General features: G+C 74.0%; 50 protein-coding genes, 3 pseudogenes and 1 riboswitch (2 of these 54 running past the window's edge). Of the genes and pseudogenes, 38 read left to right on the plus strand and 15 right to left on the minus strand.

The genetic code is table 11. The annotated features are described in order from the left end of the window. The 3 genes in view from ACFZCF_RS20980 to ACFZCF_RS20990 are tightly spaced (each overlapping or abutting the next) and all read left to right on the plus strand, a layout consistent with a single transcriptional unit that may run on beyond the window. Positions 1–1,198: the 3' portion of an ABC-F family ATP-binding cassette domain-containing protein gene (locus ACFZCF_RS20980; protein WP_388445674.1), read on the plus strand. 440 nt of this gene lie to the left of the window's left edge; only the last 1,198 of its 1,638 coding nucleotides appear in the window; the start codon falls outside the window, past its left edge; its stop codon occupies positions 1,196–1,198. Next, complete coding sequence (locus ACFZCF_RS20985; RefSeq protein WP_391287911.1) at positions 1,198–1,488, plus strand: hypothetical protein; 291 nt, start codon at positions 1,198–1,200, stop codon at positions 1,486–1,488. The genes ACFZCF_RS20980 and ACFZCF_RS20985 overlap by 1 nt, the downstream gene beginning before the upstream one ends. Further along, the gene (locus tag ACFZCF_RS20990; RefSeq protein WP_391287913.1) at positions 1,485–1,889 is read left to right on the plus strand and encodes a hypothetical protein; all 405 of its coding nucleotides are present in this window, start codon (positions 1,485–1,487) and stop codon (positions 1,887–1,889) included. Before ACFZCF_RS20985 ends, ACFZCF_RS20990 begins: the two co-directional genes overlap by 4 nt. 304 nt (positions 1,890–2,193) lie before the next feature. On the opposite strand, the gene ACFZCF_RS20995 is transcribed toward ACFZCF_RS20990, so the two are convergent. Beyond that, positions 2,194–4,596, minus strand: a complete 2,403-nt coding sequence (locus ACFZCF_RS20995) for a helix-hairpin-helix domain-containing protein (RefSeq protein ID WP_391287915.1) — start codon at positions 4,594–4,596, stop codon at positions 2,194–2,196. Positions 4,597–4,708: 112 nt separating this feature from the next. Beyond that, positions 4,709–5,575, minus strand: coding sequence for a hypothetical protein (locus tag ACFZCF_RS21000; protein ID WP_388445683.1), 867 nt, complete (start codon positions 5,573–5,575; stop codon positions 4,709–4,711). Positions 5,576–5,702: 127 nt separating this feature from the next. Here ACFZCF_RS21000 and ACFZCF_RS21005 point away from each other — a divergent pair. Then, positions 5,703–6,674: pseudogene (locus ACFZCF_RS21005) on the plus strand (GlxA family transcriptional regulator); the annotation flags it as partial. Positions 6,675–6,908: 234 nt separating this feature from the next. After that, positions 6,909–7,535 (plus strand): annotated as a pseudogene (locus tag ACFZCF_RS21010) (DJ-1/PfpI family protein); the annotation flags it as partial. A 3-nt stretch (positions 7,536–7,538) separates the two neighbouring features. Here ACFZCF_RS21010 and ACFZCF_RS21015 read toward each other — a convergent pair. Next, entirely contained in the window at positions 7,539–8,291 is a 753-nt protein-coding gene (locus tag ACFZCF_RS21015) for an enoyl-CoA hydratase/isomerase family protein (RefSeq protein ID WP_388445689.1), read from the minus strand. A 71-nt stretch (positions 8,292–8,362) separates the two neighbouring features. On the opposite strand from ACFZCF_RS21015, the gene ACFZCF_RS21020 reads away from it, so the two are divergent. Both ACFZCF_RS21020 and ACFZCF_RS21025 read left to right on the plus strand, forming a co-directional pair. Continuing rightward, positions 8,363–9,028 carry an HdeD family acid-resistance protein gene (locus ACFZCF_RS21020; RefSeq protein ID WP_388445692.1) on the plus strand — a complete coding sequence of 222 codons (666 nt, stop codon included), beginning with the start codon at positions 8,363–8,365 and terminating at the stop codon, positions 9,026–9,028. 130 nt (positions 9,029–9,158) lie between these two features. Beyond that, entirely contained in the window at positions 9,159–9,674 is a 516-nt protein-coding gene (locus tag ACFZCF_RS21025; RefSeq protein ID WP_388445695.1) for an ATP-binding protein, read from the plus strand. Here ACFZCF_RS21025 and idi read toward each other — a convergent pair. The 3 genes from idi to ACFZCF_RS21040 form a co-directional block, all read right to left on the minus strand. Continuing rightward, on the minus strand, positions 9,640–10,272 hold the full coding sequence (gene idi / locus ACFZCF_RS21030; RefSeq protein ID WP_388445698.1) for an isopentenyl-diphosphate Delta-isomerase: 633 nt from the start codon (positions 10,270–10,272) through the stop codon (positions 9,640–9,642). The genes ACFZCF_RS21025 and idi overlap by 35 nt on opposite strands. 163 nt (positions 10,273–10,435) lie before the next feature. After that, positions 10,436–11,701: a GNAT family N-acetyltransferase gene (locus ACFZCF_RS21035; RefSeq protein ID WP_391287919.1), complete on the minus strand. Its 1,266-nt coding sequence runs from the start codon at positions 11,699–11,701 to the stop codon at positions 10,436–10,438. Positions 11,702–11,907: 206 nt separating this feature from the next. Next, on the minus strand, positions 11,908–12,849 hold the full coding sequence (locus ACFZCF_RS21040; RefSeq protein WP_388445704.1) for a cation diffusion facilitator family transporter: 942 nt from the start codon (positions 12,847–12,849) through the stop codon (positions 11,908–11,910). Between the two features lie 409 nt (positions 12,850–13,258). Here ACFZCF_RS21040 and ACFZCF_RS21045 point away from each other — a divergent pair, with 409 nt between their 5' ends. The 17 genes from ACFZCF_RS21045 (at position 13,259) to ACFZCF_RS21125 (ending at position 30,994) form a co-directional block, all read left to right on the plus strand. After that, complete coding sequence (locus ACFZCF_RS21045) at positions 13,259–15,073, plus strand: DUF5941 domain-containing protein (protein WP_391288245.1); 1,815 nt, start codon at positions 13,259–13,261, stop codon at positions 15,071–15,073. Next, entirely contained in the window at positions 15,070–15,807 is a 738-nt protein-coding gene (locus ACFZCF_RS21050) for a sugar phosphate nucleotidyltransferase (protein ID WP_388445707.1), read from the plus strand. Before ACFZCF_RS21045 ends, ACFZCF_RS21050 begins: the two co-directional genes overlap by 4 nt. Beyond that, positions 15,795–16,856, plus strand: coding sequence for an iron-containing alcohol dehydrogenase (locus ACFZCF_RS21055; RefSeq protein ID WP_391287921.1), 1,062 nt, complete (start codon positions 15,795–15,797; stop codon positions 16,854–16,856). The genes ACFZCF_RS21050 and ACFZCF_RS21055 overlap by 13 nt, the downstream gene beginning before the upstream one ends. Beyond that, positions 16,834–17,613 (plus strand): CDP-alcohol phosphatidyltransferase family protein, encoded by a 780-nt coding sequence (locus ACFZCF_RS21060; protein WP_388445713.1) that lies wholly within the window; start codon positions 16,834–16,836, stop codon positions 17,611–17,613. Before ACFZCF_RS21055 ends, ACFZCF_RS21060 begins: the two co-directional genes overlap by 23 nt. Positions 17,614–17,764: 151 nt before the next feature. Next, positions 17,765–18,697 (plus strand): ABC transporter permease, encoded by a 933-nt coding sequence (locus tag ACFZCF_RS21065; RefSeq protein WP_391287923.1) that lies wholly within the window; start codon positions 17,765–17,767, stop codon positions 18,695–18,697. Next, positions 18,690–19,478, plus strand: coding sequence for an ABC transporter ATP-binding protein (locus ACFZCF_RS21070; RefSeq protein ID WP_388445719.1), 789 nt, complete (start codon positions 18,690–18,692; stop codon positions 19,476–19,478). The genes ACFZCF_RS21065 and ACFZCF_RS21070 overlap by 8 nt, the downstream gene beginning before the upstream one ends. Before the next feature lie 118 nt (positions 19,479–19,596). Further along, entirely contained in the window at positions 19,597–20,232 is a 636-nt protein-coding gene (locus ACFZCF_RS21075; protein ID WP_388445722.1) for a TetR/AcrR family transcriptional regulator, read from the plus strand. A 288-nt stretch (positions 20,233–20,520) separates the two neighbouring features. Further along, on the plus strand, positions 20,521–21,426 hold the full coding sequence (gene hpnC / locus ACFZCF_RS21080) for a squalene synthase HpnC (protein ID WP_388445725.1): 906 nt from the start codon (positions 20,521–20,523) through the stop codon (positions 21,424–21,426). Then, positions 21,423–22,370, plus strand: coding sequence for a presqualene diphosphate synthase HpnD (hpnD, locus tag ACFZCF_RS21085; RefSeq protein WP_391287926.1), 948 nt, complete (start codon positions 21,423–21,425; stop codon positions 22,368–22,370). Before hpnC ends, hpnD begins: the two co-directional genes overlap by 4 nt. Further along, complete coding sequence (hpnE, locus tag ACFZCF_RS21090; protein ID WP_391287929.1) at positions 22,370–23,797, plus strand: hydroxysqualene dehydroxylase HpnE; 1,428 nt, start codon at positions 22,370–22,372, stop codon at positions 23,795–23,797. The genes hpnD and hpnE overlap by 1 nt, the downstream gene beginning before the upstream one ends. Then, the gene (locus tag ACFZCF_RS21095) at positions 23,794–24,894 is read left to right on the plus strand and encodes a polyprenyl synthetase family protein (RefSeq protein WP_388445735.1); all 1,101 of its coding nucleotides are present in this window, start codon (positions 23,794–23,796) and stop codon (positions 24,892–24,894) included. The genes hpnE and ACFZCF_RS21095 overlap by 4 nt, the downstream gene beginning before the upstream one ends. A gap of 107 nt (positions 24,895–25,001) precedes the next feature. Further along, positions 25,002–27,005, plus strand: a complete 2,004-nt coding sequence (gene shc, locus ACFZCF_RS21100) for a squalene--hopene cyclase (RefSeq protein WP_391287931.1) — start codon at positions 25,002–25,004, stop codon at positions 27,003–27,005. After that, positions 27,002–27,667, plus strand: coding sequence for a 1-hydroxy-2-methyl-2-butenyl 4-diphosphate reductase (locus ACFZCF_RS21105; protein WP_391287933.1), 666 nt, complete (start codon positions 27,002–27,004; stop codon positions 27,665–27,667). The genes shc and ACFZCF_RS21105 overlap by 4 nt, the downstream gene beginning before the upstream one ends. 7 nt (positions 27,668–27,674) lie before the next feature. After that, positions 27,675–28,691, plus strand: coding sequence for an adenosyl-hopene transferase HpnH (gene hpnH / locus ACFZCF_RS21110; RefSeq protein WP_388445744.1), 1,017 nt, complete (start codon positions 27,675–27,677; stop codon positions 28,689–28,691). Between the two features lie 10 nt (positions 28,692–28,701). Then, complete coding sequence (locus ACFZCF_RS21115) at positions 28,702–30,087, plus strand: aminotransferase class III-fold pyridoxal phosphate-dependent enzyme (RefSeq protein ID WP_391287935.1); 1,386 nt, start codon at positions 28,702–28,704, stop codon at positions 30,085–30,087. A gap of 74 nt (positions 30,088–30,161) precedes the next feature. Next, positions 30,162–30,791, plus strand: a complete 630-nt coding sequence (locus ACFZCF_RS21120) for a helix-turn-helix domain-containing protein (protein WP_391287937.1) — start codon at positions 30,162–30,164, stop codon at positions 30,789–30,791. 20 nt (positions 30,792–30,811) lie between these two features. Next, positions 30,812–30,994, plus strand: coding sequence for a DUF6126 family protein (locus tag ACFZCF_RS21125; RefSeq protein WP_388445753.1), 183 nt, complete (start codon positions 30,812–30,814; stop codon positions 30,992–30,994). Positions 30,995–31,013: 19 nt separating this feature from the next. Here ACFZCF_RS21125 and ACFZCF_RS21130 read toward each other — a convergent pair whose 3' ends face one another. Beyond that, complete coding sequence (locus ACFZCF_RS21130) at positions 31,014–31,835, minus strand: tyrosine-protein phosphatase (RefSeq protein ID WP_391287939.1); 822 nt, start codon at positions 31,833–31,835, stop codon at positions 31,014–31,016. 393 nt (positions 31,836–32,228) lie between these two features. Then, positions 32,229–32,385, plus strand: a riboswitch (cyclic di-AMP (ydaO/yuaA leader). A gap of 4 nt (positions 32,386–32,389) precedes the next feature. Between ACFZCF_RS21130 and ACFZCF_RS21135 the strand changes: the two genes are divergently transcribed. Next, positions 32,390–33,349 (plus strand): peptidoglycan DD-metalloendopeptidase family protein, encoded by a 960-nt coding sequence (locus ACFZCF_RS21135; protein ID WP_391287941.1) that lies wholly within the window; start codon positions 32,390–32,392, stop codon positions 33,347–33,349. Positions 33,350–33,508: 159 nt separating this feature from the next. Then, positions 33,509–34,321 carry an SGNH/GDSL hydrolase family protein gene (locus ACFZCF_RS21140; protein WP_388445762.1) on the plus strand — a complete coding sequence of 271 codons (813 nt, stop codon included), beginning with the start codon at positions 33,509–33,511 and terminating at the stop codon, positions 34,319–34,321. Position 34,322: 1 nt separating this feature from the next. Here ACFZCF_RS21140 and ACFZCF_RS21145 read toward each other — a convergent pair whose 3' ends face one another. The 5 genes from ACFZCF_RS21145 to ACFZCF_RS21165 are packed head-to-tail and all read right to left on the minus strand — an operon-like array spanning position 34,323 to position 39,586. Next, complete coding sequence (locus ACFZCF_RS21145) at positions 34,323–35,171, minus strand: STM4011 family radical SAM protein (RefSeq protein WP_388445765.1); 849 nt, start codon at positions 35,169–35,171, stop codon at positions 34,323–34,325. 8 nt (positions 35,172–35,179) lie between these two features. Beyond that, entirely contained in the window at positions 35,180–36,517 is a 1,338-nt protein-coding gene (locus ACFZCF_RS21150) for an STM4012 family radical SAM protein (protein WP_391287943.1), read from the minus strand. Beyond that, positions 36,514–37,335 carry an STM4013/SEN3800 family hydrolase gene (locus ACFZCF_RS21155; RefSeq protein ID WP_391288247.1) on the minus strand — a complete coding sequence of 274 codons (822 nt, stop codon included), beginning with the start codon at positions 37,333–37,335 and terminating at the stop codon, positions 36,514–36,516. Before ACFZCF_RS21155 ends, ACFZCF_RS21150 begins: the two co-directional genes overlap by 4 nt. An 11-nt stretch (positions 37,336–37,346) precedes the next feature. Then, positions 37,347–38,630 (minus strand): STM4014 family protein, encoded by a 1,284-nt coding sequence (locus ACFZCF_RS21160; protein WP_391287945.1) that lies wholly within the window; start codon positions 38,628–38,630, stop codon positions 37,347–37,349. Next, entirely contained in the window at positions 38,627–39,586 is a 960-nt protein-coding gene (locus tag ACFZCF_RS21165) for an STM4015 family protein (RefSeq protein WP_388445774.1), read from the minus strand. The genes ACFZCF_RS21160 and ACFZCF_RS21165 overlap by 4 nt, the downstream gene beginning before the upstream one ends. A 188-nt stretch (positions 39,587–39,774) precedes the next feature. Between ACFZCF_RS21165 and ACFZCF_RS21170 the strand changes: the two genes are divergently transcribed. The 3 genes from ACFZCF_RS21170 to ACFZCF_RS21180 all read left to right on the plus strand — a co-directional run bounded on the left by ACFZCF_RS21170 (position 39,775) and on the right by ACFZCF_RS21180 (position 42,248). Then, positions 39,775–40,101, plus strand: a complete 327-nt coding sequence (locus ACFZCF_RS21170; protein ID WP_391287947.1) for a hypothetical protein — start codon at positions 39,775–39,777, stop codon at positions 40,099–40,101. 35 nt (positions 40,102–40,136) lie between these two features. Then, the gene (locus tag ACFZCF_RS21175; protein WP_391287949.1) at positions 40,137–41,174 is read left to right on the plus strand and encodes a DUF6745 domain-containing protein; all 1,038 of its coding nucleotides are present in this window, start codon (positions 40,137–40,139) and stop codon (positions 41,172–41,174) included. 156 nt (positions 41,175–41,330) lie between these two features. Continuing rightward, on the plus strand, positions 41,331–42,248 hold the full coding sequence (locus ACFZCF_RS21180) for an SIMPL domain-containing protein (RefSeq protein WP_391287950.1): 918 nt from the start codon (positions 41,331–41,333) through the stop codon (positions 42,246–42,248). Positions 42,249–42,375: 127 nt separating this feature from the next. Here ACFZCF_RS21180 and ACFZCF_RS21185 read toward each other — a convergent pair whose 3' ends face one another. Continuing rightward, on the minus strand, positions 42,376–42,981 hold the full coding sequence (locus ACFZCF_RS21185; RefSeq protein ID WP_388445786.1) for a TetR/AcrR family transcriptional regulator: 606 nt from the start codon (positions 42,979–42,981) through the stop codon (positions 42,376–42,378). Positions 42,982–43,114: 133 nt separating this feature from the next. On the opposite strand from ACFZCF_RS21185, the gene ACFZCF_RS21190 reads away from it, so the two are divergent. Further along, a complete protein-coding gene (locus tag ACFZCF_RS21190) occupies positions 43,115–44,356 on the plus strand; it encodes an MBL fold metallo-hydrolase (protein ID WP_391287953.1) in 1,242 nt (413 codons plus the stop codon). A gap of 296 nt (positions 44,357–44,652) precedes the next feature. Beyond that, a complete protein-coding gene (locus ACFZCF_RS21195) occupies positions 44,653–45,720 on the plus strand; it encodes a hypothetical protein (protein WP_391287955.1) in 1,068 nt (355 codons plus the stop codon). 44 nt (positions 45,721–45,764) lie between these two features. Here the strand turns inward: ACFZCF_RS21195 and ACFZCF_RS21200 are convergent, their stop codons facing one another. Next, entirely contained in the window at positions 45,765–46,490 is a 726-nt protein-coding gene (locus ACFZCF_RS21200; RefSeq protein ID WP_388445796.1) for a FadR/GntR family transcriptional regulator, read from the minus strand. Between the two features lie 328 nt (positions 46,491–46,818). Between ACFZCF_RS21200 and leuA the strand changes: the two genes are divergently transcribed. The 4 genes and pseudogenes from leuA (at position 46,819) to ACFZCF_RS21220 (ending at position 51,595) form a co-directional block, all read left to right on the plus strand. Then, positions 46,819–48,540, plus strand: coding sequence for a 2-isopropylmalate synthase (gene leuA, locus ACFZCF_RS21205; RefSeq protein ID WP_391288249.1), 1,722 nt, complete (start codon positions 46,819–46,821; stop codon positions 48,538–48,540). Then, positions 48,537–49,361 carry an ATP-binding cassette domain-containing protein gene (locus ACFZCF_RS21210; RefSeq protein ID WP_391287957.1) on the plus strand — a complete coding sequence of 275 codons (825 nt, stop codon included), beginning with the start codon at positions 48,537–48,539 and terminating at the stop codon, positions 49,359–49,361. Before leuA ends, ACFZCF_RS21210 begins: the two co-directional genes overlap by 4 nt. Before the next feature lie 78 nt (positions 49,362–49,439). Beyond that, positions 49,440–49,787, plus strand: a pseudogene (locus tag ACFZCF_RS21215) (MBL fold metallo-hydrolase); the annotation flags it as partial. Between the two features lie 497 nt (positions 49,788–50,284). Next, entirely contained in the window at positions 50,285–51,595 is a 1,311-nt protein-coding gene (locus ACFZCF_RS21220) for a phytase (RefSeq protein WP_388445802.1), read from the plus strand. Positions 51,596–51,958: 363 nt separating this feature from the next. On the opposite strand, the gene ACFZCF_RS21225 is transcribed toward ACFZCF_RS21220, so the two are convergent. Next, entirely contained in the window at positions 51,959–52,939 is a 981-nt protein-coding gene (locus tag ACFZCF_RS21225) for an acetylxylan esterase (protein ID WP_391287959.1), read from the minus strand. A gap of 313 nt (positions 52,940–53,252) precedes the next feature. Here ACFZCF_RS21225 and ACFZCF_RS21230 point away from each other — a divergent pair, with 313 nt between their 5' ends. The 3 genes from ACFZCF_RS21230 to manA all read left to right on the plus strand — a co-directional run. Next, positions 53,253–54,650: a GH1 family beta-glucosidase gene (locus ACFZCF_RS21230; RefSeq protein ID WP_391287961.1), complete on the plus strand. Its 1,398-nt coding sequence runs from the start codon at positions 53,253–53,255 to the stop codon at positions 54,648–54,650. A 141-nt stretch (positions 54,651–54,791) separates the two neighbouring features. Then, on the plus strand, positions 54,792–55,766 hold the full coding sequence (locus tag ACFZCF_RS21235; protein WP_388445811.1) for an ROK family protein: 975 nt from the start codon (positions 54,792–54,794) through the stop codon (positions 55,764–55,766). Positions 55,767–55,916: 150 nt separating this feature from the next. After that, positions 55,917–56,812: the 5' portion of a mannose-6-phosphate isomerase, class I gene (gene manA / locus ACFZCF_RS21240; RefSeq protein ID WP_391287963.1), read on the plus strand. The gene runs 295 nt beyond the window's last position; the window shows 896 of its 1,191 coding nt (coding positions 1–896); it begins with the start codon at positions 55,917–55,919; the stop codon falls past the right edge of the window.

The raw sequence follows: 56,812 nt of genomic DNA on the forward strand, positions 1-56,812 counted from the left end.
CCTCACCGTCGACCTCGACCAGCCGATGACCGGCCTCTCCGGCGGCCAGGCCGCCCGCGCCGGCCTCGCCTCCCTCCTCCTCTCCCGCTACGACGTCTTCCTCCTCGACGAGCCCACCAACGACCTCGACCTCGACGGCCTGGAGCGCCTGGAGGCCTTCGTCAAGGGCCTGCGGGCCGGCACCGTCGTCGTCAGCCACGACCGCGAGTTCCTCACCCGCACCGTCACCAAGGTCCTCGAACTCGACCTCGCCCAGCAGCAGATCACCCTCTACGGCGGCGGCTACGACGCCTACCTGGAGGAGCGGGCCACCGCCCGCCGGCACGCCCGCGAGGAGTACGAGGAGTACGCCGACAAGAAGACCGCGCTGGAGAGCCGGGCGCTCATGCAGCGCAACTGGATGGACAAGGGCGTCCGCAACGCCCGCCGCAAGGCCACCGACAACGACAAGATCGGCCGCAAGCTCCGCGGCGAGGCCAGCGAGAAGCAGGCCGCGAAGGCCCGCCAGACCCAGCGGATGATCGAACGCCTGGACGTCGTCGAGGAACCCCGCAAGGAGTGGGAGCTGCGGATGGAGATCGCCGCCGCTCCCCGCTCCGGCTCCGTCGTCGCCACCCTCCGTGACGGCGAGGTCCGCCGCGGCGACTTCGCCTTCGGCCCCGTCACCCTCCAGATCGACTGGGCCGACCGGGTCGCCGTCACCGGCGCCAACGGCGCCGGCAAGTCCACCCTCCTCGCCGCCCTCCTCGGCCGCCTCCCGCTCGACTCCGGGCACGCCGCCCTCGGCTCCGGCGTCGTCGTCGGCGAGGTCGACCAGGCCCGCAAGCTGTTCCACGGCACCGAGTCGCTCCTCGACGCCTTCTGCGCCGCCGTCCCCGACACCGAGCCCGCCGACGTCCGCACCCTGCTCGCCAAGTTCGGCCTCAAGGCCGACCACGTGCTGCGCCCCGCCACCACCCTCTCCCCGGGCGAACGGACCCGCGCCGCCCTCGCCCTCCTCCAGGGCAGGGGCGTCAACCTCCTCGTCCTCGACGAGCCGACCAACCACCTCGACCTGCCCGCCATCGAACAGCTGGAGTCCGCCCTCGACGCCTACGAGGGCACGCTGCTCCTGGTGACCCACGACCGCCGCATGCTCGACGCGATCCGCGTCGACCGGCGCCTCCAGGTCGCCGACGGCAAGGTCACCGAACTCTGATGGGCACCGCCCTCGGCCGGGGGCCCGCCGCTGCGCGGACCCCCGTCCCCGGCGCGGTCCCCGACGCCCCGCGCGCCCTCGCGCCGGGCCCCACCCCGACCCCGGAGGCGACCGCGGCGGCCACGCCGCGGTCGGCGACGGACGACCCGGCCGCGGCCTCGCACGGCCGCGCCCCGGGCCGCGAACCGAACGAGTACGGCCTTCCGCGGGACGTGGAGGCGGCCGTCGAACCCGACACGTCGCCGACCGTCCCCGTCCTCGCGGGCGGCGCATCTACGGAGGCACCATGACCGACGACAGCGTGACCCGGCTCCTCGCGATGCTGGACGACCTCGACGCGGACGTCGACGCCACGATCGACCTCGCCGACGAGATCGCGGCGAGCGGCGACCGCACCCTGCTGCCGCGCCTGGAGTCCGCACTGGACCGGGCCGTCGCCGAGCGCAACGGCTACGCACGCGAACTCCTCGGCGGCGTCCTCGCCGCCCTCGGCGGCCCCGACACCCTCCCGGTCCTCGTCCGCGCCTCGGCGGTCGACCTGGGCGACGACCAGGACGGCCTGGCGGCGGAGATCGTCGACCTGGTCCAGGCCGACCCGATGAAGGCCGAGACCGTCCTGCGCCCGCTGACCGACGACGACGACCTCACCGTCGCCCACCGCGCCGACTGGGCCCTCCGCTTCCTGCCGTAGCCCGAGCCGGGCCCGCTCCGACGGCCCGGCCCCGGACGCACGGCGCCTTCGGGCCTGCGGGGTCCGCCTTTCGGACGCGGTGGCCCCGGGCCGCCGCGAGGTCAGCCCTCCCGCCCGCGGGGCCTGCCTCCGGGCCCGCCACGAAGACGGTCCCGCCATGAAGGCGGTCCCGCCATGAAGGCGGTCCCGCCATGAAGGCCGTCCCGGGACGTACGCCGCCCTCCCCCGGACACACGGCCCGCCCCCGGACGCCCGGCGCCCCCGGGCCCCGCCCTCGCGGCGGGGCCCGGGGGCGCCGACGCGTTCAGCGGCGCTTGCCGCCGCCCTCGCCCAGGAGGCCCGCCTTGCGGAGGGCGTCCGCCATGGCGCTGTTCGAGGGCGCGGCGGCCTGGCCGCGGGACTGGCCCTGGCCCTGCCCCTGTCCCGGTCCCTGGCCCCGCGACTGGCCGCGGCTCTGGCCCTGCCGCTGCTGGGGCGGGCGGCCGCCGCGGTCACGCCGCTGGCCGGACGGGGCGCCGGGAGCCGCGTCGGAGGCCGCCGCCTCGTCGTCGAGCCGCAGCGTCAGCGAGATCCGCTTGCGCGGGATGTCGACGTCGAGGACCTTCACCTTCACCACGTCGCCCGGCTTGACCACGTCCCGCGGATCCTTGACGAAGGTCTTCGACATGGCCGAGACGTGCACCAGGCCGTCCTGGTGCACACCGACGTCCACGAACGCCCCGAACGCGGCCACGTTCGTGACCACGCCCTCCAGGACCATCCCCGCCACCAGGTCGCCGATCTTCTCGACGCCCTCCTTGAAGGTGGCCGTCTTGAACGCCGGGCGCGGGTCGCGGCCCGGCTTCTCCAGCTCGCGCAGGATGTCGGTGACCGTCGGCAGACCGAAGGAGTCGTCGACGAAGTCGGCCGGCCGCAGCGACCGCAGCGTCGCCGTGTCGCCGATCAGCGCCGCGACCTCGCCGCCGGTGGTCTTCGCCATCCGCCGCACCACCGGGTACGCCTCCGGGTGCACCGCCGAGGCGTCCAGCGGGTCGTCGCCGCCCCGGATGCGCAGGAAGCCCGCGCACTGCTCGTACGCCTTCGGGCCGAGCCTGGCCACGTCCTTCAGCGCCTTGCGGGAGCGGAAGGGGCCGTGTGCGTCGCGGTGCGCCACGATGTTCTCGGCGAGGCCCGAGCTGATCCCGGAGACCCGCGAAAGCAGCGGCGCCGAGGCGGTGTTGACGTCGACGCCGACACCGTTCACACAGTCCTCGACGACCGCGTCGAGCGAGCGGGAGAGCTTCGTCTCGGCGAGGTCGTGCTGGTACTGGCCGACGCCGATCGACTTCGGGTCGATCTTCACCAGCTCGGCGAGCGGGTCCTGGAGCCGCCGGGCGATGGACACCGCGCCGCGCAACGACACGTCCAGGTCCGGGAGTTCCTGCGATGCGAACGCGGAGGCCGAGTAGACGGACGCGCCGGCCTCCGAGACCATCACCTTCGTCAGGTTCAACTCCGGGTGCTTGGCGAGGAGTTCGGCGGCCAGCTTGTCGGTCTCCCGGGAGGCCGTGCCGTTGCCGATGGCGATCAGCTCGACCGCGTGCTCCTTCGCGAGCCGCGCCAGCTTCGCCAGCGACTCGTCCCACCTGTTGGCCGGGACGTGCGGGTGGACGGTGTCCGTGGCGACGACCTTGCCGGTCGCGTCGACCACCGCCACCTTCACCCCGGTGCGGAAACCGGGGTCGAGGCCCAGCGTCGCCCGGGTGCCGGCCGGGGCGGCGAGCAGCAGGTCCCGCAGGTTCGCGGCGAAGACCCGCACCGCCTCGTCCTCGGCGGCCGTCCGCAGCCGCACCCGCAGGTCGATCCCGAGGTGCGTCAGGATCCGGGTGCGCCAGGCCCAACGGACCGTGTCCTGGAGCCACTTGTCACCGGGGCGCCCCCGGTCGGCGATGCCGAAGCGGCTCGCGACGATCGGCTCGTACGACGACGGCCCGTCGGTGGCCTCCTCCGGTTCCAGCTCCAGGGCGAGGACGTCCTCCTTCTCGCCGCGCAGCAGGGCGAGGATCCGGTGCGAGGGGAGCGCGGTGAACGGCTCGGCGAAGTCGAAGTAGTCGGAGAACTTCGCCCCCTCCTGCTCCTTGCCCTCCCGGACCCTCGCGACCAGCCGGCCCCGGCTCCACATCCGCTCCCGCAGCTCGCCGATGAGGTCGGCGTCCTCGGAGAACCTCTCGGTGAGGATCGCCCGCGCCCCCTCCAGGGCCGCGGCGGCGTCCGCCACGCCCTTGTCCGCGTCGACGAAGGCCGCCGCCGCGGCGGCCGGTTCCACCGACGGATCGGCCAGCAGCCCCTCGGCCAGCGGCGCGAGCCCGGCCTCGCGGGCGATCTGCGCCTTGGTGCGCCGCTTCGGCTTGAACGGCAGGTAGATGTCCTCCAGGCGCGCCTTGGTGTCGGCGGCGAGGATCCGGGCCTCCAGCTCCTCCGTGAGCCTGCCCTGCTCCCGCACCGAGTCGAGGACGGCGGACCGCCGGTCCTCCAGCTCCCGCAGGTAGCGCAGCCGCTCCTCCAGGGTGCGCAGCTGCGCGTCGTCGAGCATCTCGGTCGCTTCCTTGCGGTAGCGCGCGATGAACGGCACGGTGGAGCCGCCGTCGAGGAGCTCGACCGCCGCCCTGACCTGTCGCTCGCGTACGCCGAGCTCCTCGGCGATCCTTGCTTCGATGGACGTCGTCACCGTGTCCCGACCCGTCTGCTCGTACCACTGGCTTGCCCGTGCATTCTGCCGCGTCCGTCACCCGGACGCGGCAACCGGCCCGGATCCGCGCGTGCCGCGCGGCCTCCCCGGCTCAGCTCTTGCCGACGAGATCGGCGGGGAAGGCGCCCGCGGCCCCGGCGGCGGCCAGGAAACCGCGGCCCAGCTCGGTGAGGCGCTCCACGCCGGCCGCGCCCAGGTGCTCGTACGGGGCGGCGTCCAGGCGGTCGGTGGCCTCCTCCAGTTCCTCGCGCAGCCGGGCGCCGGCCTCCGTCAGTTCGCCGTCCGCGTCGAGGTACCCGCGCTCGCGCAGCCGTTCCCGTGCGGCCTCCCAGTCGGCCTGGCTCCAGCCCCGGGTGCGGAGGACCCAGCCCGGTGCCATGCCCTTGCCGGTGGCGGTGTGGGAGGCCAGCGCCTCGACCGGGTCGAGGCCCGCGCCGAGCAGGGCCGTCAGGTGCCCGTCGCCGCGGTGCTCGCGCAGCAGGGTCGCGGCGTGCCAGTAGGCGAGGTGCGGCTCCTCGGGGACCGGCAGGTCGGCGTTGGCGGAGTACAGCGGCCTGGCGTGCCGCGCGCAGGCCTCGGCGGCCCGCAGGGCGAGCCCGGCGGCCTCCGCCATCTCCGGGGAGGCGAGGGCCTCCTCGCCGAGCAGCCGGCGCAGGGTGGCGTCGACGGCCCGCAGCCGGGCGTCGAGGACGGCGGCGGGGGCGGCGGTCTCCCAGACCGCGGGCAGGTGCTGGGCGAGGTGCTCCCAGCGGTAGTTGTAGAAGGTCGCGGCGACCGTCCCTGCGCCGACGGCGCCGAGCGGGGCGCTGCGGGCGGCGAGCCGCATGGCGGAGCGGTCGGTGAGGCCGAGGATCCCGAACTCCCGGTCCAGGTCGGGGGAGAAGTACAGCGTCGAGTGGAGCGGGTTGAGGGCGTTGTGGCAGCGGCGCCCGGCCCGGGGCGGCAGAGAGGTCGTCATGGACCAGAACCTAACCGACTGCTCGGTACGGAGGGAACGGCCCATGGTGACCGACCCGCCCGCATGGCAGGAGAGGTGGGGTGGCCGTCCTTGCGGCCGTCCCGGCCGGGCCCGAAGGATGGGGGGCATGATCCAGCGTCCCGTCCTCGTCGTGCTCTTCGACGGCGTGCAGAGCCTCGACGTCACCGGGCCCGTCGAGGTGTTCCACGGCGCCCGGTGGGCCGCGGGCGCCGCGCGGGACCCGTACCCGATCCGTACCGCCTCCCCGGGCGGCGGAGCGGTCCGCACCTCCAGCGGGATGCGGATCCTGCCGGACACCTCCCTGGAGGAGGCCGTCGCCGACGGTCCGCCGCACACGCTCCTCGTCCCCGGCGGCGAGGGCACCCGGGGCGCCGACCCGGACCTCGTCGACTGGCTGCGCGTGCACGGGCCGCGCGCCGAGCGGCTGGTCTCGGTCTGCACGGGGGCGCTGCGGCTGGCCGAGGCGGGGCTCCTCGACGGGCACCGGGCCACCACCCACTGGATGGCCTGCGAGCACCTCGCCCGCCGCCATCCGGCGGTCGAGGTGGACCCCGACCCGATCTTCGTCAGGGACGGCCGGATCGCCACCTCCGCCGGGGTCACCACCGGCATCGACCTGGCCCTCGCGCTGGTGGAGGAGGACCTGGGCCGGGAGGCCGCCCTCGCCCTGGCGCGGATGCTGGTCGTGTTCCTCCGCCGCCCGGGCAACCAGGCGCAGTTCAGCGCCCAGCTCGCCGCCCAGACCGCGCGCCGCGAACCGCTGCGCGACGTCCAGGCGTGGATCGCCGAGCACCCGGACGAGGACCTGTCGGTGGAGCGGCTCGCCGCCCGCGCCCGGCTCTCGCCCCGCCACTTCGCCCGCGCCTTCCGCGCCGAGACCGGTGTCACCCCGGGGCGGTACGTCGACCGGATCCGCCTCGAACACGCCCGCAGGCTCCTGGAGGAGACCACCGGCGGCGTCGAGGAGGTCTCCCGCGCCGCCGGCTACGGCACCCCCGAGGCGATGCGCCGCGCCTTCGTGAAGACCCTCGACACCACCCCCGCCGACTACCGCCGCCGCTTCCACACCCCGACGACGGCCCACGCCCGCCCCGTCGCCCACGCCCGCCCCGGCGACCGGCCGCGCCCCCGCCCCGTTGCCCACGCCCGCCCCGGCGCCCGTCCCGGCGACCGGCCGCGCCCCCGCCCCGTCGCCCACGCCCGCCCCGTCGCTCACGCCCGTCCCGGCGACGGGCCGCACCTCCGCCCCGGCGCCCGCCCCCACCCCCGCACCCGTCACCTGAGAGGGATCACACCCATGCAGATCGCCGTCCTGCTCTACGAGGGCTTCACCACGCTCGACGCCGTCGGCCCGTACGAGATCCTCGCCCGGACGCCCGGGGCGGAGACCGTCTTCGTCGCCAAGGAGCCCGGCCCGGTCCGCAACGACCAGGGCAGCCTCGCGCTCGTCGCCGACAAGGCGCTCGCCGACGTGCCGCACCCGGACGTCGTCCTGGTCCCCGGCGGCCCGGAGACCCGCCGGGCCATGCACGACCCGGAGATCCGGGAGTGGCTGCGCGTCGCCGACTCCACCAGCACCTGGACCACCTCGGTCTGCACCGGCGCGCTGCTCCTCGGTGCCGCGGGGCTGCTCGACGGCCGTCGCGCGACCACCCACTGGCTGGCCTACGAGGAGCTGCGCGCGCTGGGCGCGGAGCCCACCGGCGAGCGGGTCGTCTTCGACGGCAAGTACGTGACGGCCGCCGGAGTCTCCTCCGGCATCGACATGGGCCTGCACCTGCTCGGCCGGATCGCCGGCGACGACGCCGCGATGACCGTCCAGCTGCTCACGGAGTACGACCCCCAGCCGCCGTACGACGCGGGCTCCCCGCTGAAGGCCCCCGCCCACCTGGTGGAGCGGTGGCGCGGCACCCGGGCCGAGGACCTGCCGCAGGGCTGAGCCTCAGAGGCCGTAGGTGAAGCGGGGCGCGCGGCGCTCCAGGAAGGCGGCGACCCCCTCGGCGGTGTCGCCGCTGCCGTGCGCCTGCGCCGCCCAGTGGGCGTCCCGGTCGAGCCGTCCGTCGGCGAACTCCTTGGCCGCGGCCTGGGTGAGCAGCGACCGGGAGGCGAGGATCCGGCAGAACTCCTCGACCCGCTTCGCCAGCTCGCCGGCCGGGTGCACCTCGTCCACGAAGCCGGTCCGCAGCGCCCGCTCGCTGTCGATGAGTTCGCCGGAGAAGAGGAGGTACTTGGCGGTGGCGGGACCCACCAGGGCGGCGAGCCGGCGGGTGGAGGACGAGGGGTAGACGATGCCGAGCTTCGCCGGGGTGATCCCGAAGCGGCTGCCCTCGGCGGCGAAGCGCAGGTCGCAGGCGCCCGCGAGCTGGCTGCCGCCGCCGACGCAGTAGCCGCGGACGGCGGCGAGGGTCGGCTTGGGGAAGGCGGCGAGCGCCTCCTCGGCGCGGACCGCCAGCGTCTGCTGCTCGTCCCCGGGCTCCCGCAGCGTCGAGATGTCGGCGCCGGCGCAGAAGGTGTCGCCGGCGCCGGTCAGCACCAGGACCCGGACCGCCGGGTCGGCGGCGAGCCGGTCGAGGACGGCGGGCAGCGACCGCCACATGCCCGCCGTCATGGCGTTCCGCTTGGCGGGGTTGCTGATGACGAGGGTCGCGACGCCGTCGGTGACGGTGTCGACGAGCTGCGGCTCCGGGGTCTCCATGGCCGGATGCTATCCACCGGTGTCGACCGTACGATCGGGAAGGGGTCGTCAGGCAGCCGCGAGGAGGCACGATGGCCAGGAAGAACCGGGACGAGGGCCTGGATCCCGTGCGGGAGAGGGCCCGTGAGGGGAAGAGACTCGGGCGGAGCTTCGGCTGGCTGGCCGCGCTCGGCGTGATCCTCGTGATCTGCGGGGTGGTCGGCCTGGTCTACACCGGGCTGGCGACGCTGACGTCCATGTGGCTCTTCGGCTGGCTGCTGCTCGTGGGCGGCCTGGTGGGCCTCGTGCAGGCGTACGCGTCCCGGGGCACCGGCGCCTTCTGGCTGGCGGCGGTGGTCGCGGCGGTGAACCTGGCGGCCGGCTGCGTGGTGCTCCGTCACCCGGAGGGAACCGCCGAGGCGCTGACGATGTTCGCGGCCCTGCTCTTCCTCACCGGCGGGGTCTTCCGGCTGGTCGGCAGCGTGGTGACGCGCGGCCCGCAGTTCGGCTGGACGCTGCTCCAGGGCGCCTTCGGGGTGCTCCTGGGGGTCCTGGTGCTCTTCGACTGGCCGGACAGCAGCCGGTACGTCATCGGCTGTTTCTTCTCGCTGGCGCTGCTCTTCGACGGCCTGGGGCTCGTCGCGATCGGGATCGGCGGCCGGAGGATCCTCGACATGGTCACCCCGGCGCCGCAACCGGCGGGGGAGGGGCCTCCGAGGATCCCCCCGGAAAACGCGCAGGATCAGTCGCACAACTGACGTCGACGTACGTCATCGATCAGAAGGTGGCCGATAGGTGTCGACTTCTGGTCAGTAGGTCGGGATGCCCCTCCGGATTGCCAAGACTCCCGGTGTGGCGAGAATCGAGCACGAGGGTGGGAACCGGACCATGGATGCCCGCGGAGGCGTCCCCGCCCGGCCACCGTCCTACGAAGGAGTCTGGCGCTTCACCGCTCCCGCGGTCGACGTCTCCGTCCCCCAGGCCCGGCACGCGGTACGCGACCTGCTGGCCCGCCAGGGAGTTCCGGTCCACGAGGACATCCGGCACGGGCTGCTGCTGATCGTCTCCGAGCTGGTCACCAACGCCGTGCGGCACGCGGCGCTGCTCTCCCCGGAGATAGCGGTCGAGGTGGCCATCGGGCCGGAGTGGGTCCGGGTGTCCGTCGAGGACAACCACCCCTACCGGCCCAAGGCACTGGAGGCCGACTACGGCCAGACCGGCGGCCGGGGCCTGCTCCTGGTGAAGGAGATCGCCCTGGAGGCGGGCGGCGCCTGCGACGTCGAGCACACCGCGGGCGGCGGGAAGATCATCTGGGCGGCGCTGCCCCTGGCCCCGATGGCACCGGGGCCGGGGACGACGGAGGGGCGGGTCACCAGCCCCCGGCAGGACCCGTCAGCTCCCTGATCGCCGGGCGCGCCGCGTCGAGCACCGTCATGAACCAGGCGGAGAACGGCGCGGCCGCGTGCCGCTCGGCCAGCTCGGCCGGGGTCACGAAGGCGTACTCCCCGATCTCCTCCGGGTCCGGCCGGGGGGTCGCCTGCACCAGGCCGACGAAGAGGTGGTTGAACTCCTGCTCCACCAGGCCCGAGGCCGGGTCCGGGTGGTTGTAGCGGACGGTGCCGGCCTCGCCCATCAGGGTGGGGGAGACGCCCAGCTCCTCGAAGGTGCGCCGGGCGGCCGCCGCGAAGGGCGCCTCGCCCGGGTAGGGGTGCCCGCAGCAGGTGTTGGACCAGACGCCGGGGGAGTGGTACTTGCCCAGCGCGCGGCGCTGGATCAGCAGCCGGCCCTCCTCGTCGAAGAGGAAGACCGAGAAGGCGCGGTGCAGCTGCCCGGGGGCCTGGTGGGCGGCGAGCTTCTCCGCCGTACCGACGGTGTTCCCGGCCTCGTCGACCAGTTCCAGCATGATCGGCTCCGGGGTGGCGGACGGCTCCGTGCCGTCCGACGCGAGCTGAGACGCAAGCCCCGGCGCGATCTCGGCCGTGGTGCCCTGTGTGGTCGGCATACCCATCCTTCGCTTCGGTCCTCGGCCCCTGGGGGCGCACCCAGTCTGCCGTACAAAAGCGGCTTGTCCGCACTTCGGCGGCCGGAGCCCGCCGCTCCCACCGCACCGGAGTACACCGGCGCGGGGGAGCGGCGGGCGCGACGGGACGACCGTCACGGGCAGGTCAGACGCCGAAAGCCGCCGGATAGGCGATCGTGCCCGACGGCACCGGCCCCGAACCGTCCAGGACCAGCGCCATCATCGCGTCGTCCGGAACGGCGAAACCTGGCCGGATTCCATACTCGGACGCCCGTGCGAAGCCGAACCGGGGGTAGTACTCCGGATGGCCCAGCACCAGCACGAGCCGTTCGCCCGCGAGCCGTGCCGCGTCGAGCGCCGCCCGGACGACGGCCTGCCCGGCACCGGTTCGCTGGTGCGCCGGCGCCACCGAGACCGGGGCGAGCGCCGCGGCCGGCGCCCCGTCCACCCGGCAGCGGGTGACCAGCGCGTGCGCGGCGACCGAACCGTCCGGCGCCTCGGCCACCACCGAGAGCCCCGGCAGCCAGGCGTCCGGGTCGGCGCGCAGGGCGCCGACGAGCTCGGCCTCGGCCGGCGACCCGAAGGCCGCCGCGGTCAGCTCCCGGACGGCCGCGTGGTCGCCCTCCCGCTCGGGGCGGGTGGGCCACCGGGGGTCGGCCGGGCGGAGCACAAGGCCCGCGTAGCCGTAGTCGCCGCCGTGGTCGCGGCGCAGCGCGATCTCCGCCCGGGCGGCCGCCACGGCCCCGGCCATGCCCGGCACCGAGGTGTCGGCGGCGTCGGCGTGGGCGGCCAGCGGGACGTAGTACTCGTCCCAGTCGCCGTCGGGCTGGAGGAAGGTGCCGAGCACGTGGTACCCGGCCCCGACCGCGACGGCGGCGAGCTCGGCGACCGTACGGAGCGGATAGTGCTCGTCCCAGAAGGCGCGGGCCTGCGGGGCGGGCGCGGTGGTGGTCCACACGCACTCGGTGAGGACCAGCGTCCCGCCCGGCGCGAGCAGCCGGCGCCACTCGGCGAGCGCCCGGTCGAAGCCGAGCACGAAGACCGAGCTCTCGGCCCAGACGAGGTCGAAGGAGCCGTCCGGGAAGGGCGGCGCGCCCATGTCGCCGCGGACCGCGTGGACCGAGCCGGCGAGGCCGCGGGCGGCGGCGGCCGCCCGCAGCTCGTCGAGGAACGGCTCGTGGGTGTCGACGGCGGTCACCTCGGCGCCCGCCTCGGCGGCCAGGAGCAGCGCGGAGCGGCCCGGGCCGCAGCCCAGGTCGAGCACGCGCGGACGCTCGGGGAGCGGACCCGCGAGCGCCAGGAGACGGCGGGTGGTGGCGTCGGAGCCGGGACCCTGCCGCGGAAGGCCGTGGTGCAGGGCGAAGAAGGCGTCGTGGGACGCGGAAGCGTTCTGGATGTCGTTGTCGGACAACGTGGAAACCCTCGGGTGAAAGGGTCCCGGCCGACGACGTGACGGACCGGTGGAAGAACCGGGATCAGGTCAGCCGGAGACCCGGGAGCTGAAGCTGGACCGGGTGCGGCCGCGGAAGGCGGCCCCCATCGCGACGGTCATCAACCTCAGCTCCTCTCACGCGCGCGTTCGTACGGCGAGCATCTCACAGCCGGGCCCCGCGGCGGTCACAGGCAGAGCTTCGCCTCGTGCTCGGCGTGCCCGGCCGGCTCCAGCTGGAAGGTGCAGTGCTCCACGTCGAAGTGGTCGCCGAGGCAGCCCTGGAGGTCGTGCAGCATCTTCTCGTGGCCGACCGAGTCCAGCGCCCCCGCGTCCACCACCACGTGGGCGGAGAGGACCGGCATCCCGGAGGTGATCGTCCACGCGTGCAGGTCGTGCACGTCCTCGACGCCCGGCAGCGCCAGCAGGTGCGCCCGCACCTCCGCCATGTCCACGCCCTTGGGGGCCGCCTCCAGGAGCACGTCCAGGGTCTCGCGCAGCAGCTTCACCGTGCGCGGCACGATCATCAGGCCGATGACCAGGGAGGCGATCGGGTCGGCGTACTGCCAGCCGGTCGCCAGGATGATCGCGGCCGAGACGATGACGGTCACCGATCCGAGCGCGTCGGCGAGGACCTCCAGATAGGCGCCCCGGACGTTGAGGCTCTCCTTCTGTCCTCGCATGAGCAGCGACAGCGAGACGACGTTGGCCACCAGGCCCACCGCGGCGAAGGCGATGGCGAGCCCGCCCTTGGTCCCGGCCGGCTCCATGAACCGCTGGACCGCCTCGTACAGCACGTACCCGCCGACGCCGAGCAGCAGCAGGCAGTTGGCGAGCGCGGCCAGGATCTCCGCCCGGGCGAAGCCGAAGGTGCGGTTCCCGGACGGCGGCCGGTTGGCGAAGTGGATCGCGAGGAGCGCCATCGCGAGCCCGATCGCGTCCGTCGCCATGTGCGCCGCGTCGGCGATCAGCGCGAGCGAGTCGGCGACCACACCGCCGACGATCTCGACCACCATCACGGAGAGCGTGATCCCGAGCGCGATCCGCAACCGGCTGCGGTAGGCGGCGCCCGCCGTCCCCGTCGGCGGCGCGCCCCCGTGGCTGTGCCCGTGGTCGTGTCCAGCCCCCATGACATGGCCTCCCAAGTCCTGATCCGTCGGTGCCCGGATTCGCCAGTGAACTACGGGTGGGGGGTATGCGCAACACGGTACTGAACACCGTTGTCATTGCTCTGACCTGCGAAGATGCCCAACGGGCCGGGATTCGTACGATCACCTGCCGGAATGCCGTCCGGGTGGCCCCCGGCACGGGTTTGGAGGGCGGGCCGCCGATCACCGATGATGATCGCGCGGAGCGCGGCGCACCCCGGCGGCGGAGGGCGGACCGGGGAGCGTCCGGCGTGCGAAGCCTCGGTGAACTCACGCTCCGTCGATCCGATAGCCTCAGCCGACGTGCCGCCGCCCGGTGCCGGGGCGCACCGTCACGCCCGGAGCCGACAGGCCCCGCCGGCCCTCTGCCCGTTCCAAGGAGTGAGTTCGTCTGTCGACCGCCATCCTCACCGGCCCGCCGGCACCCGGATCCTCGCTCGACGGTGATCTGCGGTCGCTCGGCTTCCACGTCCGATGGGCCACCGGCGCCGAGGAGGCCCGTACCCTCCTGGCCGCCGTCCCCGCGGGCGAGCGCGTCGCCCTCGTCGACTCCCGCTTCGTCGGGCACCGCCACGCCCTGCGGCTCGCGCTGACCGACCCCCGCTTCCCGGCCGCCGCCGTGCCCGGGGCGCTCTCCGCGCAGCCCGAGGCCCGTCCGGCCCTGGTCCGCGCGCTGACCGCCGTCCCCGCGCCCACCGCCCCGACCGCCCCCGACCCGGACGGCGACCTCACCGGGGCCCTCGCCGACGCCCTCGACGCCGGCGGCGTCGCCGTGCACCGGCCCGCGCTCGGCACCCTCGTCGCCGCCGTCCCCACCGACGCCACGGCCCGCCACGAGGCGCGCGCCGCCGTCGCCGCCGTCGACGACGAGGCCGTCCGGCTCCGCTCCGCCGTGAAGGCCCACGACGGCTTCTTCACCACCTTCTTCATCAGCCCCTACTCGCGGTACATCGCCCGCTGGTGCGCCCGCCGGGGCCTCACCCCCAACCAGGTCACCACCGCCTCGCTGCTCACCGCGCTGATCGCGGCCGGCTGCGCGGCCACCGGGGAGCGCGGCGGCTACATCGCCGCCGGCGTGCTCCTGCTCGTCTCCTTCGTCCTGGACTGCACCGACGGGCAGCTCGCCCGGTACGCGCTCAAGTACTCGACGATGGGCGCCTGGCTCGACGCGACCTTCGACCGGGCCAAGGAGTACGCCTTCTACGCCGGTCTCGCCCTCGGCGCCGCCCGCGAGGGCGACGACGTGTGGACGCTGGCGCTCGCCGCCATGGTCCTCATGACCTGCCGGCACGTCGTCGACTTCTCGTTCAACGAGTCGAACGTCGCCGACACGGCCGCCGCGGGCTCCACCGCCAGGACCAGCCTGGCCCTGTCCAGCAAGCTCGACGGCGTCGGCTGGACCGTCTGGGCCCGCCGCATGATCATCCTGCCGATCGGCGAGCGCTGGGCGATGATCGCCGTCCTCACCGCCGCCACCAGCCCCCGGATCGTCTTCTGGGCGCTGATCGCCGGCTGCGCCTTCGCCGCCTGCTACACCACGGCCGGCCGGCTGCTGCGCTCGGTCAAGCGGCGCGGGCCGCGCACCGACCGCGCCGCCCGGGCCCTCGCCGACCTCGCCGACTCCGGCCCCCTCGCGCTCCTCGTCGCCCGGACCGCCCGCCGCCTGCCGGTGCCGGCCCCGGTCGCCGCGCTCCTCGGTGCCGTCCTGATGATCTCCGTCGCGGCCACCGCCCCGGTCGGGAGCTGGGCCGCCGTCGGCGCCGCCGGCGGCTACGCGGTCCTCGCGGGGCTCGCCGTCGCCCGCCCCCTCAAGGGTGCCCTCGACTGGTTCGTCCCGCCGTTCTTCCGCGCCGCCGAGTACACCACCGTGCTGCTGCTCGCCGCCCGCTCGGACGTCCCGCAGGCCGTCCCCGCCGCCTTCGGCCTGGTCGCGGCGGTCGCCTACCATCACTACGACACGGTGTACCGCATCCGCGGCGGCACCGGCGCGCCGCCCGCCTGGCTGGTGCGCGTCACCGGCGGACACGAGGGGCGCACGCTCCTGGTGACCGTCCTCGCCGCCCTCCTGGTGGGCCGCGGCGACGACTTCACCCTGGCGCTGACCGCACTCGCGGGCGCGCTCGCCCTCGTGGTGCTCGTGGAGTCCATCCGCTTCTGGGTCTCCTCCGGAGCGCCCGCTGTTCATGACGAAGGAGAAACAGCATGATCGGCCTCGTTCTGGCAGCCGGTGCCGGACGGCGACTGCGCCCCTACACCGACACCCTCCCGAAGGCCCTCGTGCCCGTCGACGGCGAGACCACCGTCCTCGACCTCACGCTGCGGAACTTCGCCGAGGTCGGCCTCACCGAGGCCGCGATCGTCGTCGGCTACCGCAAGGAGGCCGTCTACGCCCGCAAGGCCGAGCTGGAGGCCACGTACGGCCTCGCCCTCACCCTGATCGACAACGACAAGGCCGAGGAGTGGAACAACGCCTACTCCCTCTGGTGCGCCCGTGAGGTCCTGAAGCGCGGAGTGATCCTCGCCAACGGCGACACCGTCCACCCGGTCTCCGTCGAGAAGACGCTGCTCGCCGCCCGCGGCGAGGGCCGGAGGATCATCCTCGCCCTCGACACGGTGAAGTCGCTCGCCGACGAGGAGATGAAGGTCGTCGCCGCCGAGGGCGCCGGCGTCCGGAAGATCACCAAGCTGATGGACCCGGCGGACGCGACCGGCGAGTACATCGGCGTCACCCTCATCGAGCCCGAGGCCGCCGAAGAGCTCGCCGACGCGCTGAAGGCCACCTTCGAGCGCGACCCCGACCTCTACTACGAGGACGGCTACCAGGAGCTCGTCGACCGCGGCTTCACCGTCGACGTCGAGCCCATCGGCGAGGTCTCCTGGGTCGAGATCGACAACCACGACGATCTCGCCAAGGGCCGGGAGATCGCGTGCCGGTACTGACCCGACTGATCCCGTCGCCGGTCGTCGTCGACATCCGCCGGGGCGCCCTGGAGGGACTCTCCGCGCTCATGGCGGACGAGAGGATCTCCAGCAACGGCAAGATCGCCGTGGCGATCAGCGGCGGGTCCGGGATCGCCCTGCGCGAGCGCTTCTGCGCCGAGCTGCCGGGCGCCGACTGGTACACCGTGGCCGGCGGCACCATCGACGCGGCCGTGAAGCTGGCCGACGCCATGCGCGGCAAGCGGTACGACGCCGTGGTCGCGCTCGGCGGCGGCAAGATCATCGACGTGACGAAGTACGCGGCGGCCCGGGTCGGGCTGCCACTGGTCGCCATCGCCACCAACCTCTCGCACGACGGCCTGTGCTCGCCGGTGTCCACCCTGGACAACGACAACGGCCGCGGCTCCTACGGGGTGCCCACCCCCATCGCGCTCGTCATCGACCTCGACGTGATCAGGGACGCCCCCGTCCGCTTCGTCCGCTCCGGCATCGGCGACGCGGTCTCCAACCTCTCCGCCCTCGCGGACTGGGAGCTCTCCCACCGCGAGACCGGCGAGAAGATCGACGGCCTGGCCGCCGCCATGGCCCGCAGCGCGGGCGAGGCGGTGCTCCGGCACCCCGGCGGGGTCGGCGACGACGACTTCCTCGTCACCCTCTCCGAGGGCCTGGTGATGTCCGGCATCGCCATGTCCATCAGCGGCGACACCCGGCCCTCCTCGGGCGCCTGCCACGAGATCAGCCACGCCTTCGACCTGCTGTACCCGGCCCGCGCGGCCAGCCACGGCGAGCAGTGCGGCCTCGGCGCGGCCTTCGCGATGCACCTGCGCGGGGCCCGCGACGACTCCCTCGCCATCGTGGAGACCCTCCGCCGGCACGGCCTTCCGGTACGGCCGGAGGAGATGGGCTTCACGGTCGACGAGTTCGTGCGGGCGGTCGACTTCGCCCCGCAGACCCGGCCGGGCCGCTTCACCATCCTGGAACACCTCGACCTCTCCACCGACCAGATCAGGGACGCGTACGCCGACTATGCCCAAGCCATCGGTAGCTGAACTCCGCCCCGTCGTCCACCCGCCGGGCGTCAAGGACCGGCGGAGCGGCGAGCACTGGGGTGGCCGCCTCTACATGCGGGAGATCTCCCTCCGGATCACCCGCCGGCTGGCGGACACCAAGGTCACGCCCAACCAGCTGACCTATCTGATGACGCTCTTCGGCGTGCTCGCCGCCCCGGCGCTGCTGCTGCCCGGGATCTGGGGCGCCGTCCTCGGGGTCGTCGCCGTGCAGATGTACCTGCTGCTCGACTGCGTCGACGGCGAGCTGGCCCGCTGGAAGAAGCAGTACTCGCTGGCCGGCGTCTACCTGGACCGGGTCGGCGCCTACCTGTGCGACGCCGCCGTCCTCGTCGGCTTCGGGCTGCGCGCCGCCGACCTGTGGGGCGAGGGCCGGATCGACTGGCTGTGGGCCTTCCTCGGCACCCTGGCCGCGCTCGGCGCCATCCTGATCAAGGCCGAGACCGACCTGGTGGGCGTCGCCCGCCACCAGAACGGCCTGCCCCCGGTCAAGGAGGCCGCGTCGGAGCCCCGCTCCTCCGGCATGGCGCTGGCCCGCCGGGCCGCGGGCGCGCTCAAGTTCCACCGGCTGATCCTCGGCATCGAGGCCTCGCTGCTCATCCTGGTCCTCGCCATCGCCGACCAGGCCCGCGGCGACCTGTTCTTCTCCCGGCTCGGCGTGGCGGTCCTCGCGGGCATCGCCCTGCTGCAGACCGTGCTGCACCTCGTCTCGATCATGGCGTCGAGCCGACTGAAGTGAGCGGGCGCCGGCCGGGACTCCCGCGTCACCGGCCGGCCACCGCAATGGCGTACGGTGTGGCGACCCCGATGACTCGCCGAGTCGTCACACCGGCCGTCCGACATCGTGGTGATCCGACGTGCCGCACATCTTGAACACGAAAGTTTCGACTGTGAGTGACATTCACCAGGGCGGGGCGGTCGCGACGAACGCGCCCCCGTCCTCCGTCGACGAGGGCCTGGCCCCGGGCGACCTCGCCGCCAAGTACGGCCTGTCGGTCAGCGGCGCCCGACCCGGACTGTTCGAGTACATCCGCGAGCTGTGGAGCCGTCGCCACTTCATCCTGGCGTTCTCCTCGGCGAAGCTGACCGCCCAGTACAGCCAGGCCAAGCTCGGCCAGGTCTGGCAGGTGGCCACGCCGCTGCTCAACGCCCTCGTGTACTACCTGATCTTCGGGTTGATCCTGAAGGCGGGCAGGGGCATGAGCACGGAGGTCTACATCCCCTTCCTCGTGACCGGCATCTTCGTGTTCACCTTCACGCAGAACTCGGTCATGGCGGGCGTCCGCGCGATCTCGGGCAACCTCGGCCTCGTCCGGGCCCTGCACTTCCCGCGCGCCACCCTCCCGATCAGCTTCTCGCTCCAGCAGCTCCAGCAGCTCCTCTTCTCGATGGTCGTGCTCGCCGCCGTCGCGATCGCCTTCGGAAGCTACCCCTCGCTCAGCTGGCTGCTGCTGGTCCCGGCGCTCCTGCTCCAGTTCGTGTTCAACACCGGCCTGGCGATGATCATGGCCAGGATGGGCGCCAAGACCCCCGACCTCGCCCAGCTCATGCCGTTCGTCATGCGGACCTGGCTGTACGCCTCGGGCGTCATGTTCTCGATCCCCGTGATGCTCGCGGACAAGCCGGCCTGGATCGCGGACATCCTCATGTACAACCCGGCGGCGGTCTACATGGACCTGGTCCGCTTCGCGCTCATCGACGACTACGCGGCCTCGAACCTGCCCGCCCACGTCTGGGCCACCGCCCTCGGCTGGGCGCTGCTCTTCGGCATCGGCGGCTTCGTCTACTTCTGGAAGGCTGAGGAGAGGTACGGCCGTGGCTGACACCCCCCAGAACCCCCTGGCGCCCACCGTCATCTGCGAGGACGTCCACATCGTCTACCGCGTCAACACCGGGGGCGGCGGCAAGGGCAGCGCCACCGCGGCGCTCAGCCGGATCGTCGGCAAGGGCAAGGCCGAGATCAGCCGCGGGGTCCGCAAGGTGCACGCCGTCCGCGGCGTCACCTTCACCGCCTACCGGGGCGAGGCCATCGGCCTCATCGGCACCAACGGCTCCGGCAAGTCCACGCTGCTGCGCGCCATCGCCGGTCTGCTCCCCACCGAGAGCGGCAAGGTCTACACCGACGGCCAGCCCTCCCTCCTCGGCGTCAACGCGGCCCTGATGAACGATCTCACCGGCGAACGCAACGTCATCCTCGGCGGCCTCGCCATGGGCATGAGCCGCGAGGAGGTCCACGCGCGGTATCAGGACATCGTCGACTTCTCCGGGATCAACGAGAAGGGCGACTTCATCAGCCTGCCGATGCGCACCTACTCCTCCGGCATGGGCGCCCGGCTCCGCTTCGCCATCGCGGCCGCCAAGAACCACGACGTGCTCCTCATCGACGAGGCGCTCGCCACCGGTGACCGCAAGTTCCAGATCCGGTCCGAGGCGCGCATCCGCGAGCTGCGCAAGGAGGCCGGCACGGTCTTCCTGGTCAGCCACAGCAACAAGTCCATCCGGGACACCTGCGACCGGGTGCTCTGGCTGGAGAAGGGCCAGCTCCTGATGGACGGCCCGACCGACGAGGTGCTCAAGGCGTACGAGCGCGAGACCGCCCGCTGAGTTCCCCGCCGCACCCGTGCGCCGCGCCCCCGCCCCACCGGCGGGGGCGCTTCCGGTTTTCGCCCGTCGCGCCGCCGCCTGGAATGTTCATGCGGTCAACATCGGGCAGGATGAGCCCATGCCAGGGATCTCGGGCGGAAAGAACTACCACCACGGCGACCTGCGCAACGCCCTGATCGGCGCGGCCGTCGACCTCGCCAGCGAGGGCGGCCCCGAGAGGGTCGTGCTGCGCGAGGCGGCCCGCCGGGTCGGCGTCTCGCCGACCGCCGCCTACCGGCACTTCGACGGACGCGGCGAGCTGCTCCGCACCGTCCGCGGCCACGCCAGGGCCCGGCTCGCCGAGGCCATGGAGCGGGCCGCCGCCCGCGAGCCCGGCGCCGACGACCCGGCGCTCGCCGCCGAGCGCCGGCTCGCCGCCCTCTGCCGCGGCTACGTCGGTTTCGCCGTCGACCACCCCGGCCTCTACCGCGCCGCCTTCGGCACCGTCCGCCCCGCCGCCGGGGAACCGCCGGCCGGCGCTCCCGCACCCCCGGAGCCCGAGATCAGGGCCTTCACCCTCCTCCGGGAGACCCTGGAGGCGCTCGACCGCAGTGGCGGGCGCCGCTCCGCCTCCGGCGCCGCCGCCTGGTCGGCCGTGCACGGCCTCTCGCTGCTCCTCCTCGAAGGTCCGCTCCGCCGGCTCCCCGCCCGCCGCCGCGACGATGTCGTCGACGCCACCCTCGCCATGGTCGTCTCCGGAGCCCGCGCCCGCTGACCCCGGCAGGGCCCGTGCCATCGCCACAGGTCAGCCCGGTCCGCCCGGTCGGCGTGGCGGCAGACCCCCCGAATGGCGACATCCCTCGTACAACGTAAGCTGTACCGGTCCGATCCCCACCGCCCGCGGCGCCCCCGGGAGCGCCCGGCGGGCGCGCGCTCCGTGCGCGGCGGCGTGTCCGAAATAGGATGGATTGGATCGGCAGTGTAGAACGGGAGATATGACGGCCATGACGCAGAATCTCCAGCTTCACGTGGGTGTCGCCGTCCCCGCGCCGGGCGCCGCCCGGTGACGACTCCCCGGCACGTGCGCGCCGACGACCCCTCGCGCACCACACTCGGCAAGGCCGCGGACGAGAACTTCCCCGTGGCCCCCTTCTTCCTGCCCCGCGACTGGCGCGACGACCTCATGGCCGTCTACGGCTACGCCCGCCTCGTCGACGACATCGGCGACGGCGACCTCGCCCCCGGTGCCGCCGCCCCCTTCGGCCTCGGCCCCGACGCCGGCCCGCTCCCCCTCCTCGACGCCCTGGAGGAGGACCTGGACCGGGTCTTCGACGGGACGCCCCGCCACCCCCTGCTGCGCGCCCTCCAGCCCACCGTGCGGCGCCGCGGCCTCACCCCCGGCCCGTTCCTCGGCCTGCTCCAGGCCAACCGCCAGGACCAGCTGGTCAGCCGGTACGAGACGTACGACGACCTCCTCGCGTACTGCGAGCTCTCCGCCAACCCCGTCGGCCGGCTCGTCCTCGGCATCACCGGCACCGCGACCCCCGAGCGGATCCGCCGCTCCGACGAGATCTGCACCGCCCTCCAGATCGTGGAGCACCTCCAGGACGTCGCCGAGGACCTCGGCCGCGACCGGATCTACCTCCCCGCCGAGGACCTGAAGCGGTTCCACGTCACGGAGGAGGAGCTCGCCCGGCCGTCCGCCGGATCCGCCGTGCGCTCCCTCGTCGCCTTCCAGGCCGAACGCGCCCGCGCCCTGCTGCACGCGGGCGCCCCACTCGTCGGCAGCGTCCACGGCCGGCTGAGGCTGCTGCTCGCCGGCTTCACCGCCGGCGGACTCGCCGCGCTCGACGCCATCGCCGCCGCCGGCTTCGACGTCCTCGCCGGACCGCCGAAGCCCACCAAGCCGAGCCTGGCGCGCCAGGTGGGAGCGGTCCTGCTCCGGGCCCGCGCCGAGGGGGGAACATGACCGTCGAGGACACCACGACCCGGCCGTCCGCGCCGGTGCAGGCCGCGTACAGCTACTGCGAGGCCGTCACCGGACAGCAGGCCCGCAACTTCGCCTACGGGATCCGGCTCCTGCCCGCCGACCGGCGGCACGCCATGTCCGCCCTGTACGCCTTCTCCCGGCGGGTCGACGACATCGGCGACGGCACGCTCGCCCCCGAGGAGAAGCACGAGCGGCTGGAGACCACCCGGGCGCTGCTCGACCGGATCCGCAAGGGCGACGTCGCCGAGGACGACACCGACCCCGTCGCGGTCGCCCTCGCCGACGCCGCCCGCCGCTTCCCGATCCCCCTCGAAGGGCTCGACGAGCTGATCGACGGCGTCCTCATGGACGTCCGCGGCGCCACCTACCGCACCTGGGACGAGCTCAAGGTCTACTGCCGGTGCGTCGCCGGTGCCATCGGCCGGCTCTCCCTGGGCGTCTTCGGCACCCAGCCCGGTGCCGCCGAGTCCGAGCGGGCCGCCGAGTACGCCGACACCCTCGGCCTCGCGCTCCAGCTCACCAACATCCTCCGGGACGTCCGCGAGGACGCCGGGAACGGCCGCACCTACCTGCCCGCCGAGGACCTCGCCCGCTTCGGCTGCGAGGACGGATTCGGCTCCAGGATCCTGCCGGCCGGCGCCGACTTCGCCGGACTCGTCCACTTCGAGGTCCGCCGCGCCCGCGCCCTCTTCACCGAGGGCTACCGGCTGCTGCCCCTGCTCGACCGGCGCAGCGGCGCCTGCGTCGCCGCCATGGCCGGCATCTACCGCCGCCTCCTCGACCGCATCGAGCGCGACCCCGAGGCCGTGCTCCGCGGCCGCGTCTCGCTGCCCGGCCCCGAGAAGGCGTACGTCGCCGTCCGCGGCCTCTCCGGCCTCGACGCCCGCCACATCGCCCGCCGCACCGCGAGGAGGCCCGCCTGATGGCCCCCACCGGCACACCCGGGTCCGACCGCCCGGGCGCCGCGAAGGACACCCCCGAGACCCCCACCGCCGTCGTCGTCGGCGGGGGACTCGCCGGGATCACCGCGGCGATCCGGCTCGCCGAGGCCGGAGTCGCGGTCACCCTGCTCGAAGGGCGGCCCCGCCTCGGTGGCCTCGCCTTCTCCTTCCGGCGCGGCGAGCTGACCGTCGACAACGGCCAGCACGTGTACCTGCGCTGCTGCACCGCCTACCGCTGGTTCCTCGACCGCGTCGACGGCGCCCGGCTCGCCCCCCTCCAGGACCGGCTCGACGTGCCCGTCCTCGACGTCGCCCACCCCCGCGGCCCCCGGCTCGGAAGGATCCGGCGCGACCCGCTGCCGGTCCCCTTCCACCTGGTCCGCAGCCTCGCCACGTACCCCCACCTCTCGCTCGCCGAGCGGGCCTCCGTCGGCCGCGCCGCGCTCGCCCTCAAGAAGCTCGACCCCGCCGACCCGGCCCTCGACGGCATCGACTTCGCCACCTGGCTCGGCCGGCACGGCCAGTCGCCCCGGGCCATCGAGGCCCTCTGGGACCTCGTCGGCATCCCCACCCTCAACGCCCCCGCCCCGGACGCCTCCATGGGGCTCGCCGCCATGGTCTTCAAGACCGGGCTGCTCACCGACCCCGGCGCCGCCGACATCGGCTGGGCCCACGTGCCGCTCGGCCACCTCCACGACACCCTCGCCGGCAAGGCCCTCGACGGGCTCGGCGTCCGCACCCTGCTGCGCACCAAGGCCGAGCGGATCGCCCGCGCCGACGACGGCCGCTGGACCGTCGACGTGCCCGGCGAGCGCCTCGACGCCGACGCCGTCGTCCTCGCCGTGCCCCAGACCGAGACCCACGGCCTGCTCCCCGAGGGCGCCCTCGACGACGCCGACCGGCTCCTCGACATCGGCACCGCCCCCATCCTCGACCTGCACGTCGTCTACGACCGCAAGGTCCTGAAGCGGCCCTTCTTCACGGCCCTCGGCTCCCCGGTCCAGTGGGTCTTCGACCGCACCGAGGCGTCCGGACTCACCGGACCCGGCCAGTACCTGGCCGTCTCGCAGTCCGCCGCCCAGGACGAGATCGACACCCCCGTCGCCGCGCTCCGCGAGCGCTACCTCCCGGAGCTGGAGCGGCTGCTGCCGGCCGCCCGGGGCGCCGGGGTCCGCGACTTCTTCGTCACCCGCGAGCGGACCGCCACCTTCGCCCCCACACCCGGCGTCGGGCGCCTCCGCCCCGCCGCCCGCACCCGTGCGCCCGGCCTCTACCTGGCCGGCGCCTGGACCGCCACCGGCTGGCCCGCGACCATGGAGGGTGCCGTCCGAAGCGGCTTCAGCGCCGCCGGCGCCGCGCTCTCCGCCTTCGGCCGCCGCCACGACCATCCGCTGCAGGAGGCGGCATGAGTGTGATCACAGGAACCAGAGGAGAGACCGTGCCGACCGTGCCCCCGGGGACCCCGGCCGTCGACACCGCGGACGTCAGCGCCCTGCTGGAGAGGGGACGGACCCTGTCCACCCCCGTCATGCGGGCGGCCGTCGGCCGTCTCGCACCGCCCATGGACACCGTCGCCGCCTACCACTTCGGCTGGATCGACGCCGAGGGCAACGCCACCGACGCCGACAGCGGCAAGGCCGTGCGCCCCGCGCTCGCCCTGCTGTCCGCCGAGGTCGCGGGCGCGGCGCCCGAGGTCGGCGTCCCCGGCGCCGTCGCCGTCGAGCTCGTGCACAACTTCTCGCTGCTGCACGACGACCTGATGGACGGCGACGAGCAGCGCCGCCACCGCGACACCGTGTGGAAGGTGTTCGGCCCCGCCCAGGCGATCCTGGTCGGCGACGCGCTCTCCGCCCTCGCCAACGAGGTCCTCCTGGAGCTCGGCACCGTCGAGGCCGGCCGCGCCACCCGCCGGCTGACCACCGCCAACCGCAAGCTCATCGACGGCCAGGCGCAGGACATCTCCTACGAGCACCGCGAGCGGGTCACCGTCGAGGAGTGCCTGGAGATGGAGGGCAACAAGACCGGCGCCCTCCTCGCCTGCGCCGTCTCCATCGGTGCGGTCCTCGGCGGCGCCGACGACCGCACCGCCGACAAGCTGGAGGAGTACGGCTACCACCTCGGCCTCGCCTTCCAGGCCGTCGACGACCTCCTCGGCATCTGGGGCGACCCGGACGCCACCGGCAAGCAGACCTGGAGCGACCTGCGGCAGCGGAAGAAGTCGCTGCCCGTCGTCGCCGCCCTCGCCGCCGGGGGAGAGGCCTCCGAGCGGCTCGGCCGGCTCCTGGCCGAGGACGCCAAGACCCCCGACTTCGCCTCCTTCACCGAGGCGGACTTCGCCTACCGCGCCGCCCTCATCGAGGAGGCCGGCGGCCGCGAGTGGACCGCCGAGGAAGCCCGCCGCCAGCACACGATCGCGCTCCGCGCCCTCGACGAGGTGGACATGCCCGCCCGGGTGCGCGACCAGCTGATCGCCCTCGCCGACTTCGTCGTCGTACGGAAGAAATGATCACCCACAGCCAGATATGAGTGCGCAGTCGCCGGCCGGTGCCACCCGCACCGGCCGACGGCAGACCCGCAGGAGCAGAAGCAACCGACTGCCACGAAGGGGAAGCCATGACAGCGACGACCGACGGAAGCGCCGGGGCTCTCGGCCCCCTCGCGCCCGCGGCCAGCACCACTCCACCGCACACCACCACCACGACCACGGCCGCACGCCTCGACGAGTCCGCCGCCCGCGCCGTCCGCGCCGCCACCGACCACCTCCTCGCCCGCCAGGCCCCCGAGGGCTGGTGGAAGGGCGACCTGGAGACCAACGTCACCATGGACGCCGAGGACCTCCTGCTCCGCCGCTTCCTCGGCATCTCCGACCCGGACACCACCGCGGCCGCCGCCCGGCACATCCGCAGCCGGCAGTACGAGGACGGCACCTGGCCCACCTTCCACGGCGGGCCCGGCGACCTCTCCGCGACCGTCGAGGCGTACGTCGCCCTGCGGCTCGCCGGGGACCGGCCCGAGGCCCCGCACATGGCCCGCGCCGCCGCCTGGATCAGGGCCGGGGGCGGGATCGCCGCCGCCCGCGTCTTCACCCGCATCTGGCTCGCGCTCTTCGGCTGGTGGCGCTGGGAGGACCTGCCCGAGCTGCCGCCCGAGCTGATGTTCCTGCCCCCGTGGTTCCCGCTGAACATCTACGACTTCGGCTGCTGGGCCCGCCAGACCATCGTGCCGCTCACCGTCGTCTCGGCGAAGCGTCCGGTCCGCCCGGCGCCCTTCCCCCTCGACGAGCTGCACACCGACCCCGAGCACCCGGCGCCGAAGCGTCCGCTCGCCCCGCTCACCGGCTGGGACGGCCTCTTCCAGCGCCTCGACCAGGCGCTGCACGCCTACCACCGCTTCGCCCCGCGCGGGCTGCGCCGGGCGGCCATGAACAACGCCGCCCGCTGGATCGTCGAACGCCAGGAGAACGACGGCTGCTGGGGCGGCATCCAGCCCCCCGCCGTCTACTCGCTGATCGCCCTCCACCTGCTCGGCTACGACCTGGAGCACCCGGTCATGCGGGCCGGCCTGGAGTCCCTCGACCGGTTCGCCGTCTGGCGCGAGGAGCCCGAGGGCCCGGCCCGCATGGTGGAGGCCTGCCAGTCCCCGGTCTGGGACACCTGCCTCGCCACCATCGCCCTCGCCGACGCCGGCCTGCCCGCCGACCACCCGGCGCTGGTGAAGGCCGTCGACTGGATGCTCGACGAGGAGATCACCAAGGCCGGCGACTGGGCCGTCCGCCGGCCCGGACTCCCGCCCGGCGGCTGGGCGTTCGAGTTCCACAACGACAACTACCCCGACATCGACGACACCGCCGAGGTGGTCCTGGCCCTCCGCCGGGTCCGCCACCCCGACCCCGCCCGGGTCGACGCGGCCGTCGCCCGCGCCGCCCGCTGGACCCTGGGCATGCAGTCCGCCAACGGCGCCTGGGCCGCCTTCGACGCCGACAACACGGGCGTTTTGCCCAACAAACTCCCCTTCTGTGACTTCGGTGAGGTCATCGACCCGCCCTCCGCCGACGTCACCGCCCACGTCGTGGAGATGCTGGCCTGGGAGGGCCGGGCCGCCGACCCCCGCACCCGCCGGGGCATCGACTGGCTCCTCGCCGAACAGGACCCGAACGGCGCCTGGTTCGGCCGCTGGGGCGTCAACTACGTCTACGGCACCGGCTCGGTGCTCCCCGCCCTCACCGCCGCGGGGCTTCCCACCTCCCACCCGGCGATCCGCCGGGCGGTCGCCTGGCTCGCCGCCGCGCAGAACCCGGACGGCGGCTGGGGCGAGGACCTCCGCTCGTACGACGACCGCTCCTGGATCGGCCGCGGCGCCTCCACCGCCTCCCAGACGGCCTGGGCGCTCATCGCGCTCCTCGCCGCCGGGGAGCGGGACTCCGAGACGGTGCGGCGGGGCGTGGCCTGGCTGGTGGAGACCCAGCGCGAGGACGGCTCCTGGGACGAGCCGTACTTCACCGGCACCGGCTTCCCCTGGGACTTCTCCATCAACTACCACCTCTACCGGCAGGTCTTCCCGCTCACCGCGCTCGGCCGCTACGTGCACGGCGAGCCCGTCCCCGGCCGGAACCCGTGAGGGAGCGCGACCGCCCTCCGGGGGAGCCGGAGGCCGCCGTCCCGCCGCTCCTCGTCGCCTGTGCCCTCGGCATCGAGCGGTTCGCCCTGCGCGGCGGCGAGCGCGCCGGGGCGTCGGGGCCCGTCCGGGTGCTGCGGACCGGCATGGGACCCGCCCACGCCGCCCGCGGAGTGGCGCGGGCGCTGGCCCGCGAGGGCTGGGGCGCCGCCGCCGTCGTCGCCTCGGGCTTCTGCGCCGGACTCGCCCCCGGGATGCACCCCGGCGACCTGGTGGTCGCCGAGGAGACCCGCGGCCCGGACGGCGCCCTCGCCTGCGACGGCACGGACCTGCTCGTCGAGGCGCTCGCCCGGGCGGTGCCGGGGCGGACCGTGCACACCGGTCCGCTGACCGGCTCCGACCACGTCGTGCGGGGCCCCGAGCGGGCCGCGCTCGCCGCCGGCGGGGCGATCGCCGTCGACATGGAGTCCGCCACCACCCTGCGCACCGCCCGGGCCGCCGGACCCCGTCCGCTTGCGGCCGTACGGGTGGTCGTGGACGCCCCCGAACACGAACTGGTCCGGATCGGCACGGTGCGCGGGGGAATATCGGCCTTCCGCGTCCTCCGTGCCGTCCTTCCCGCTTTCTTCGAATGGCACCGTTCTCTGCTGCTCCCCAGGAGGTGAGCCGGTCATGGCCATGCCGCTCCGTCAGTCCGTCCGGGTCGGGACCTATCTCTTCGAACAGAAGCTCCGCAAGCGGGACAAGTTCCCCTTGATCGTCGAACTGGAGCCGCTCTACGCCTGCAACCTCAAATGCGAGGGGTGCGGCAAGATCCAGCACCCGGCCGGCGTCCTCAAGCAGCGGATGCCCGTCGCCCAGGCGGTCGGCGCCGTCCTGGAGTCCGGCGCCCCGATGGTCTCCATCGCCGGCGGCGAACCCCTGATGCACCCCCAGATCCACGAGATCGTCCGCCAGCTGGTCGCCCGCCGGAAATACGTCTTCCTCTGCACCAACGCGATGCTGCTCCGCAAGAAGCTCGACGACTTCAAGCCGTCGCCCTACTTCGCCTTCGCCGTCCACATCGACGGACTGCGCGAACGCCACGACGAATCGGTGGCGAAGGAGGGCGTGTTCGACGAGGCCGTGGCGGCGATCAAGGAGGCGAAGCGGCGCGGATTCCGGGTCACCACCAATTCGACCTTCTTCAACACCGACACCCCGCAGACCATCATCGAGGTACTGAATTTCCTCAACGACGACCTCCAGGTCGACGAAATGATGATCTCGCCTGCCTACGCCTACGAGAAGGCGCCCGACCAGGAACACTTCCTCGGCGTCGAGCAGACCAGGGAACTCTTCAGGAAGGCCTTCGCCGGCGGCAACCGGCGCCGCTGGCGGCTCAACCACTCGCCGCTCTTCCTCGACTTCCTCGAAGGGAAGGCGGACTTCCCGTGCACCGCCTGGGCGATCCCCAACTACTCCCTCTTCGGATGGCAGCGCCCCTGCTATCTGATGAGCGACGGCTACGTCCCCACCTACCGCGAGCTCGTCGAGGACACCGACTGGGACAAGTACGGCCGCGGCAAGGACCCGCGCTGCGCCAACTGCATGGCGCACTGCGGCTACGAACCCACCGCCGTGCTCGCCACCATGGGCTCCCTCAAGGAGTCGCTGCGCGCGGTCCGCGAGACGGTCTCCGGGAGCTGAGGGGCGGGCCATGACCGACGGCTTCGACCTGCGGGCCCTGCTCGCCGAGCGCGGCGGCGAGCGGTACGAGCTGCACGCCCGCCACCTCAACCCGCAGCTGCCGCGGATGCTGCACACCATCGGCTTCGACAAGGTCTACGAGCGGGCCGCCGGCGCCCACTTCTGGGACGCCGAGGGCAACGACCACCTCGACATGCTCGCCGGCTTCGGCGTCATGGGCCTCGGACGGCACCACCCCGTCGTCCGCCGGGCCTTGCACGACGTCCTCGACGCGGACCTGCCCGACCTCACCCGCTTCGACTGCCCGCCGCTGCCCGGACTCCTCGCCGAGCGGCTGCTCGCCCACAGCCCCCACCTCGACCGCGTCTTCTTCGGCAACAGCGGCACCGAGGCCGTCGAGACCGCGCTGAAGTTCGCCCGGTACGCCACCGGCCGACCCAGGGTCGTCTACTGCGACCACGCCTTCCACGGCCTCACCACCGGCGCCCTGTCCGTCAACGGCGAGCAGGGCTTCAAGGCCGGATTCGACCCCCTGCTCCCCGACACCGCCGTCGCCCTCGGCGACCTCGACGCCCTGGAGCGCGAGCTCCGCAAGGGGGACGTGGCCGCCTTCGTCGTCGAACCGATCCAGGGCAAGGGCGTCCACGAGGCCCCGCCCGGCTTCCTCGCCGCCGCCCAGGAGCTGCTCCACCGGCACGGGGCGCTGCTGATCGCCGACGAGGTGCAGACCGGCCTCGGCAGGACCGGCGACTTCTACGCCTACCAGCACGAGGACGGCGTCGAGCCGGACCTGGTGTGCGTGGCGAAGGCGCTCTCCGGCGGCTACGTGCCGGTCGGCGCCACCCTCGGCAAGGACTGGATCTTCAAGAAGGTCTACTCGTCCATGGACCGGGTCCTGGTCCACTCGGCCAGCTTCGGCTCCAACGCCCAGGCGATGGCCGCGGGCCTCGCGGTCCTCTCGGTGATGGAGTCCGAGGGCACCGTGGCGCACGTGCGGCGGGTCGGCGGCCTCCTGAAGGGCCGCCTGGAGGAGCTGGTGCCCCGCTACGAGCTGCTCCACGCGGTCCGGGGGCGGGGCCTGATGATCGGGATCGAGTTCGGCCGGCCGAGCTCGCTGGCGCTGCGCGGCCGGTGGGCGATGCTCCAGACGGCCCGCAAGGGGCTCTTCGCGCAGATGGTGGTGGTGCCGCTGCTCCAGCGGCACCGGATCCTCACCCAGGTCTCCGGGGACCACTTGGAGGTGATCAAGTTGATCCCGCCGATGGTGATCGACGAGGCGGACGTGGACCGCTTCGTCACCGCCTTCACGGCGGTCATGGAGGACGCCCACGGCGGCGGCGGGCTGCTGTGGGACTTCGGGAAGACGCTGGTCCGGCAGGCGGTGGCGCAGCGCTGAGCCGGGCCGTCCCGGGCTTTTGCCTCTGAGGCAAGAAACTTGCCTCAGAGGCACGTTCCTGGCGGAATGGACGCATGGACCACGTCCCCCGGGGCTCCGCCCCGGACACCGCCGCCCCCGAGGTCGTGCCCGACGTCGCCCCGCAGCTGCGGGCGCTGCGCCGGCGCCGGGGGTTCACCCTGGAGGCGGCCGCCCAGCGCGCCGGGCTCTCCCCGGCGCACCTCTCGCGGCTCGAGACAGGGAACCGGCAGCCCTCGCTGCCGATGCTCCTGGCCCTCGCCCGCATCTACGGTACGACGGTCGCCGAGCTGCTCGGCGAGACCCCCGCGGAGCGCGACCCGGTGATCCGGGCCGACCGCTCCGAGCCGGTCGAGGCCGACGGCTGGATCTACCGGCAGGCGGGCGGCGCGGGCCGGGCCATGCAGTGCCTGCGCGTCCACGTGCCCTACGCCACCCGGGCCGACATCGTGCGTGTCCACCCCGGCGAGGAGTGGCTGCACGTGCTCGAAGGGGAGGTCCGGCTCGCCCTGGGCGAGACCGTCCACCTGCTCGGCCCCGGGGACAGCGCGCACTTCGACTCGCTCACCCCGCACCGGATCGGCGCGGCCGGCCGCGCCGGCGCCGAGGTGCTCTTCGTCCACACGCTCCTGCAGAGCCCGGCCGCCGAGCTGTGTCTGGGCGGCGGCACCCCGCACGCCCGCTGAGTCCCGAAGGGTTGGTCGACATGTCCGACAAGTCAGTGAATTCCGCCCCGTCCAAGGCGCCCGCCGCGGTCACCGGTGAGGAGCGCGGCGAGGGGAAGTTCCCCAAGGGGCTGGTGCTCCGCCTCTTCGCCTACCTGATCGCCGGTCACCTCTTCGCCGGCTTCCTCTACCTGCTCTTCATGCTGGGCGGGCAGAACCAGTGACCGCGCCGGACCCGCGGCCTCACGCCTCCGTGAGGAACCGCTCCCGCAGCCGCTCACGGGTCTCCGGCGCCAGCTTCAGGCCGTCCGCCAGGTAGGCGTCGACGGAACCCCAGGTCGTCTCGATGGTCTCGAAGGCGGCCCGCAGGTACTCCACCCGCGCGTCGAAGAGCGGGCTCAGCAGCTCCATCACCTCGGGCGCCATCGCGTCCCGGGCGGTGGAGCTGCGGCGCACCTTGTAGCGCCGGTGCGGGGCGCCCGACTTCACGTAGTCGGCCTCGATGGCCTCGCGCTCCACGCCCAGCGCGAGCAGGGTGATCGCGATCGAGAGCCCGGCGCGGTCCTTGCCGGCCGCGCAGTGCATCAGGACCGGGACGGCCTCCTCGGCGAGGGAGTGCAGGATCCGGCTGTGCTCGGCGGTCCGCTCCACGATCATCCGGCGGTACGCGGAGGTCATCCGCTCCGCCGCCCTGCCGTCGCCGAGCAGTCCCCGCAGCGTGTCGAGGTCGCCCTCGCGGACCATCCGCCAGAACTCCTTGCCGTCCGCCGGGTCGCTCAGCGGTATGTTCACGTTCCGCACGCCCGGGAGCTCCACGTCCGGGCCCTCCACCTTGGCGTCGGCCTCGTTGCGGAAGTCGAAGATCGTGTGCAGGCCGAGGCCGGAGAGGAAGGCCGCGTCGGACTCGGTGGCCTCGGCGAGGTGACCGCTGCGGAAGAGGACGCCGGGCCGGACCGCGCGTCCGTCGGTGGTGGGCAGCCCGGCCACGTCACGGAAGTTGCGGACCGCCGCGAGCTCGGGCTCGCCGGAGTCGAGGGGCTGGACCTGCGGCAGCTGCTGCGTCACGGATGCTCCTGGGGGTAGGCGTTCACGGGGCCGTACGAGATCGGTTCCCCCGGCAATCATCCCGGCGGGCGGGTCGCCGCGCACCCCCCTGGCCGGTAATGGGCGATCTGTCCGTATTGGAAGGTCTTGGTATAACAAGCCCTGGTTGAGGGGGAGATGGAATTCCGTGCGTGAGCAGGGTCATAGAAGTGACGGATCGTGGCCGACCGCCCCGGCCAACCACCCGCCCTGAAAAGGGTTTCGAGGGGCCGTCATCCACGGAGGGTGACCGGAATTTCGGGCCCGAAGATCGTCCCGGAATGCCCGTCGAATTCCGTGGCTTGTTCCCGCCGACCCCGCTCGTCTAGCGTCGCCGTCAATCCGGTCGGACCGCCGAATCCTGCCACCGTCCGGAATTCACACCCGTCCACGCGTGGCAGGAGCGGGGGACCCAAGGAAGTACGCCGGTCCCGCGACGCAGGACGGCTCGGGGTGAAGTCGCGTGAGAATCGCGGCCGGACATCTCCAGTCCGAACCCGACAGCTCACCTCGCAGGCGCCGGAGAGGAATTCGCCATGCCCGCAAAGGGTAAGCACCGCCGCCAGAAGTCCACCCTGATCACCCGTGGCCTCGTCGCCGCCGGCACCGGTGGCGCCGTCGTCGCCCTGCCGCTGTTCGGCGCGACCGGCGCCCACGCCGCCGAGCAGGCCGCCCCGGCCGCCGTCGCCGGCACCGTGGCCGCCACCGCGCAGGCCCAGGTCCAGGCCGCCCCGGCCGCCAAGGCCGCCGCCGCCCCGACCACGTACTCCGTCGTCGCCGGCGACTACCTGTCCAAGATCGCCGCCGACCACGACGTCGCCGGCGGCTGGAAGCGGCTCTACGCCGACAACCGGCAGGTCGTCGGCGAGAACCCCTCGCTGATCCTTCCGGGCATGAAGCTCACCCTCGGCGCCAAGAACCCCGCCGGGGCCGCGGCCCCGAAGCCCGCCGCCCAGTCGGCCGCGCCGAAGGCCGCCGCCCCGAAGGCCGCCGTCAAGGCCGCCCCGAAGGCCAAGGCGAAGGCCGCCGAGCAGACCCGCGCCTCCCGCTCCACCGAGCGCGCCGCGGCCCCGGCCGCCGCCCCGGCCGCCACCGGCTGGGTCGCCCCGGTCACCGGCGGCGTCTCCACCCCGTACCGCGCCTCCGGCTCCATGTGGTCCTCCGGCTACCACACCGGTGCCGACTTCATCGCCTCCTCCGGCACCACCGTCCGCGCCGTCGGCGCCGGCACGGTCGTCTCCGCCGGCTGGAGCGGCGCCTACGGCAACGAGGTCGTCATCCAGCACGCCGACGGCAACTACTCGCAGTACGCCCACCTCTCCTCCCTGGCCGTCTCCGCCGGCCAGTCGGTGAGCGGCGGCCAGCAGATCGGTCTCTCCGGCTCCACCGGCAACTCGACCGGCCCGCACCTGCACTTCGAGATCCGCACCTCGCCCAGCTACGGCGCGGACATCGACCCGCTGGCCTACCTGCGCCAGCACGGCGTCGCGATCTGACGCGACCGGCCCCACGGCCACCGAGGGCCCGGCACGTACGTGCCGGGCCCTCGCCCTGTTCCGGGCTTGGCAAATTCTTTATCGGTGGCATATATCACCCGTCGTCAACCCCTCCTTACGGTCGCGTAGGTCACATCCGAAAAGGAAGGATGTGCTGTCGTGGCAGACGATTCGAAAGCAACAGAAGAGAACGTGTTCGGGGCGGTCGGGGGAATCGGGTCGTACGCGGCGATCGGCGACAGCTTCACCGAGGGCGTCGGAGACCCGGGACCGGACGGGACCTACGTCGGCTGGGCGGACCGCTTCGCGGTGCTCCTCGCCGACCAGCTGCCGGACCACCAGGAGTTCCGCTACGCCAACCTCGCGGTCCGCGGCCGCCTCCTCGACCAGATCGTGAGCGAGCAGGTCCCCCGGGCCAAGGAGCTCGCGCCCGACCTGGTCACGTTCTGCGCGGGCGGCAACGACATCATCCGCCCCGGCACCGACCCCGACGACGTCGCCGAGCGGTTCGAGCGGGCGGTGCGGGACCTCACCTCCGCCGTCGGCACCGTCATGGTGACCACCGGATTCGACACCCGTGACGTACCGGTCCTCAAGCACCTGCGCGGCAAGATCGCCACGTACACGGCCCACGTCCGCGCCATCGCCGACCGCTACGACTGCCCGGTCCTCGACCTGTGGTCGCTGAGGTCGGTGCAGGACCGGCGGGCCTGGGACGACGACCGGCTGCACCTCTCGCCCGAGGGCCACACCCGGGTCGCGCTGCGCGCCGCCCAGGTCCTCGGCCTGCCGGTGCCCGCCGACCCGGACCAGGCGTGGCCGCCGCTGCCCGCCCGCGGGCCCCTGGAGGTCCGCCGCGACGACATCCACTGGGCGCGCGAGTACCTGGTGCCGTGGATCGGACGGCGGCTGCGCGGCGAGAGCTCCGGCGACCACGTCGCGGCCAAGCGCCCCGACCTCATGCCCCTGTAGATCAGGGGCGGCCGGCGGGGATCCGTTCCAGGACCCCGCCGGCGAAGACGTCGTACAGCGGCAGCGTCTCCAGGTGGACGTAGCCGATGTGGCAGTCGCAGACGGCGAGGGGGCAGGCCCGGGGCCGCAGGGCCGCGCGGTACGAACCGTCGTACAGGTTGCCGAGCTCGGCCCTGACGAAGTGGCAGCGGCGCACCGTCCCCGCGCCGTCCACCGACACCACCGACTCGCCGGTCCGGCAGGGCAGCCCCGCCGAGCGGTGCGGATGCCGGCTGTAGCCGAAGAGCGGGTCGACGCCCGTCCACGCGGCCGCCTCCGCGTCGGTGTACGTGTGCCCCTCGGCGGCGTTCACCCACAGGTAGACGTGGTCCGGCAGCGCCGCCCGCAGCCGCAGCGCCTCCGCGTGGTGCTCGGGCAGCCCCACCACGCCCACGCTGAAGCGGACGCCCCGGGCCGCCAGGTCGAGCGCCTTGCCGAGGAAGCGGTCGTACGGCGTCTGGCCGGGGTGGTACGTGCACCACAGCGCCAGCGCGTCCAGGTCCGCCTCGTCCAGCCAGGAGGTCCGGCAGCTCAGGTTGGTCTGGATCGCCACCCGCTCCACGTGCGGCAGCCGCGACAGCTCCACCATCGCCCGCCGGTACCAGGAGCGGACGAGGCCCTCGCCCCACGGGGTGAAGAGGATCCGCAGTCGGTCCCCGTCCTGCCCCGCCGCCCACGCGGTGAACCGCTCCAGGGCCGCCCGGTCCGCCCGCAGCGTCTCCGGCGAGTCCCGGCGCTTGGCGAAGGGGCAGTACGGGCAGTCGTAGTCGCACGAGGCCAGCGGCCCCCGGTACAGCAGCGTCAGGTCCACGGCCGGCCCTACTTCGGCTCGTACGCGGCCATCGCGGCCCGTACGGCGGGGGAGAACAGCTCCGGGCCGAGCCCGTCCGAGTACGCGAGCCCCTCCGGCGACAGTCGGAGCAGCCCCTCCGGCGCCGAGCCGTCCAGCCAGCCGTACGCCGCGAACCGGTCGAGCTCCGCGCCGAAGTCCTCCCGCGCCGAGGACCCGAACCGCTGCTCGTACCCGGCCAGCTCCATGCCCTCCGCCTGGAGCAGCGACTGGAGCAGGTGGCGGCGGCGCGCCTCCGCCCCGTCCACCCAGCGGCCCACCACGGCCCGGGAGAAGTCCCGGGTCTCCGTGTACGCGTCGATGATCGAGCGGATCTCCCGCATGTCGACGGCGTAGTCGAAGGAGTAGTGCAGCGCCGCGGTGTACGAGCGGGCGCCGCAGCCCAGACCGATCATGCCGTCCGTCTGGCAGGCGTGGTCGTCGGGGCCGACCGGGGCCGCGCCGGCCCGCCGGAACATCCGCATCGACACCTGCTCGTACCCCGCCGCGAGGAGGTGGTCCCGGCCCTGCCGGTAGAGCCGCAGCCGCCGCGCGTCCCACTCCGCGTCCGTCTCGGCGGGCCCGGAGCGCCCCAGGCCGGTGAGCGGGCGCACGTACAGCGGATACAGGTACAGCTCCTCCGGCCGCCAGGCCAGCGCCGCGTCCAGCGAGTACCGCCAGGACTCCTCGGTCTGCCCGTCGATGCCGTAGATGAGGTCGATGTTGAGCACCGGCACCCCGGCGTCCCGGATCCGGCCGAGCGCCGCCTCCACGTCGGCCCGCCGCTGCGGCCGGACCGCCGCCCGCGCCTCGGCGTCCACGAAGCTCTGCACCCCGATGCTCAGCCGGGTCGCGCCCCGGCCGGCGAGGACCGCGAGCCGGTCGGCGGTCGCGGTCGCCGGCGAGGTCTCGACGGAGAGCGGCACCGCCCGCAGGTCCGCGCCCATGCGGAGCTCGGCGATGTCGCAGAGCCGCTCCAGTTCGGCGGCGGTCAGGAAGGTCGGCGTGCCGCCGCCGAACGCCGCCGCCGCGAACCGCACCGGCGCCGCGTCGCCGAGCGCCTCCCGGACGGCGACCGCCTGCCGGTCCAGCGCGTCGAGATAGCGGGTGGTCAGCTCGCCGGGGGCGCCGATCCGGGTGAAGAGGTTGCAGAAGCCGCAGCGGACCTCGCAGAACGGCACGTGCGCGTAGAGCGAGAGGGCGTCCTTCGGCTCGTCCGCCCAGAGCACCGCCAGCTCCGGCCGCTCCGGCAGCGGGCGGTACGCCGTCTTGTGCGGATAGGCGTAGACGTAGGAGCGGTACGGGCGGGGGAGCGGGGCGGCGGTCACGCGGCGGCCCCCTCGGCCGGACCGTCCAGCGTGAACTGGGCGTACGGCACCGTCCACACGACCTCGTGGCCGAGCCGGTGGCCCGCGTAGCCGTCGTCGCCGTACGCCGTGCCGTGGTCCGAGCAGACGATCGCGAAGCAGCGGCGGCGGCTGCTCATCGCCGCGAAGAGCCGCCCGATGTGCCGGTCGACGTACTCCAGGGCCGCCGCGTGGGTGGCCCGGGTGTCGCCCGCCTCGCGGGTGGCGCCCGGCAGGTGGAACCAGTTCGGCTGGTGCAGCGCCGCCACGTTCACGAAGAGGAAGAGCCGGCGGTCGGCCGGCAGCGCGGCCACCACCTCCTCGGCCCGGGCCACCTGCGCCTCGAAGGAGGTCGGGGAGGCGACCCCGAAGGACGGCTCCCAGTGGCTCTCCTGGAAGAGGCCGGGCAGGACCGAGCCGAGCGGCGGCCGCTTGTCGAAGAAGCCGACGCCGCCGACGCACACCGTCCGGTAGCCGTCGGCGGCGAGCGCCGTCACCAGGTCCGGGGCGTCGTACACATAGGTGCCGTCGGCGGTGGTCTCGCTGCCCGCGAACCGCGCCGCGAAGAGCCGCGGGTGGGGTCCCGGCGCGGCCGGAGTCGGCAGGAAGCCCGCGAAGATCGCCTGGTGGGAGGCGTAGGTGAAGCTGCCGGGCGCGTGCCGGCGCTCCCAGCGGCCGCCCGGCAGGTGCCGGGCCAGGTTCGGTATGCGGCCGGCGGCGGCCAGCTCGGCGGCCACGTCGTACCGGAGGGTGTCGAGGGTGACCAGGAGAAGGTCGTGGCTGCCGACGACCGCGTTCATGTCGGGCTGGTTCACGGGGTGGTGCTCGTTCCTGTGGTGCGGAGACCGGAGGTGCGGGGGGCGGTGGCGCGAGGGCCGGGGGCGCGTGGTCCGGTGGTGCGTGGGCCCGGGGCGCGTGGGTGGGTGATGCCGGGGCCGGGGCCGGGGCCGGAGGTGTCGGTGGGTGCGCGGGTGGGGGTGGGGAGCGGTGCGGGTGGGTGCCTCAGCAGGTCGGCGACCTGGGCGCCGTAGGTGTCCAGGCCCTCCGTGCCGCTGCCCGCCAGGCCGGTGAGGCCGGGCAGCAGGTCCCCGAAGGCGTTGACCTCGCCGACCGCGAAGCGACGCCATCCCGCGCCCGGCAGCAGGTCCACCCCGACGCAGCGGGTGCCGGGGAAGGCCGCCGCCGCGTCCTCGCAGACGGCGACCGCGTCCTCCCAGCGGCCGCCGGCCGCGGCGATCGACGCCCGGGCGGCGGCGAGGTCGCCGCGGGCGCCGCCGAGGTGCAGATTGGTCAGCGGCGAACGGCTGGTGCGGACCACCGCGTGGGTGGCGCGCCCGCCGGTCACCACCACCCGCAGGTCCGCCGCACGGCCGCCCTGGACCGCCTTCGGCAGCCAGCGCTCCACGTGCAGCCCGTCCGGGGCGAGCGCGTCGACCAGCGCGCCGACCTCCCGCGCGCCGGTGTAGCGGCGCACCCGCAGCGAGTTGAAGAGCCGTCCGGCACCGTCCCGCTCCACCGAGGTGGCGGCCTGCACCCGGCCCCCGCCGGCCGTCTCCACCGCCAGCACCCCGGAGGCGGAGGAGCCGTGGGCCGGCTTGACGAACACCCGGCGCAGTCCGGACCCGGCCATCAGCGCCACCAGGTCGTCCCAGCCCCGCACCGGCGCCCCGCCGGGACCGGAGGTCGGCGAGGCGGGGACGGGCACCCCGGCCGCGTCGAGCCGGCCGTGGGTGAGCCGCTTGTCGAAGAGGACCGCCGTCTCCGCCGGGTCGTCGACCAGCACCGCGCCGGCGCGGTCCGCCTCGGCGGCGAGCCCGGCGAGGGCGGTGGTGAACCGCTCGTACCAGAGCCGTCCCCCCTCCACCCGGGCCGGATCGTCCGTGCCGCGCAGCAGCAGCTCGACCTCCGGCACCTCGCCGGGCGAGTCGACCCGCACGGTCTCGCCCGCCGCGAAGCGGACCCGCCCGCGCAGGACGTCCGTCCACGCCACGGCCCGCGCCCCGGGCAGTCCGGCGGCGCGCAGCGCGTCCTGGAAGAACGCGACGCGACGGCCCGTCGGGTCGCCGACGACCACGAGGCGCGGGCGCGGGGTCATTCGGCGATGGCGACGTAGCGCCAGACGTCCCCGTCGCCGTCGTCCTCCGGGGTCTGCGGGTCGTCCAGGACGACCCGCACCCCGTGGGGGGCGAGCGCGGCGGTGAGCCGCTCGCCCATCGCCTCCGAGAGGTAGTGGTGCTCCAGGTCCAGCTCCGTGAGGTGGGTCAGCGGCTGGCCGTCGAGCAGCGCGGCCGCGCCCTCGTCGGTGAGCACGCCCATGCTGAGGTCGAGCCGGTCGAGGCGGGCGACGACCGGGGCGCTCGCCACGGCGGCGGCCACCTGGTCCTGGATCACGCTGTTGCACAGACCGAGGCTGCGCAGGGCGGGGAAGGCCTCGCCGGAGAGCAGCGGCGCCAGGTCGCCGGGCGAGGAGTCACCGCCGTACTCGTCGGTCCCCAGCCACAGTTCGAGGCGCTCCAGGGCCGGCAGGTCGCTGCCGGCGATGCCGCGGACGACCGCGGCGCCGAGCCCGCCGGTCTCCACGACCAGGGTCCGCAGACCGGTGTGGCGCACCGGCGGGAAGACGAGCCCGGTGCCGCCGCGCACGCCGAGCTCCCGCAGCGCCGGGTAGGCGGCGAGCAGCGGCGTCACGTCCGATTGCACGATCCAGGAGATCTCGCAGTCCTCCATGGTCATGTCGCCGAGGAAGACCGCCTCCAGGGCGGTCAGCCGGTCGTTGGCGCCGATGAGCGCGGTGACGACGGCGGCCGAGGAGGTCTCGTACGCGTCCTCCCAGCCGCCCACGACGACGGCGCGGACCCGCGCGGTGTCGACGGTCTTCAGGAAGCGGTCGAAGACGGCGCCCCAGCTCTCCTCGTCGTCGTCGCGGTAGGTCGGGCTGGACAGCCGCCAGGCGACGGACGCCGGGTCGGGCAGCGCGACGCCCGACTCGGCGTCCGGGAGGTCGAAGACGGGGAGGCCGTGGAACTCCTCCAGGTAGGCCCCAATGGTCATGACGGTGCTCCAGACGCGGACGGCGGTACGGGCGTGACGCCAAGAGTTGTACCAAGCGGCACCGACAGCGCGGACGGCCGGGGGCCGCCACGGGCCGGGCCCGGGGACGATCGGGGGCGTTGTCAGTGGTGGCCCCTAGCGTCGTTCCCGTGTTCGGGCACCGGGTTCCGGACCGGAAGGGGAGAGCCATGTACCGGCAGGGGGACGTGCTGATCGTGCCCGTCGACGAGCGGGCCGTGCCCGCCCGGGCGAAGGACGCGCCGAGCGAGCCGAGGGACGGCCGGGGAAGGCTCGTGCTCGCCTTCGGCGAGGTCACCGGACACGCCCACGCGGTCCCGGGCCCCGGCCGGCTCGTGCGGGAGCCGGGCCCGTACGGCCTGTTCCTGCTCGAACTGCCCGAGGGCGGACGGCTGGTGCACGAGGAGCACGCGCCGATCGTCCTGCCGAGGGGCTGGTACCGGGTGGTGCGGCAGCGCGAGTACGTGCCGGGCGCGTACCGGATCGTGGCGGACTGAGACGGCACCGGACGGTGGCGGAGGAACGGACGGACATGGGGGACAGGACGATGGACCAGGGCGACGCGTACGAGAAGTGGCGGGCCGTCGCGGCCGCCACCGGGCCGGCCGACCGGAAGGCCGCGGAGGCCGGTGTCCGGCTCGCCTACGCCTTCGCGGGGCTGCCCGCGCCCGAGCGGATGGTGTGGGCGGACTCGCCGCTCGCCGGGGTCGAACTGGTCGCCGGCCTCGCCGACCGGGGCCGGTCGGTGCGCGAGGAGGTGCGGACGCTGCCCTGGGCGGAGGAGCGCCGCCGCCTCCACGACGAGCTGGGCCCCGCCGGGTGGACGGCGCACTGGCAGGCCACCGGAGCCCGCCTCTGGGACCCGGCGCGGTCGCTCGCCGAGCGGATCAGGACCGGCGTCCTCGACGCGCTCGGAAGCCGGGAGGACCCCGGCGCGCTCACCCGGCCCGCGGGCCGGGAACTGCTGTACGACGCGGTCCTCGGCCAGCAGGACGCCGCCTGGCTCGCCGCCTTCGACGGGCGCGGCACCCGGCTCGCCGGACTCGCCGCGGTCGCCGAGCAGGCCGGCTGGTGGTGGCCGTACGAGAAGGTCGCCGTCGTCTGCGAACGCCCCGTCGCCCTCCACCGGGACGAGGCCGGGCGGCTCGACCGGGGCGACGGCCCGGCCCTCGCCCACCGGGACGGCTTCGCCCTCCACGCCTGGCGCGGCATGCCCGTCACGGCCGAGTTCCTGGCGGGACTCGCGGACCTCACCCCGCAGCGGATCCGCGACGAGGAGAACGCCGAACTGCGGCGCGTGATGCTGGAGTTCTACGGCTACGAGCGCTACCTCGACGCCTCCGGGGCCCGCCCCGAGGGCCGCGACGAGGCGGGGGTGCTGTGGCGGATCGAACTCGGCGACGACGAGGACGTCGTCATGGTCGAGGTGGTCAACTCGACGCCGGAGCCGGACGGCAGCCACCGCACGTACTGGCTCCGGGTGCCACCCGGCACCCGGACCGCCCGCGAGGGCGTCGCCTGGACCTTCGGCCTGGACGCGGAGGCGTACGAACCGCTCGTCCAGACCTGAGGCACGGGGCGGGGCGGGGGCCGCTCGTGCGGAGAACCGTTCGGATGGAGAACCGCCGGTACGGGGAGCCGCTCGGATGGAAGTCCGCTGATACGGGAAACCGCTCGTACGGGGAATCGCTGATACGGAGAACCGCTGGTACGGGGAACCGCTCGGATGGAAATCCGCTGGTACGGAGAGGTGAAGGACGGCGCCGGTCAGGAGTGGCAGCCGAGCGCCGGCGGCCCCGGGTGCTGGGATGTGCCCGCCGGAGCCACCGGCACTCCACCGTCGAAGGGACCGCCCGTGCCGCACCGCCCCGCGCCCACCCTCCCGAACCGCGCCGCCCGCCTGCTCACCGCCGGCGCGGGCACCGCGCTCCTCGGAGCGCTCCTCCTGGGCACCGCCTCGCCCGCGCTCGCCGCCGCGCCGGAGCGTCCCGCCCCGCGCGCGGCCGCCGCCCGGGCCGAAGCGCCGGCGACCGTCACCGTCACGGGCAGCGGGAGCGCCACCGCCGCCCCCGACCTCGCGATCCTCTCGGTGGGCGTGGAGGTCACCAAGCCGACGGCGAAGGAGGCGATGGCGGCGCAGAACACCGCGGCGAAGACGCTGCTCGCCGTCCTGCGCCAGGAGGGCGTCGAGGACCGGGACATCCGCACCGACAGCCTGTCCCTCAACCCCGTCTACACCCAGACGACCGGCGGCGAGTCCAAGGTGACGGGCTACCAGGCGAGCCAGACCTTCTCCGTGAAGGTCCGGGACATCGACCGGGCCGGCCAGGTCACCGGCGCCGTCAACGGCGCCTCCGGGAACGCCGGCCGCGTCCACGGCGTCGTCTTCGACGTGGCCGACCCGAAGGAACTGCGCGCCAAGGCCCGCGAGGCCGCCTACCGGGACGCGTACGAGAAGGCCTCCCAGCACGCCCGGCTGAGCGGCCACCGCCTCGGCCGACTGGTCTCGCTCAGCGAGGGCGACTCGCTGCGCCCCGGCCAGGGCACCCTCCCGTCCCTCCCGGCCGACGAGCAGAACGTGCCCCTCGCCCCAGGCGAGATCGAGGAGCAGGTGACGGTCTCGGCGGTCTACGAACTCCTCTGATTCCCCGCTCCGGCCCGTCGGCCGTGCAGGGGACGAGCATCGGACGGGCACGGGACGGCGTCGGCCGCGCCGCGGGGCGGCCCGGTCCGCGGGCTCGGGTCGGGCCCCCGGGGCGGGTGGCCGTCGCTCAGGGGGTGGGCGGGGGGAGGGCCAGTTCGCGGTCGAGGGCGGCGTCGGCCCAGCGGAGCATCGCCGCGCGGGAGAGGCCCCCGGTGTAGACCGTCGTCTGGATGGCCAGGCCGTCCAGCAAGGCGGTGAGCCGCCAGGCGGCGCCCGCCGGGTCAGGGCAGGAGAACTCGCCGGCGGCGACCCCCTCTTCGATCACGGCGGCCAGCGCCCGCCGCCACTCCTCGTCGAGCGAGGCGGCGACCCGGCGCAGCTCGGGGTCGCGCAGACCGGCCGCCCAGGCCTCGATCCACAGCCGCCAGCCCTCGGCCTTCCCCTGCGGGGCGTACCAGCGGATGGCGGCGCGCAGTCGCCGCACCGCCGTCGAGCGGCGGCGGAGGATCCGGCGCAGCTCGTCGAGCTCGATCTCGGCGGCGTGCGCGAAGGCCGCCGCGACCAGTTGCTCCTTGGTGGAGAAGTGGTAGAGCACGAGCGCGTTGCTGACGCCGAGGGCCTCGGCCACGTCGGCGATCCGGACGGCGGTGGCGCCCCGGGCCTCGATCTGTTCGACGGCGGCCCGCAGCAGCTCCTCCCGCCGCTCGGCCACGCTCAACCGCACTCTCGCCACGTCGAGCAGCCTACACAGCGCATGACGGAGCCATGATCACCTCTGGTGTTCGTTCGGTCACCCGGTCGCACGCCCGCCCGTCCGCCTCGCGGTCCGACCATAATGGAACGATCCCCAGAGTTCAGGAGGACTTGTGACCGGTACCGGCTCCGACCGTTCGCTGCGGGCCCGGCTGCGGGCTCTGCGGCCCGAGTCCTTCGGCGCAGAGCCCGCGGGGGAGCGGCTGGCCCGCATCCACCGCTCGCCGCACTTCGCCGACGGGGTCTTCCAGAACCCCGAGAAGGCCCGTCGGGGCCCCTCCGGCTCCACCGCCGACCTGATGAAGATCTACTTCGAGCGGGAGGCACGCGCCCGCCGGGCCCCGGCCGGGGTGATCCCCGTGCACCCGACGACCGTGGCCGACCTGGCCCGCCCCGCCCCGAGCGGCCTGCGGATCACGTGGCTGGGCCACTCCAGCGTGCTCGCCGAGATCGACGGCGTACGGATCCTCTTCGACCCGGTCTGGGGAGAGCGCTGCTCGCCGTTCTCCTTCGTCGGTCCCAAGCGGCTCCACCCGGCGCCCGCGCCGCTCGGCGCGCTCGGGCTGGTCGACGTGGTCGTGATCTCCCACGACCACTACGACCACCTCGACCTGCCGACGATCAAGGCGCTGGCCGCCACGGACACCGTCTTCGCCGTGCCGCTCGGCGTCGGTGCCCACCTGGAGCGCTGGGGCGTCCCCGCCTCCCGGCTGCGCGAGCTGGACTGGCACGAGGCCACCGAGGTCGGCGGCGTCACCCTCACCGCCACCCCGGCCCGCCACTTCTGCGGCCGGGCCATCCGCAACCAGCAGCACACCCTCTGGGCCTCTTGGTCGGTCCGCGGCCCCCGCCACCGGATCTTCCACAGCGGCGACACCGGCTACTTCCGGGGCTTCCGGGAGATCGGCGCCGCCCACGGCCCCTTCGACGTCACCATGATCCAGATCGGGGCCTACTCCGAGTTCTGGCCCAAGAACCACACGGACCATACGCCGCTTCCCGGCGCGTGGCCGGACATTCACATGTCGCCCGCCAAGGGGGTGCAGGCCCACCTTGACCTGCAGGGAGGCGCCCCGGGCGGGGTGATGCTGCCGATCCACTGGGGAACGTTCAACCTGGCTCCGCATGCGTGGGCGGAGCCGGGGGAGTGGACGAAGTACGAGTGCGAGGAAGTCGGCCAGGCGGTGGCGTTCCCCCGTCCCGGTGAGCCCTTCGAGCCGGCGGGGAAGCTGCCCGAGGAGCCGTGGTGGCGGGCTGTGTCCCATTCGATCGCGCAGCCGTGGCGTCGGCCCCGGCCTGCTGAGGTCGTTGCCGAGCCGCGTAGCGACGATCTCGATCTCGCGGGCGAGTGGTGACGTCGGTCGGGGACGATCTTGCCGAGGTCGCGCGGATGCTGGAGGGTCTCCCGTCCGAGGGGCGTGACCGTGTGCTGCGGGCATTGGACGGGGCACCCCGCAGGGAGCGAGCGGCCGTCGTCCAGCGGTTCAGGCCCTTGCCGACCTCGCAGGGCCCGTCGCGGGTTGTGGTCCGAACGCGCATCGTCGGTCGCTGAGCCGCAGTTTCGTACGGATCTTCTGGATGCTTGGCGGTTTCGTGGGTGTCGGGATGTTCCCTTTCCCGCAGTCGGCCGGCGGAGGCGGTCGGGCAAGGCGTGATCGAGTCTCTGGGGATTCGATGGGGGCGTGGTGTGAGGGATTGGCGGAGCGATCCGACGTTTGCGATGTGCCGGGCGCTGGTGGACGGAGCGGATCTGGCCTCGTTCGCGGGAGGCGCGTTCGATGTGCGGGCGGTGGTGGCCGGCATCCAGGCTGGCGCCCACAGCACGTTGCTCCTCGACGCCGTCCCGTGGGGGAACTTCCCGCATGGCGACGATGCCCGGGAGGCCGTTCGCCTGCTGCGCGCCGGCGAGGACCCCGCTGGCCGGGCGACGGGCGGGCTGGGGGGCCTGTGTGCCGACGACAGCCGGGCCGCCGCCGCCCTGGCCGTACCGTTCCTGATTCCCATCGCCACCGATGGCCACCACCCACACCGTGCCGCCGCCCTCGCCATACTCTCCGGCCCGGCCCGAGCTCGGCACTTCGGCGTCGCCTCCCGCGATGAACTCCTGATCCACCGCAACGATCCTCGGCGCCACGCTCCCGGCGACCACGACGACTACGGCGTCGAGGTGACCGGCTACCCGGCAGGCTGGTCGGTGGCCGCCGCCCGCGCCGCGATCACGGCCGGAACGCCCGTACTCCTGCCGCTTCTCAACGACTCCGACCCCACCATCCGTATCGACGCCGCCTACGCCCTGGCCACGGCCGCCGACCCCGACCTCGTGGTCCGAACCGCCCTTGCCGCCAGGTTCGCCGCCGAGCATGACGCCATGGTCCGCGCCGCCCTGCTCCTCGCCGTCGCCGAGACCGCCCGAGCGCACGTACAGCCGCCGGCCGTCTCGTGGTTCCGCGAGCGGTGGCAAGACCGGACAGAGGCCCCCGAAGTCCGCCTGGCCGCGGCAATCGGCTGGCTCTGCCTCACGGACGAACCCGCCCCCGAGGACCTGCACCAGACCGTCGACACCTTCGCCACAGAAGAACGTGCGCACGCCTTGGACACTCTGCCGTGGATGTACGCCGCCGCCGGAGCCGGTGAACCGGGACTCTCGCGCTGTATCCGCTGCATGCTCCACGCCGAAAAGCCCGAACCGTACGACGACCCCTGGGCCTTCTCGCTTTGAGTGACCGGCCTCGGCCCCGTTTGCGCTGCCGTCCTCGTCGGCCGCTAGCGTCGTGCGTCGCCGCCCGGACCGCCCGGGGCGCCGGGGCCGAGCAGGAGGGCGAGGGTTGACTCCAGTTCGGTCTGGGCGAGGCGGGCCGCCTCGTCGGCGTCGCCGGCCTCCACCGCGGCCACGAGGGCGATGTGGGAGTCCTCGCCGTGGCGCGGCTCGCCGGCGCGCAGGGCGAGCAGGTCGAGGAGGTCGATCAGGCCCTGACGCAGCGCGGGTGCGAACTCCGCGAAGAGATCGGTCAGTACGGGATTGTGGGCGGCCGCGATCAGGGCGGCGTGGACCCGGATGTCGGCGTCCACGAAGCCGGCGTCGTCGCCCTCCGCCGCCGCGCGCCGCCCGCCCAGCGCCTCCCGCATGGCCTCGATGTCGGCGTCGGTGCGGCGCAGTGCGGCCAGCCGGGCCGCCTGGACCTCGACCAGCATCCGGACCTCGTAGACGTCACTGACGGCGGCCTTCCGCAGCCGGGTCGGCCAGTCCTCGACCGGGCGGGTCGCCGTCACGAAGACCCCGGCGCCCTGGCGCGGCTGGACGAGCCCGGCGCCGGCGAGCGCGCGCAGCGCCTCGCGGACGGTGGAGCGGCCGACGCCCAGCTCCTTGGCCAGAGTGGTCTCGCCGGGCAGTCGGGTGCCGACGGGCCAGTGGCCCGAGGTGATCTGCTCGCGCAGCCGCTCGGCCGCCTGCTCGACGAGGGGGCTGGGGCGCAGGGCACCGAGCTGCATGGGGTCACCTGATTCTCGGTCGTGCCCGGTGAGGGGCGGGTGCGGTGGTCCGGGGTGCGGCTGGGCGTGCGGGCCGGATTTGTTCTCGGAGAGAAAGTATCCCGAGAACTTGTCTGAGGAGTACTTGTCTGAGGAGCTGAGGAGTGGCTAGGGTGCCGGTCATGATCTTCCGTGGACGGCTCCTTCTCGGCTGCCGCGGCGGGGCCTGACGCGACCGGCACCCCGCCGCGGGACGACGCGCCGCCGCCGGTCGCATCCCGACCAGCAGAAGGAGCCACGACCCGTGACCGCCACCCCGTACGCCTGGAACCCGCAGCGCCCCGGCCCCATGCCGTACCACCGCTACCGCCCGTACCAGGACCGCGTGCACGTCCCCGAACCGTCCGAGCGTCACTGGCCCTCCGCCCGTATCGAGCGGGCCCCGCTCTGGGTGCCCGTCGACCTGCGCGACGGCAACCAGGCACTCGCCGAGCCCATGGACACCGCCCGCAAGCGCCGCTTCCTCGACCTGCTCGTCCGCACCGGCTTCAAGGAGATCGAGGTCGGCTACCCCTCCGCCAGCCGGACCGACTTCGACTTCGTACGCCACCTCGCCGAGCTGACCGCCTCGGGCGCCGTCCCCGACGACATCACGCCCGTCGTCTTCACCCCGGCCCGCGCCGAGCTCATCGAGCGCACCTTCGCCTCGATCGACGGCCTGCCGCAGGCCGTCGTCCACCTCTACATCGCGACCTCGCCCGTCTGGCGCGACACCGTCCTCGGCCGCGACCGCGCCCAGGTGCGGGCCACGGCCGAGGAGGCCGCGACGCTGATGGCCCGGCTCGCCGACGCCCGGCCCGGCAGCCGTATCCGCTTCCAGTTCTCGCCGGAGACCTTCAACCTCACCGAACCCGACTTCGTCCTGGAGCTGTGCGACACACTGACCGAGCTGTGGGACGCGAGCCCCGACCGGCCCGTGACCCACAACCTGCCCGCGACCGTGGAGATCGCCACCCCGAACGTGTACGCCGACCAGATCGAGTACGCCCACCGGCACCTGGCCCGCCGCGACAGCGTCATCCTCTCGGTCCACCCGCACAACGACCGCGGCACCGGCGTCGCCTGCGCCGAACTCGCCGTGCTCGCCGGCGCCCAACGGGTCGAGGGCTGCCTCTTCGGCAACGGCGAGCGCACCGGCAACGTCGACCTGGTGACCCTCGCCCTCAACCTGCACGCCCAGGGCGTCGACCCGATGCTCGACCTGACGGACATCGACGCCGTCTGGGCGGTCGTCGAGGAATGCAACCGGCTGCCCGTGCACCCCCGCCACCCGTACGCCGGGGACCTCGTCCACACCGCGTTCTCCGGTACCCACCAGGACGCCATCAGCAAGGGCCTCGCCCGGCACGCCAAGGCCGCCGCCGACGCGGGGATCGATCCCTCGCAGGCGCCGTGGAGCGTTCCGTACCTGCCGATCGACCCCGCCGACATCGGGCGCAGCTACGAGGCAGTGATCCGGGTCAACTCCCAGTCCGGCAAGGGCGGTGTGGCCTATCTCCTGCGCACCCACCACGGCCTCGACCTGCCCGACGGCCTGCGCCCCGGGTTCTCGTCCGTCGTCCAGGAGGCCACCGACACCCACGGCCGCGAGGCCACGCCCGACGAGCTGTACGCGCTGTTCGACGCAACCTACCTCGCACCGGGGCGGGACGCCGGGCCCGTACGACTGGGGGAGTGGGACACGGCTCCCGGAACCGACGGGGACCACCGCTTCGACTGCGTCCTGACCGTCGACGGCCGCACCACCGCCCGGCAGGGGCACGGCAACGGGCCGCTCTCCGCCTTCGCCGACGCCCTCGCCCGGGCCGGCATCGCCGTCGACGTCCTCGACTTCGCCGAGCACTCCACGGGGCCGGGCACCTCCGGCGACGCCGTCGCCTACGCCGAGTGCCGCGTCGACGGTCGTACCGAGTGGGGCGCGGGCCGGGACTCCTCCGTCCTCGCCGCGTCCGTCCAGGCCGTCCTGTCGGCGGTCAACCGCGCCCACCGCGAAGGACGCCCGGTCCGATGAACGAGCCCGTCCTCACCGCGGACGCCGTCCATGTCGTCCGCGACGGGAACACCCTCCTCGCGGACGTGTCGCTCACCGTCCGTCCCGGTGAGCACTGGGCGCTCCTCGGTCCCAACGGCGCAGGGAAGACCACCCTGTTGAGCCTGCTCGGCGCGCGACTCCACCCGACCCGCGGCCGGGTGGAGGTCATCGGCCACCGGCTCGGCCACACCGATCTGCGCGCCCTGCGCTCCCACATCGGCCACGTCGACCCACGCCACCCGCTGAGCTCCTCACCCCGGCTGCGCGACGTGGTCCTCACCGGCGTCACCAACTCCGTGGAGCGACCCCCGCGTTGGGAGCCGACGTGGGAACAGAGGGACCGGGCGGAGGAGCTGATCGCCACCCTGGGCCTGACCTACCGCGCCGGGGCGCGCTGGTCCACTCTGTCCCAGGGCGAGCGGGGCCGGGCCCTGATCGCCCGGGCACTGATGCCCGCTCCGCGCCTCCTCCTGCTCGACGAGCCGGCCACCGGACTCGACCTGCCAGGCCGGGAGCAGCTGCTCACCGCCCTGGACACGCTCGCCGCCGCCCACCCCCGGCTCGCGACCGTCCTGGTCACCCACCACCTGGAGGAGCTGCCCACGGCCACGAGCCATGCGCTGCTCCTCCGCGGGGGCCGCCCCCTCGCCCAGGGGCCGGTGGCCGACGTGCTGACCGGCGAGCTGGTCGGAACCTGCTTCGGCATGCCGCTCGCGCTCACCCGGGCCGACGGCCGCTGGACCGTCCGGGCCGAGCTCAGGGGGCAGACAGTGGACTCGTGGACCAGGTTGTCTCGGTAACCGGCCGAGGACTCTGACACCTGATAGAGCGTCATGTGGCCCAAGAACCACACGGACCATACGCCGGTGCCGGGTGGGTGGCCAGACATTCACATGACGCCTGCGCAGGGGGACCAGGCCCATCTTGACCTGCAGGGAGGTGCTCCGGCCGGTGTGATGCTGCCGATCCACTGGGGCACGTTCAACTTGGCGCCGCATGCGTGGGCGGAGCCGGGAGAGTGGACGAGGGACGCGGCCGAGGAGGCCGGCCAGACGGTGGCATTTCCCCGCCCCGGCGAGCCGTTCGAGCCGGCGGGGAAGCTGCCGGCGGAGGCTTGGTGGCGTGGGGTGTCTCAGCCGATCGCTCGTCCGTGGCGCAGGCCAAAGCAGGCGTCGACTTCTGCCGAGGTGTCCGAGCGTGATCTCGACCTGGCGGGTGATCGGTGACGTGGAGCGAGGACGAGCTGGGCAGGGCGGTGGCCCTGCTGGCTCGCCTTTCAGGCGAGGAGCGTGATCGTGTGGTGCGGGCTCTGGACGGTCCGTCCCGGCGGTAGCGTTCGGTCGCCCTGGGGCGTGGGGGCGGAGGCGGCGTGATCCCGGGGGAGCGATGAAGACCTGGATCCCTCCAACGTTCCCACGAGGGGCGGGGACGGTGCGCGTGAGAGACGCGTGCGTGAGGCCGTGACGCGGTCCTCCCGTCGGGACGGGCCGCGGTAGCGGCGCCCAGGGGAAGGGCGACGGGTACGGTCGTCAGGAGTCTGACCGACCGCCCATACCCACACCGCACGGCGCGGGTCACGCGTGTGTGCGGCGGGGCGGCACGGGTTCGTTCACCGTACGTACACCGTGACCCGGTGTTACCCGTCGCACGGCGGTCGCCGTGCGGACACTCTCCGGGTTCAGGCTCTCGCAGGTCCAACCACCCCCTTGCAGAGGAGACTTGCGTGACCCGCTCCGCCATCGTCCGATCGGCCGCGCTGGCCGTGACCACGGCTCTCGCGGCCGTGGCACTGGCCGCGCCCGCCGAGGCCCGGCACCGCCTGGACGCCGACACCCTGCCCGCCGTGACCCCCCGTGCGGAGACGCCGGTGCTCCACGACGACGACGAGGGCGGCAACGCCGACGCGGACGACCCGGCCATCTGGCGCAACGCCGCGGCCCCCGGCCGCAGCCTCGTCGTCGCCACCGCCAAGGAGGGCGGCCTGCGCGTCTACGACCTGGACGCGCGACTGGTGCAGTCGATAGCCGCACCGCCCGCCGCGGGTGAGGACGACGCCCCGGGCCGCTTCAACAACGTGGACCTCGTCCATGGGCTCCGGCTCTCCTCGGGGAAGGCGGATCTGGCCGTCACCAGCGACCGCGGCCACGACCGGCTGCGCTTCTACCGCATCGACCGCGACCGCGTCGGCGGCCCGCTGAGCGATGTCACCGACCCGGCCGCGCCGCCGGTGTTCTCCCAGGACCAGGCCGAGATCAACGACCAGCGGACCGCCTACGGCCTGGCGACCTGGACGGACCGGGCGACCGGGAAGTCCTACGCCCTGGTCAGCCGCCGCGAACGCACCAGCATCGCCCTCCTGGAGCTGCTGCCGGCCGCGGACGGCAAGGTCACCTACCGCAAGGTCCGCACCCTGGACCTGCCGTCCTCCTTCCGGCTGCCCGACGGCACCTCGTGGTCCCCGTGCGGCGAGCCCGGCGAGCTGCCGCAGGTCGAGGGCATGGTCGTCGACCCGGCCAACGGCATGCTCTACGCCGGTCAGGAGGACATCGGCGTCTGGCGGATGCGCGCCGACCTCACCGGCACGCCGAAGCTGATCGACAAGGTCCGCGAGTACGGCGTCCCCGGCACCTACGACGAGGAGACCGAGGAGTGCACGCCGGGCGCCGACCCCGGCTTCGGCGGCACGAAGATCTCCGCCGACGTCGAGGGCCTGACGCTCCTGACCGAGCCCGACGGTGACGGCTACGTCCTCGCCTCCAGCCAGGGCGACAACACCTTCGCCGCCTACGACCGCGAACTGGAGGACGCCAACGAGTACGAGGGCGGCTTCCGGGTCACCGCCGTGAACGACACTCTCGACGGCTCCGAGGAGTGCGACGGCGCCGCGGTCCTGAACGCCCCGCTCGGCTCCCAGTACCCCAACGGCCTCCTCGTCGTCCAGGACGGCCACGACGCCCCCGGCGACGGCGACCGCGACGCGACCAACTTCAAGTTCGTCGACCTCGCCGAGGTCATGGACGTCCTCGGCGACTGACCGCCCCGCCAGGCCGCGGTGTACCGCCGCTGATGCCGACGCGCGGGCCGAACGAGCCCCGCGCGTCGGCGTTCCCGTGAACAGCGGGGCTCATGGGGCGGGACGCGGAGCCGGCCGTGCCGGCCCCGTCACGGGGTCCAGTCGCCCAGCCAGTCGGAGACCTCCTGGGAGGGGGTGGTCGAGACGTTGTCGCCGCCGGGGACGGAAAGGTTGCCGGGTCTGCTGTCCTTCCCGGTGGGGCCAGCCGGCGGCCGGCGGGCGCGGGAGAGCCGTGCCGGCTACGGGCTGCCGTCGGTGCCGGGCCGAGGCGACGGCGGACGTCGCGGTGGCGTGGTCGGGGCTGGTGCCGCCCCCGTTGGATCCTCAACGCTCCGTGGGGGCCAGCGCCCGCAGGCGCAGCCAGCGCAGGTGCTCGACGGCCGTCGCGCCCCTTCCGCCCGCGTGATCGGCGAAGGGCCATTCCCTGATGTCCTTCTCGCCCGCGTAGTTCTGGTAGGCCGCCAGCACGGTGGACGGCGGGCAGACGGGGTCCATCAGGCCGGCGCTGAACAGGGCGGGGGCCGTCGCGCGGCGCGCGAAGTGCACGCCGTCGAAGTGGGCGAGGGTCGAGAAAGCCCGCTCGGCCGCGTGCGGGGCGTGACGGCGCAGGTAATCGACGATCTCCGTGTACGGGCCCTCGGTCGCGGTCTCGGCGCCCCGCCGGACGTGACACAGGAACGGCACGTCGGGGAGGGCGCCGGCGATGCCATCGCCGGCCAGGCCGGCCACGGCGAGGGCCAGGCCACCGCCCTGGCTGGCTCCCTGGACGACGATCCGGTCCGGGTCCACGTGCGGGATGGAGCGCGCGGCGTCGACGGCGAGGACGCAGTCGGTGACGAGGCGGCGGTAGTAGTGGGCGTGGGGATCCTCGATCCCCCGGGTCATGTAGCCGTGCACCCAGTGGGGACCCGCGTCCGGGTGGGGGTCGGGGGTGTCGTGGCCCTGGCCCCGGCTGTCGACGACGAGGTGGGCGTAGCCGGCGGAGGCGTACAGGAGGTGGTCGGTCACCAGTCCCCGTCCGCCGCTGTATCCGAGGTACGTGATCACCGTCGGCAGCGGCTCCTCGGCCTGCGACGGGAGGAGGAGCCAGGCGGCGACCGGGTGCCCGCCCCAGCCGGAGAACCGTACGTCGTAGGTGTCGAGCGTGGTCAGGGGGGAGTCCCGGACGGGGCGGACCTCCGGAGCGCGGCCGGCCGCGCGGGCCGACCGCAGGGTTTCGGACCAGAAGGCGTCGAAGCCGTCCGGCTCGACCGGGGATTCGTCCCGGGCGGCCGGGTGATCGAGGGGCAGGTCGGCGTACGGCATGGGAAGGGCTTCTCCTCGGAACGGGGTGACCGCGCGGGGGAGCGGGGCGCGGTCGTCGTCGTACGACAGGAGGGGCGGAACGGCGTCGGGCGCTCCGCACCCTCTCGCGGTCCGCCTCTCCGCAGCGGCCCGACAGCGGTTGCGGAGGTCACTCTGCCCCGTCCCGACAACGTTGTCCAATAAAGCCTTTCCGGTTAAGTCGAGGTTTAGTAAAACTCCTTCTCCCCAGCCGTTCGCGCCTGGACCGATCAGCCGTATTCCTCCAAGCTCGCACCTGTCACCCGCCCCCCCCGCACGAGAGGACTCATGTTCCGTGAGCGACTTCCCGGTTTTCCCGCCCGGCTTCGAATTCGGTGCCGCCACCTCGGCCTACCAGATCGAGGGCGCCACGCGAGAGGACGGACGGGGGCCGTCGATCTGGGACACCTTCTCCCGGCGCGCCGGCGCCGTGTCGGACGGCACCAGCGGCGAGACGGCCTGCGACCACTACCACCGGCACCGGGAGGACGTGGCCCTCCTCGCGGACCTCGGGGTGTCCGTCTACCGCTTCTCCGTCGCCTGGCCGCGCGTCCAGCCGTCGGGCTCGGGACCGGTGAACGCCCGCGGGCTCGACTTCTACGCCCGCCTGGTCGATGACCTGCTGGAGGCCGGCATCAAGCCGGTCGCCACCCTCTACCACTGGGACCTTCCCCAGCCCCTGGAGGACCGGGGCGGCTGGCGGTCCAGGGGCACTGCCGAGCGCTTCGCGGAGTACACGGCCCTGGTCGCGGAGAGGCTCGGGGACCGCGTGGCCCGGTGGATCACCCTGAACGAACCCTGGTGCAGCGCCTTCCTGGGATACGCGAATGGCGAGCACGCTCCGGGAGCGCGCGAGGGGACGCCCGCGCTCGCCGCGGCCCACCACCTCCTGGTCGGCCACGGCCTGGCCATGGGCGCCCTGCGCGCCGCCGGGGTCCGGGAAGCGGGCATCTCGCTCAACCTCGACCGGGTCCGCCCGGCCACGCCGGACCCCGCCGACGCCGAGGCTGCCCTGCGCGCCGAGACCCAGCGCAACCTCATGTGGACCGACCCGCTGCTGACGGGACGCTACGCCCCCGGCGAGCCGGACACCTTCGGGGAGCTGACCGAGCGCCAGGACTTCCGCCGCGAGGGCGACCTCGCACTCGTCTCCGCCCCGATGGACTTCCTCGGCCTCAACTACTACACGCCGTCCACCGTGCGCGCGGCCCCCTGGCGCGAGCCCGATCCAGCCCGGCGCACCGCGATGGACAACCGTTTCGAAGGGGTGGACCATCCGGGTGTCCGCCACACCGCCATGGGCTGGGCCGTCGTCCCCGACGCCCTGAGGGACCTCCTCGTCTCCCTCCGCGACCGTTACGGTGCCCTCCTTCCGCCGATCCACATCACAGAGAACGGTTCCGCCGAGCACGACGTCCCCGCCGCGGACGGCATCGTGCACGACGCCGACCGGATCACCTATCTGGAGAGTCACCTCCGGGCGGCCGCCGCGGCCATCGCGGACGGCGTCGACCTGCGCGGCTACACCGCGTGGTCGCTTCTGGACAACTTCGAGTGGGCGTTCGGTCACAGCAGGCGCTTCGGCCTGGTGCACGTCGACTTCCCGAGCGGGACGCGCACCCCCAAGGCGTCCTACCACTGGTACAAGGCGGCCATCGCGGCCTCCGCAGCCCGTGAGCACCGGGGCGAGTGACCCCCGCACCTCCGACGGCGAGAAGACGCCGGTCGCCCGCGCATGTGACTTAACCGGATCCGTTTCACCCTAGACAACGTTGTCATCCGTCGGCAGAGTGGTGCTTCGTACAGTTCGGATGGTTCGGAGAGGTTGGGCGGGATGGTGTACGGAGCGCTGGACATCGGCGGTACGAAGATCGCTGGGGCGCTGGTCGACGCCGAGGGGCACGTGGTGGCGCGGGCGCAGCGGCCGACGCCCGCGCGTGAGTCCGCCGAGGTGCTGATGGCCGCGGTGACCGCCGTCCTGGACGAGCTGGCCACCCGTCCCGAGTGGGCCTCGCTGTCCTGCCTGGGAATCGGGAGCGCGGGGCCCGTGGACACGTTCGCGGGCACGGTGAGTCCGGTCAACATCCTGGCCTGGCGCTCCTTCCCCCTGGTGGAGCGCGTGCGGAGTCATCCCGCCGTTCCGGACGGGATCGAGCCGGTGCTCGTCGGCGACGCGGTCGCCATGACGGCGGCGGAACACTGGATCGGAGCGGCGAAGGACGCGGCGAACGCCCTGTGCATGGTCGTCTCGACCGGGGTCGGCGGCGGACTGGTCCTGGGAGGTTCCGTCCACGCGGGGAGGACCGGGAACGCCGGCCACATCGGCCACATCACCGTCGACCAGCACGGCCCGCTGTGCCCCTGCGGCGCCCGTGGGTGCGTCGAGCGCTACGCCAGCGGTACGGCGATCGCCGCCCACGCCCTGGAGTCCGGTTGGACGCCCCCGGCGGGCCTTCCCGCCACGGCCCGCGAGGTGGCCGCCTCGGCCCGCGCGGGCGACCCGAGGGCCCTCGCCGCGTTCGACCGGGCCGGCCGCGCCCTGGCCGCCGCCATCGCGGCGACCGCCGCGCTCGTCGAACTCGACCTGGTCGTCGTGGGCGGCGGGGTCTCGCAGACGGGCGACCTGCTGTTCGCACCGCTGCGGCACCACCTGAAGGCGTACGCCGCCCTCGACTTCACGCGTGACCTCCCGGTCGTGCCCGCCGGCCTGGCCCTCGACGCCGGACTGATCGGCGCGGCCGCCGCGGGCGTCGCCGCCTCCGAGCTCTCCCGCGCCGGAGCCGGGACGCGGGGGCGAACGGCCACCTGACCCGGCCGGCCCGCGGCCACCTGGCCTCCGGCCTCCCCGGCCGTGCGCGGACGGGCCTCCTCCGTGCCCGCGCGCACCGGCACCGGGCGCCCTTCGGGGCACCGTGGCGCCCCCGCTTCCATCCCACCGCACGTACTCCAGGAAACGACCATGGACCTCCTCCACAACACCGTCCAGCCCTATGACTGGGGCTCCCGCACCCTGCTGCCGGAACTCATGGGCGAGCCGCCCACCGGAGCGCCCCAGGCCGAACTCTGGATGGGCGCCCACCCGGCGGCGCCCTCCCGCGTGCTCAGGGAGAACGTCCTCACCCCCCTGGACCGGGTGGTCACCGGGAACCCGGAGGGTGAGCTCGGAGCGGCCACCGTGCGCCGGTTCGGGCCCCGGCTCCCGTTCCTGCTCAAGCTCCTGGCCGCGGACGCGCCGCTCTCCGTCCAGGTGCACCCGGACCTCGCCCAGGCCCAGGCCGGGTTCGCCCGGGAGAACGCGCTCGGCGTGCCCCTGGACGCGGCCCACCGCACCTACCGCGACGACCAGCACAAGCCGGAGATGATCGTCGCCCTCACCCCGTTCCGGGGGCTGTGCGGCTTCCGGGCCTCGTCGGACGCCGCCGACCTGCTCGACTCCCTGGAGGTGCCGGCGCTCCGGCCGTATGCCGAGACCCTGCGGGCCGCCCCCGAGCCCCAGGCGCTCGCGGAGGTGTTCCGGGCCTTCCTCCGCCCGCCGGCGGGCCTCCTCGGCGCCGTCGCCAGGGCGCTGGCCGTCGCGGCGGAGGGCCCCGCCGAGGCCCGCATCACCGCCTACGACCGCATCGCGCGGGCCTACCCGGGCGACTCCGGACTCCTCTCCGCGCTGCTGCTCCGGTACGTCGAGCTGAGCCCCGGCGAGGCGCTGTTCCTCGGCGCCGGGGTCCCGCACGCGTACCTCTCCGGGCTCGGCGTGGAGATCATGGCGAGCTCCGACAACGTCCTGCGGTGCGGACTGACCTCCAAGCACGTCGACGCCGAGGAGCTGACCCGGATCGTCCGCTTCGACGCCCCCGCGGC

Source organism: Streptomyces sp. NPDC007945 (assembly GCF_042958885.1).
Classification (GTDB): domain Bacteria; phylum Actinomycetota; class Actinomycetes; order Streptomycetales; family Streptomycetaceae; genus Streptomyces.

Bases quoted from the DNA above. Each gene is read 5' to 3' on its own strand.
- ACFZCF_RS21120 (WP_391287937.1), top strand. From the start codon at position 30,162: ATGGACCACGTCCCCCGGGGCTCCGCCCCGGACACCGCCGCCCCCGAG.
- ACFZCF_RS20985 (WP_391287911.1), top strand. From the start codon at position 1,198: ATGGGCACCGCCCTCGGCCGGGGGCCCGCCGCTGCGCGGACCCCCGTC.
- ACFZCF_RS21050 (WP_388445707.1), top strand. From the start codon at position 15,070: ATGATCGGCCTCGTTCTGGCAGCCGGTGCCGGACGGCGACTGCGCCCC.
- ACFZCF_RS21165 (WP_388445774.1), bottom strand. From the start codon at position 39,586: ATGACCATTGGGGCCTACCTGGAGGAGTTCCACGGCCTCCCCGTCTTC.
- ACFZCF_RS21040 (WP_388445704.1), bottom strand. From the start codon at position 12,849: ATGGGGGCTGGACACGACCACGGGCACAGCCACGGGGGCGCGCCGCCG.
- hpnD (WP_391287926.1), top strand. From the start codon at position 21,423: ATGACCGTCGAGGACACCACGACCCGGCCGTCCGCGCCGGTGCAGGCC.
- ACFZCF_RS21095 (WP_388445735.1), top strand. From the start codon at position 23,794: ATGAGTGTGATCACAGGAACCAGAGGAGAGACCGTGCCGACCGTGCCC.
- ACFZCF_RS21225 (WP_391287959.1), bottom strand. From the start codon at position 52,939: ATGCCGTACGCCGACCTGCCCCTCGATCACCCGGCCGCCCGGGACGAA.
- idi (WP_388445698.1), bottom strand. From the start codon at position 10,272: ATGCCGACCACACAGGGCACCACGGCCGAGATCGCGCCGGGGCTTGCG.
- ACFZCF_RS21025 (WP_388445695.1), top strand. From the start codon at position 9,159: ATGGATGCCCGCGGAGGCGTCCCCGCCCGGCCACCGTCCTACGAAGGA.
- ACFZCF_RS21125 (WP_388445753.1), top strand. From the start codon at position 30,812: ATGTCCGACAAGTCAGTGAATTCCGCCCCGTCCAAGGCGCCCGCCGCG.
- ACFZCF_RS21180 (WP_391287950.1), top strand. From the start codon at position 41,331: ATGGAAATCCGCTGGTACGGAGAGGTGAAGGACGGCGCCGGTCAGGAG.
- leuA (WP_391288249.1), top strand. From the start codon at position 46,819: ATGCCGTACCACCGCTACCGCCCGTACCAGGACCGCGTGCACGTCCCC.
- hpnE (WP_391287929.1), top strand. From the start codon at position 22,370: ATGGCCCCCACCGGCACACCCGGGTCCGACCGCCCGGGCGCCGCGAAG.
- ACFZCF_RS20990 (WP_391287913.1), top strand. From the start codon at position 1,485: ATGACCGACGACAGCGTGACCCGGCTCCTCGCGATGCTGGACGACCTC.
- ACFZCF_RS21115 (WP_391287935.1), top strand. From the start codon at position 28,702: ATGACCGACGGCTTCGACCTGCGGGCCCTGCTCGCCGAGCGCGGCGGC.
- ACFZCF_RS21020 (WP_388445692.1), top strand. From the start codon at position 8,363: ATGGCCAGGAAGAACCGGGACGAGGGCCTGGATCCCGTGCGGGAGAGG.
- ACFZCF_RS21000 (WP_388445683.1), bottom strand. From the start codon at position 5,575: ATGACGACCTCTCTGCCGCCCCGGGCCGGGCGCCGCTGCCACAACGCC.
- ACFZCF_RS21155 (WP_391288247.1), bottom strand. From the start codon at position 37,335: ATGAACGCGGTCGTCGGCAGCCACGACCTTCTCCTGGTCACCCTCGAC.
- ACFZCF_RS21200 (WP_388445796.1), bottom strand. From the start codon at position 46,490: ATGCAGCTCGGTGCCCTGCGCCCCAGCCCCCTCGTCGAGCAGGCGGCC.
- ACFZCF_RS21135 (WP_391287941.1), top strand. From the start codon at position 32,390: ATGCCCGCAAAGGGTAAGCACCGCCGCCAGAAGTCCACCCTGATCACC.
- shc (WP_391287931.1), top strand. From the start codon at position 25,002: ATGACAGCGACGACCGACGGAAGCGCCGGGGCTCTCGGCCCCCTCGCG.
- ACFZCF_RS21210 (WP_391287957.1), top strand. From the start codon at position 48,537: ATGAACGAGCCCGTCCTCACCGCGGACGCCGTCCATGTCGTCCGCGAC.
- ACFZCF_RS21075 (WP_388445722.1), top strand. From the start codon at position 19,597: ATGCCAGGGATCTCGGGCGGAAAGAACTACCACCACGGCGACCTGCGC.
- ACFZCF_RS21175 (WP_391287949.1), top strand. From the start codon at position 40,137: ATGGGGGACAGGACGATGGACCAGGGCGACGCGTACGAGAAGTGGCGG.
- hpnH (WP_388445744.1), top strand. From the start codon at position 27,675: ATGGCCATGCCGCTCCGTCAGTCCGTCCGGGTCGGGACCTATCTCTTC.
- ACFZCF_RS21015 (WP_388445689.1), bottom strand. From the start codon at position 8,291: ATGGAGACCCCGGAGCCGCAGCTCGTCGACACCGTCACCGACGGCGTC.
- ACFZCF_RS21235 (WP_388445811.1), top strand. From the start codon at position 54,792: ATGGTGTACGGAGCGCTGGACATCGGCGGTACGAAGATCGCTGGGGCG.
- ACFZCF_RS21170 (WP_391287947.1), top strand. From the start codon at position 39,775: ATGTACCGGCAGGGGGACGTGCTGATCGTGCCCGTCGACGAGCGGGCC.
- ACFZCF_RS21160 (WP_391287945.1), bottom strand. From the start codon at position 38,630: ATGACCCCGCGCCCGCGCCTCGTGGTCGTCGGCGACCCGACGGGCCGT.
- ACFZCF_RS21060 (WP_388445713.1), top strand. From the start codon at position 16,834: ATGCCCAAGCCATCGGTAGCTGAACTCCGCCCCGTCGTCCACCCGCCG.